This is a genomic window from Vibrio mediterranei (assembly GCF_900088415.1).
Lineage (GTDB): Bacteria > Pseudomonadota > Gammaproteobacteria > Enterobacterales > Vibrionaceae > Vibrio > Vibrio mediterranei.
This window is the reverse complement of sequence record NZ_FLLQ01000010.1, coordinates 1-57,671: the sequence shown is the minus strand read 5'-3', so window position 1 is coordinate 57,671 and position 57,671 is coordinate 1. Positions and strand designations below refer to the sequence as shown.

Here is a 57,671-nt window from a genome sequence, read left to right as displayed (position 1 = left end):
AAACCAGCCTTACTATCGACGTGGCTGCTGGACTGCCACTGATCCGCAGCGCAACTCTGATCGCAACGCCGCTTAATACCATGATGGTATTGGACAATGGCAAGATAAACACACTAGCAGACCTAAAAGGTAAGAAAATTGGTATTGCTATCGCAGGTAACGAAGAAGCGACCATAGGTACCATGCTCAGTACCGAGGGAGTGGCATTTGACGAAGTACAGATCATTAATGTTGGCTGGGCTCTCTCCTCTTCCCTTGCTTCAGGAAAAGTAGACGCGATTTGGGGTGGTTTGAGAAACTTTGAAACCAACCAGCTAGAACTTGAAGGTTATAAACCAAAAGCCTTTTTCCCAGAAGAACACGGTGTCCCAACTTATGAGGAACTAGTGTTTGTCGCCAATGCCAACAGTTATGACAAAGAAGCCATCCTAAAATTCAACCGTGCGATTGAAAAGGCCACCACTTACATAGTGAATCACCCAACAACTTCTTGGAATGAGTTTGTTGCCTACGCACCAGACACATTAAACAACGAACTCAATAAAAGAGCATGGCGTGACACATTGACTCGATTTGCGCTTAGACCATCTGCAGTTGATGCGACCAAATATGATGCGTTTACCGAATTCATGTATCAACACAAAATTATCAGCGCTAAGCCAAAAGCAGAGACCATCGTACCTGTACTTTAGGAGTGACCATGAACCATCAAGACTTAATTAACGCTTGCCAACAAGAGTGGTTGGCTTACACCGAACATGACTTCGTCAAGCAATTAGCGGTGGGGACTCTCGCTCAGCAGGCGTATTTACACTATTTGAAGCAGGATTTTCTATTCTTAAAGCAGTACGCTCGCGCTTATGCACTAGCCATCTACAAAGCCAAAACACTTGCTCAAATGCGCGAAGCGGTACCAAGTGTTGAGGCACTATTAAATTCTGAGATTGGCCACCATGTCGCTTATTGCCAGCAGTGGGGAGTCACAGAAGCAGATATGGAAGCGGAAGTCGAAGATTTTGGTACCGTGGCGTACACACGATATGTTCTAGATGCAGGAATGACGGGCGAATTAGTTGATCTTTATGCTGCACTAGCACCCTGTGCCATCGGCTATGCTGTTATCGGTGACAACTTACTCAAAAGCGCCGATACCATGCTAGAAAATAACCCCTATCGTAGTTGGATAGAATTGTATGGCAGCGAAGAATTCCAGTCAGGAGTGCAAACCAGTATCAAACGATTAGACGTGCTACTAAAAGACATTGACCTGCAAAGCCAGAGAGCACAAGAGATCATACATGTGTTTAAAACGGCAACTCGCATGGAAATTGCCTTTTGGCAACAAGGCTTAGATGCCGCCTAATCTAAAGCCGACTATTTAGGTCGGCTTTTTTTATCTCTTCAAAGAAAGCAATTAACAAACAAATATCACACAAACAACCCGCATTTAAAATTTTGTGCCTGCCATCACGTGTTAACACAATATTTACATCCAACCTTAACATTTGCAACAAACTTAGGTAGGATGCGCGAAGTGTTTTATAAATTCAAACACTTCGCGCTCAGCTTTCTCATGCTTTTCGTGCAAGCAAGGACGATTGGGAAACGGTGGGTATCAACAATAGCTTTCGAACAATCAGAACATCAGTCGCTGAGTTTCAAAAGCTACCCCAGCTTTACAGGGAAGAACTATGCAGTCTTTGGTTGATTTTTTAAACGGGATAATCTGGAGTCCCGCTCTAATTTACTTGTGTCTTGGTGCTGGCCTTTTTTATTCAGTGCTCACTCGTTTTGTACAGGTGCGTCATTTCTTCGAAATGTGGCGTCTATTACTTTCCGGTAAAAGCTCAGAAAAAGGGATCTCCTCATTTCAAGCTTTAGCGGTTTCACTTTCTGGTCGCGTTGGTACGGGTAATATTGCCGGTGTCGCTGCGGCTATTGGTTTTGGTGGTCCAGGCGCAGTTTTCTGGATGTGGATGGTTGTGTTTTTTGGCGCAGCAACAGCCTATATCGAATCCACGCTCGCTCAAATCTATAAAGAAGAAGATGAAGGGCAATTTCGTGGCGGCCCAGCTTATTACATAGAAAAAGCGATGGGACAAAAATGGTACGCATGGATCTTTGCTATTGCGACTATTTTCGCTTGTGGTGTTCTTCTACCGGGTGTTCAATCGAACAGCATTGGTAATGCAGTAGAAACCGCATTCGGCACAGGCGCTATGATTGACACTGCTATCGGTACCATCAGTTTTGCTAAAATTTTCACTGGTGCAGTTATTTCCGTCATTCTTGCCTTCATCATTTTTGGTGGCGTAAAACGAATCGCAAACTTCACACAAATCGTTGTGCCATTTATGGCGCTAGCGTACATCATCATTGCGTTCGTGATTATTCTGCTTAACATCGGTGAAGTACCGGGGATTGTTAGTATGATTATTGGCGATGCATTTACTCCAATGGCAGGCTTCGGCGCGGCAATTGGTTGGGGTGTAAAACGTGGCGTCTACTCTAACGAAGCAGGCCAAGGTACTGGTCCACATGCAGCTGCAGCAGCAAACGTTGATCACCCAGCACAACAAGGTTTAGTGCAATCTTTCTCTATCTATATTGATACGCTTCTAGTGTGTTCTGCGACAGCATTTATGATTCTTATCACAGGTGCGTACAACGTTCATGGTCCTGAGAGTACGTTCTTGGTACAAAACCTTGCCGAAACCGTTGGAGCTAATGGTCCTGCGTTTACTCAGTTAGCTATCGAAAGCACAATGCCTGGTGTTGGTAAGCTATTTATCGCATTTGCACTATTCTTCTTCGCATTTACGACCATTCTGGCGTACTACTATATTGCAGAGACAAATATCGCTTACATTCGCCGTACTTTTAAAGTCAACGGCTTGATGTTCATCTTGAAACTTGTGCTAATCACATCTGTGTTTTATGGAACAGTGAAAGCGGCTAACCTTGCTTGGGCAATGGGTGATGTGGGTGTTGGTCTGATGGCATGGCTAAACATCGTGGGCATTTTGATCATCTTCTTTATTGCCAAACCAGCAATCATTGCGCTCAAAGATTATGAGAAACAGCAAGAGCAAGGTGTAGAAGAGTACACATTCAACCCTGTCGCACTTGGTATTAAAGGTGCAGACTACTGGGAAGGTCGCTACGAGCGTAAAACAGGTAAAAAGCCTGAAGCGCCTCAAGAGGCGGGTTCCGCATCCACTCAGACACAGATATCTTAATTAAGAATTGATGTTCACTTTGGGTAGGTCTCTGCCTGTGCAGGGATGATATGAAACATGCTCGTCGCATAAAAAAAGGGGTAGCTTAGCTACCCCTTTTATCATTCATTGTTCCCGAATGAATGAAACTTAAATTATGCAGCCACTTCTTGAGTGTTCATTGCTGGCGCTTTTTTCTCACCGATAGGGAGAATCGTACGACCATATTCGTTGTTAAGTACTTGAGCCATAGCGAAGTAAATCGCGCTCGCGCCGCAGAAGATACCTTCAAAGCCGGCAATAGTGCCAATCAATTCGCTGCCGAAGAAATCACGCGCTGCTAACAAGAAAAATAGGATAGTCAGAGAACCAAAGACCACTTGCTTAGCCACTGGGTAGCAAAGTGAACCAATGAACATGAAGCCAGTGAACACACCCCATAGCAGTAAATACCAACCCATAAATTTCGCAGGGCTAGCAGGAAGACCCATGTAAGGCATTACGATAATACCCACTAGCGTTAACCAGAATAAGCCGTACGACGTGAATGCCGTAGTGCCAAAAGTGTCACCACGCTTAAAGCACATCATGCCAACAAACACTTGGCTAAGACCTCCATAAAAAATACCCATAGCAAGAATCATTGAATCAATCGGAAAGAAACCTGCATTGTGGATGTTAAGCAGAATGGTAGTCATACCAAAACCCATTAGGCCAAGTGGCGCAGGGTTTGCGAGTTTGTTCGACATGTAAAAGAGCCTTCGATTAAAAATTAGTGGTAAAAGTTATAGAAAAATTTTAATCGATATTTGTGACATTGAGCAGATCCGTTATTTGCAATCTAAGATTGATAATTTGCAGATATTAATTAGCATGCATAAAAAAACCGGCTTGCGCCGGTTTCATAATTTAATAACAACAATCGGAGATTATTCCCACTCGATGGTCGCTGGTGGCTTACCAGAAATATCGTAAACCACACGTGAAATGCCTTCAACTTCGTTGATAATGCGGTTCGAGACCTTACCTAGGAAGTCATATGGTAAATGTGCCCAATGAGCCGTCATAAAGTCGATGGTTTCAACAGCACGCAGTGATACTACCCAGTCATACTTACGGCCATCACCCATAACACCTACCGAACGAACTGGTAGGAACACGGTAAATGCTTGAGAAACTTTGTTATACAAATCTGCAGCGTGCAGTTCTTCAATAAAGATAGCATCAGCACGGCGCAGCAAGTCACAGTACTCTTTTTTGATTTCACCAAGAACACGAACACCGAGGCCTGGTCCTGGGAATGGGTGACGATAAAGCATGTTATATGGTAAACCTAGTTCTAGACCGATCTTACGCACTTCATCTTTAAACAATTCACGTAGTGGCTCAACAAGCCCCATTTCCATATCATCAGGAAGACCACCCACATTGTGGTGTGATTTAATAACGTGAGCTTTACCTGTTTTAGAAGCAGCTGACTCAATGACATCTGGGTAGATTGTACCCTGTGCTAGCCATTTCGCATTTTTAAGCTTCTTAGACTCTTCATCGAATACGTCAACAAACACGTGACCGATTGTTTTACGTTTCTCTTCTGGGTCAGATTTGCCTTCAAGTGCAGTCAAGAAGCGCTCTTCTGCGTCAACTTTGATGATGTTTAGGCCGAACTTATCGCCAAACATTTCCATCACTTGCTGGCCTTCGTTAAGACGAAGTAGGCCGTTGTCAACGAATACACAGGTCAGCTTGTCGCCAATGGCGCGGTGAACAAGCATTGCAACTACCGATGAATCAACACCACCAGATAGACCCAGAATAACCTCATCATCGCCTACTTGCTCTTTAATACGAGCAACAGCATCTTCGATGATAGACTCTGATGTCCATAAACGCTCACAGCCACATGCACCAAGAACAAAGTTCTCTAGCATTTGCAGGCCTTGTTTAGTGTGCGTTACTTCTGGGTGGAACTGAACGCCATAGTATTTCTTCTCTTCATTCGCCATAGCAGCGTACGGGCAAGTGTCCGTTTCACCAACTTTTACGAAATCTGCTGGAATTTCTACAACTTTATCGCCGTGGCTCATCCAAACGTCTTGAGTCGCTTCAAGATCTTTGAAAATCGCTGAGTCACCAGATACTTTAACTTGTGCGTAGCCAAATTCACGTTCGTTTGAACCTGCTACTCGGCCACCAAGCTGCTCAGCCATTGTCTGCATGCCGTAACAAACGCCAAGAACAGGAACGCCTGAATCAAATACGTATTGAGGAGCACGAGGAGAATTTTCCTCTGTTACACTCTCAGGGCCGCCAGATAGAATAATACCGTCTGGGTTGAATTCACGAATATCCGCTTCTTCTACATCCCAGCTCCATAGTTCACAGTAAACGCCGATTTCACGTACACGACGTGCTACTAATTGTGTGTACTGCGAGCCGAAGTCTAAAATCAGAATTCGTTGGTCATGAATATTTTTCGTCATTTTGGGCAATCTTATAAGCTAAGTATTGAGAACGGAGGCGAGTTTACCCGCCTCACATCTATGCATCAAGGAAAAAAGCAAACGTTTACGTAAGATTTAGACTTACCTGGGTCAATTGTGACCCTCAACGTTATCACTACAGTCTATGGGTAATTAACCTAGACGGTAGTTTGGTGCTTCCTTAGTGATTTGAACGTCGTGTACGTGTGACTCGTTTAAGCCAGCACCAGAGATACGTACGAACTCTGCTTTAGTGCGCATATCTTCGATAGTCGCAGAGCCTGTTAGACCCATGCTTGAACGAAGACCACCCATTTGTTGGTGAACGATTTCTTTTAGGCGACCTTTGTAGGCGATGCGACCTTCGATACCTTCTGGAACAAGCTTGTCCGCAGCATTATCTGATTGGAAATAACGGTCCGATGAACCTTGAGACATGGCGCCAAGAGAACCCATTCCACGGTAAGCCTTATAAGAACGGCCTTGATAAAGAATAACTTCACCAGGTGCTTCTTCAGTACCAGCAAACATAGAGCCAACCATCACGCATGATGCACCAGCAACGATTGCTTTACAGATATCACCAGAGAAGCGGATACCACCGTCTGCGATGACTGGAATACCATATTCGTTGGCAACACCAGCAGCATCAGCAATCGCTGTAACTTGAGGAACACCAACACCTGTAACGATACGAGTTGTACAAATAGAACCAGGGCCAATACCAACTTTAACGGCACTAACACCCGCTTCAATCAATGCTTTCGCGCCAGCAGCCGTAGCTACGTTGCCACCAATGATATCGAGATCTGGGTACGCTTCACGTGTTTCGCGAATGCGAGTTAAAACGCCTTCTGAATGACCGTGTGAAGAGTCAATCAAAAGCACATCAACACCAGCTTCAACTAGAGCTTTTACGCGCTCTTCGTTACCCGCGCCCGCACCGACAGCAGCACCTACGCGCAGACGGCCTTGCGCATCTTTACATGCGTTTGGTTTACGTTCTGCTTTGTGGAAGTCTTTTGCAGTGATCATACCGGTAAGTTGGAACTCATCGTTTACGACCAACACTTTTTCAACACGTGCACGGTGCATCTCTTCTTGCACTTCTTCACGAGAAGCGCCTTCTTTTACTGATGCTAGACGCGCTTTTGGCGTCATTACTACTTCTACTTTCTTACTTAAATCAGTAACAAAGCGAACATCACGGCCAGTGATGATGCCTACAAGCTCATTCGTTTCTGTAACAACAGGGAAACCTGCAAAGCCATGCTTTTCAGTTAGCGCCATTACATCAGCAATCGTTGCTTCTGGACGAACAGTAACAGGGTTTGTTACTACACCAGCTTCAAAGATCTTAACAAGACGTACTTGCTCAGCTTGTTGCTCAATAGACATGTTTTTGTGGATAAAGCCAATGCCACCTTCTTGGGCAAGCGCGATCGCTAGACGCGCTTCCGTCACTGTGTCCATAGACGCAGAGATCATTGGAATATTCAAACTGATATTCTTCGTCAACCGAGTGCGAAGATCGGCTGTGTTTGGGAGAACGGTGGAGTGAGCTGGAACGAGTAGTACATCATCGAACGTCAGCGCTTCTTTGGCAATTCTTAGCATTTGCAATATCTCACAATAGAGGAGTTGAAGGAATAATCCGCCCTTATCGTTTCGCATAATAAGGTCATTTGGATTAGATATTGCGGTGGGATTATACGCCCGACGAAATCGCTTGGCTACACATTTTTATATTTTTTATTTGCATTTACCCCCTTGATATGTATTATATTGCCGCTAATTTCCATACCCACGTCTTTGAGATTAGCTGTGCCCCTATCCTCGCGATCAAGCTCTAATTCTACGTCTAGTAATCAAAACATTTACACGGTGTCACGCCTGAACTCTGAAGTTCGTTTGTTGCTAGAAAATGAAATGGGGATAGTGTGGTTAGTCGGCGAAATTTCTAACTTTTCTGCACCTGTCTCTGGTCACTGGTACCTCACTCTTAAGGACTCTCGCGCTCAAGTGAAATGCGCGATGTTTCGTGGTAATAATCGCCGTGTAACGTTCAAACCTGCTAATGGAAATCAAGTACTAGTTAAAGCAAGACTCTCACTCTATGAGCCGCGAGGTGACTATCAGCTCATCATTGAGTCAATGCAACCCGAGGGGGATGGTCGACTTCAGCAAGAGTTTGAGAAGCTGAAAATGTCACTTGCTGCAGAAGGTTTGTTTGCTCAAACACTAAAACAACCATTGCCCAGCCACCCAAAACGTGTAGGTATCATTACCTCCAAAACGGGCGCTGCTTTATTTGATATTTTAGATGTTTTGAAAAGGCGTGATCCTTCCTTACCTGTGGTTATTTATCCGACGACGGTTCAAGGAGATAACGCTGCGATTGAGATTGCTCAAGCGATTGGCAGAGCAAACAGCCGAAACGAGTGTGATGTGTTAATCGTAGGACGAGGCGGAGGCTCCCTTGAAGATTTATGGTGCTTCAACCACGAAATCGTCGCTAGAACCATTGCCGCCAGCCAAATACCAATTATCAGTGCAGTCGGACATGAAATTGACGTCACTATCGCTGATTACGTCGCTGATGTGCGCGCCCCGACACCAAGTGCAGCCGCAGAACTAGTCAGCAATGATACCTCTCATAAACATGAGTCACTGATCACTAGAGAGCAGCGCCTGAGAAACGTCATTCGACTTTATCTGTCAGAGCAAAAGCAGCGCTTGTCCTCGTTGATGCAAGACCTAAGCAATCAACACCCTAAACATCATTTGCAGCGCCAAAGTCAACGACTGGATGAATTTGAGTACCGCCTTAACGCCGCAATGAAGCAAAGGTTATCTCAAGAGACTCTAAGGTTAACCAACAAGCTGCATCGACTGAAGTTACAGTCACCTGTTACTCGTCTGGCGCAACAATCGCACCGATTAAGTCAATTAGAAAGTCGACTAGAACAAGCGATGCAACGTCAACTCTCTTCAACTAAGCATAAATTTGCATTAACAGTTGGTAAGCTTGACACGGTGAGTCCACTTGCCACATTGAAGCGTGGTTACTCTATTACTCAAGACGAGGATGGGAAAGTCATTTCTCATGCAGATTCGGTAGAAATAGGCTCGACAATGACGACTCAGGTAGAGCATGGCACTCTTGTCTCGACCGTTACCGATATCAAACCTAGCTAGCCAAGCTCACTAAGCTTTTATTGGTTGGAATTCAAACCTCGCTCGAGATTTAGACTTTAGTTCATTACATGAGTTACAAAAATAGTTAGCAGCACCACACGCCTGAAGCTTTTCCATTTCAGCTTGGCAATCTGGGCAATAACCAATTTTGACAAAATGTTTAGTACATTGTTTACAGAAATACTGACCGTCCCAATATAAAGCGATCTTGCAATCTGGGCACTCGTTGTCTGCGAAGTTCATATCTCACCTAAATATTAGTAGATGTTAATATTGATATTCTATCTCGAACACCACGAGGATACTAGGCAACTGCCATAAGACGTACTGTTAGGAAAGCAATTAGCCACGAGATAGGAATAAACTCTCTAACTTAGCTTTACGTTTGACTTTATACATCTCGGTATCCGCTAAACGGATCAATTGGTCAATCGTCATGTCTGAACAACACTCTTTGGTCGCAAACCCAACGCTAACCCCGATGTTAGTCTCTTCTAAAGTGACAGGCCGATTCAATTCTGACTGTAATGTCTCGTAAAAAGTTCTGGAATCTTCCTGACTAGGAAAGCAACTAAACGCAAGAAACTCATCGCCACCATATCGACCTAACACAGCTTGATCAGGTAATAATAAACGTAATTTTTGCGCGACAGCAACCAACACCTTATCGCCGAATTGATGCCCATACACATCATTTACTTGTTTGAACTTATCGATATCAATAAAGAAGCAGCCAAGAAAATTACCTTGAAAGCAATGACTTTGTTCGACACGTTCTAATAGAGCTCGACGATTCAGGCATTGAGTCAGAGAATCAAACTTAGCTTGGTAGTTGAGTTTATCTTCTAAAGCATATTTCTCTAGCGCCACAGAATAAACCGCGGCAATAGACTCGAGTATCTCCAGTTCAATAGCATGGGGATCAGAGGGCAATGAGCTATAGAGTGCAAACGTACCCAATACGTGCTCTTGTGTCGAGATCACTGGCACAGACCAGCACGCTCTAATATTTGCTTGTGTCGCAAGTTCAACAAAAGGCTGCCAATTACTATGGCTTTTGACATCAGAGACGATAACAGAACGTTTTAAATAGGCAGCCGCACCGCAGGAACCCACTCCTTCTCCTATTTCGATCCCATCAATAGCATCGTTGTAAAAGTCAGGCAAGTTAGGTGCTGAAGTGCTGTACAGTCGATGTGTCTCTTGATCTAACGTTAATATTGAGGCGCGTTTATCCTTAAACAGGCGCTCTGTTAACTTAATGATTCGCTCCTCCAATTGGGGTTTTGGCAACCCCAGAGCAAGTTCTTTCAAGAGTAAGTTCATGCCCTTATGGGCATCTATCAGCAAATCTTTCGTCATAAATCCGCAGAATTGTCGTTCTTATTGAGTATGCGTAACCGACACATAATAACACAACGTACGGATAGATGATCTATTGACCAGTTTAATATTTAGTCGTATGGTCAAAGGGACGAACAACAATACGATGCTGTTTTAGATCTTCCCTAGATCTTCCCCTTAATCTAATCTGATCAGCGATCTGCTCTTAAAAGAACATTTATATAACCACATACCGAAAGCATAAGTTACATATTCTGCATTTGGATTTAAATTAGATTATTATTCCATGCAATACTTGATAAATGACACTATGCAGAATTTAATAAAACGATCATTTATCGAATTAGTCACTTACATGGGTATGCATTTCGATATAAGACGAATCTACGGCTTTTAGCTCGACTCTAAGGTTAATCAGTTCATCCATATGATTGATATGCGTTCCACCGCAAGGCATCACGACGTCGACGCCATCAAGAGTGCAGTGCCAATATCTTGAACTGGTCAAAAATGGACCTTCAAGTTGCATTGAAACTTCAGAGGGTTTTTGTGACCACTCAGCTAACTGTTGATTAGTCATATCTTCAATTCTCTGTAAGTCTGTCACCACCTCTACGGTATTTAGTCCACGTTTCTTTAACGTTTTCCCAAGGCGATATCGGTCAAAACATCGGTTTGGCGATACCACACTCTGTTCCTGAGCATAACTATTAAAATCATAGTGGGCCAAACCATCTTTTCGGTCAGCTTCTTTTCTCCAGTATGACGCTGCTAGCACTTTGTTAAGTGCAAGAGAGGCGATATGTCCGGCACTATGTCCTCTGCTCAAACTTTGTTGATAGGCTTTGTCCACTTCCAATGTAATGACCTGACCAACACAAAGTTCTGGTCCTTTCGCGATTCGATGCACAACAACAAATACCCATCCATCACAGTCTCGTTTTACGGGAATCGCGCTGCCGACATACAGTGTTTTGGTATCCAGTTCGATAGCCCCAACAAGACAATCTATGACTTCCAGTTGTTGACCTTTCGCTAACAGATAACCTTTGTCTGCGGGATGATCAGGCCATATATGACTTACAGGGTGAAATGGCGTACTGTCTACAACAATATCGGTGTAATCAGAATGCTCATCGATCAATTGAATTGCGCTGTCTAGCTGCCAAGTTTGATGACAAAAGTGAATTTTACTAGCGGTAAACACGGTATGATTATTCCTTGCAACAAAAAACGCCCGCTGTATTCAGAGGGCGTTGTTTAATTTCGACTTATTTTTTAGGACGACCTTTCATCATCGTCATTAAGCGTTTACGTTTACGCTCTTGTGAAAGGGTCATCTTGTTAGACTTACCTTCAAATGGGTTATCGCTGCTTTGGAAGTTGATACGAATTGGCGTACCCATGATTTCTAAAGAACGACGATAATAGTTCATCAAATAACGTTTGTACGAATCTGGAAGTTCATTGACTAGGTTACCATGAACCACAACGATTGGTGGGTTGTAGCCACCAGCGTGCGCATATTTCAACTTAACACGACGTCCACGAACCATAGGTGGCTGGTGATCTTCCGTCGCCATTTTCATGATACGGGTCAGTACCGAAGTACCTACACGGGTAGTCGCAGACTTGTAAGCTTCTTGAACAGATTCAAACAAATGGCCAACACCAGTACCATGAAGCGCTGAAATAAAGTGGATACGAGCAAAGTCAACGAAACCAAGACGACGATCAAGCTCTTTCTTAACGTGTTCTTTCACGTCAGTATCTAGCCCATCCCACTTGTTCACAGCGATCACAATAGAACGACCAGAGTTTAACGCAAAACCAAGGAGGCTTAAGTCTTGATCTGAGATGTTTTCACGAGCATCGATAACGAGCAATACAACGTTTGCATCTTCTACTGCTTTCAGGGTTTTAACCACTGAGAACTTCTCAACCGTTTCGTTGATGCGACGACGACGACGTACACCAGCAGTATCAATTAGTACATACTCACGATCATCACGCTGCATAGGAATATAAATAGAATCGCGAGTGGTACCCGGCATGTCATAAACTACGACACGCTCTTCACCAAGAATACGGTTGGTCAGCGTTGATTTACCCACATTAGGTCGACCAATGATAGCCAACTTAATTGGTTGATCTTGAAGACGCTTAAACTCTTCTTCCGCTTCTTCTTCGGTATAATCGAGTTTCTCTTCTTCTTCGTCTTCAAACTCAGTCAGATCTTCAATTTCACCTTGTTCAACAAAGCTTTCTGCAAATGGGTTAAGTGCGCGTTCGATAAGTGCAGTAACGCCACGACCGTGTGCCGCTGCGATGTGGTACATGTCTTCTACACCAAGTTGCCAAAACTCAGCACTGGCAGCATCAGCATCAATACCATCAACTTTGTTGATCACTAGGAATGACGGCTTCTCAATTTTACGCAGGTGTTGAGCAATCGCTTCATCAGCCGACGTTAAACCTGCACGGCCATCCACTAGGAAAAGCACGACATCCGCTTCATCAATCGCAGCTAGCGATTGTTCCGCCATTTTTGTTTCAACACCTTCTTCAGTACCATCAATACCACCGGTATCAATAACAATGAATTCATGCTCACCCAGTTTCGCCTGACCGTATTTACGGTCACGTGTTAGCCCCGGAAAATCCGCAACAAGAGCATCACGCGTACGCGTCAATCGATTGAACAGGGTCGACTTACCCACATTCGGGCGTCCAACTAGGGCAACAACAGGTACCATATAAACCTCTACACTTATCTTCTAATTGTAGTTATAGGTAAAATTCTCACGTTTTCCTATAACCACAAATTAATCCATCTATCCGAGCTCGAAAAGATCCTTTTGCTTCGCAGCAATAAAACGGCTCCTAACTGAGATCAGCCAGGAGCCGTTTGTGAATTATATCACGCTTTCTAGTTGATAGTGAGTTTCTTTATTTCACCATCACGAGTCACTAAAACATAGCCTTCAGGTACCTTAGTTGGTCCAACAGAAAGGCCACTTTCGTTGATGAGTTGCTGTGCTACAAACTCACCTGACTCTCGATCAATCCAGTGTAGGTAACCTAAGCTATCACCTACTACGATGTAACCATCAACAATAACAGGCGCAGTTAGCAGTCGGTTTTCCAACTGGTTATTTTCCCACAGCTCAGTACCACTGCGAGCATCTACAGCTACTACATGATCATTATCTGTCACCAAGAATAAACTACGGTTATCCGTCGCCATATCTGTCGCTGATGAGTAGTTACGTTTCCAAATAGGGTTACCAGAACGTAGATCAATAGAAATTAACTGCCCATTGAAACCCACTGTAAACAGTGTGCCACCTAAAATGATTGGAGATGAATCCACATCAACCAAGCGATCGATCTCGGTAGCGCCTTTTGGCGTGCCTACAGGTTGCTGCCAAATCAACTGTCCACGCTCGACGATAGCGGCAGCTAAACGTCCATTGGCCGTGCCCCAGAAAACACCACCTGATACGGTAGCTGGTGCACTGTCACCACGTAAAGTTAGGTTTGGAACATCAGTACTGATCGCCCAGCGCTCTTCACCCGACGTTTGTTCCAATGCAACCAACAAGCCTTGACTGGTATGAACCATGATTAAACTTGCATCCGCTACCGGATTCGCAAGCACCTCACCATTCACCTTGGCGCGCCAAACTTCTTCGCCCGTTTTGACGTCAAGCGCAATAACTTCGCCGTTTTCGCTACCGATATATAGCTTTTGATACGCCGCGGCAATACCACCAGAAAGTCGAGCTGATGTCTCACCAGCGACATTAACTTCCCAAAGCGTTTTACCCGTTTCTGGATCAAGCGCTTTTACCACTCCGTCTCGGCTAGCGACAAACAAGTTGTCATAGGCGTAAATTGGAGAGAGCTTCGAGAAGAACTGACCAACACCATCACCAATACTTGCAGACCATACCGACTGAGGCGTGAACTCACTTTGTACTTTTGGCAGTGGTGCCATAATGACGGTATCTTCTTCACTAGAACACCCTGCAAGAATTCCCAGTACCGAAATAGAAAGCAGTACTTTCTTTACGACTCTATTCATCGGCTATGGCCCTTACTTGGCAAGATCGTCCAGTTTAATTTGTAGCCCTTGGCTTGCGTCTTGCGCTTGCTGTGCTTCAGTATAAGCAGTGTAAGCTGCATCACGGTCACCGTCACGAATTGCGATATCACCACGCAGCTCGGCCACTCGGCCTGCCCATGCGTCATCGGTAATTTTCGCAAGTTCAGCACGCGCACCATCAACGTTACCTGTTTCCGCCATTAGACGAGCAATACGGTAAGTCACTAGCGGAGTGATCGCCGCATCTTTAGTTTTGCTTTGTGCCCATTGCAGTTGCTCAAGAGCCTTTTCAAGCTCACCAGCTTCTACTTGAACTTTCGCTAGTTGTAGTGAAGCCAAAACACTGTATTCAGTGTCTTTGCTACCATCGATAAATGCTTGTACGTCACCACTTGCGTCAGTGCCTTTAGCGGCAATAGCTTCTACCGCTTTGGTATACTGTTCAGAAGCAGCTTCTTGCGCAGACGTTACTGAGTCTTGATAGTAACGCCAGCCAAATAAACCACCCAAACCAACAACAACACCAAGAACCACTGCTTTGCCGTTCTCTTTCCACCAATCTTTGATTGCTTCTACTTGTTGTTCTTCAGAATCGTAGAGTTCCACTTCCTGTCCTCTTAAAAGAATTCGTCACTAACGTTGATTGATTCATCTATCGAATACGTTCAATCAACGTCAGTCTATAAACTAGATAATATCTGCTAATTTAGCGGCTAACTCAGTTTGAGCAATAGTTTCTTGCTCACCACCCTGCAAATCTTTGACCACGACCGTATTCTCGGCCACTTCATTCTCGCCTAGCACTAGAGCGTATACTGCGCCAACTTTATCTGCACGCTTAAATTGTTTCTTGAAGTTGCCACCACCAAAGTGATTCATGACACGAATACCAGGGATAGCTTCACGCAAAGACTCGGCTAGCTTCATACCTGCCATCATGGTGCCTTCACCCGCAGTCACTACGTAGGCGTCAACACTACGACGAACATCAGTCAGCTCAAGCGTTTCCATCATTAGTACCAAACGCTCTAAACCCATAGCAAATCCGACAGCTGGCGTAGCTTTGCCACCTAGTTGTTCAACCAGTCCGTCATAACGACCACCGCCACAAACCGTACCTTGAGCACCTAAACTTTCGGTGATCCACTCAAATACCGTGCGGTTGTAGTAATCCAACCCACGGACAAGGCGTTGATTTACCGTATATTCGATTCCTGCTGCGTCAAGAAGTTCACAAAGACCTGCAAAATGTTGTTTTGAGTCTGCATCGAGGTAATCTGACAGCTCAGGAGCATCAACCAAAATCGCTTGTACATCTGGGTTCTTGCTATCTAGAACACGTAGCGGATTGGTGTACATACGACGCTTGCTATCTTCATCAAGAACATCAATATGCTGCTCTAGGTGAGCGATCAATGCCGTACGGTAATCAGCGCGAGCTTCTAGAGAGCCGATAGAGTTCAGTTCCAAACGTACATGTTCAGCAATGCCCAACTCACGCCATAGACGCGCAGTCATCATGATAAGTTCAGCATCAACGTCAGGGCCATTTAGACCAAAGACTTCCACACCACATTGATGGAATTGACGGTAACGACCCTTTTGTGGGCGCTCATGGCGGAACATTGGGCCCATATACCAAAGACGTTGTTCTTGGTTATATAACAAGCCATTTTCAATACCAGAACGCACACAACCGGCCGTGCCTTCAGGACGAAGCGTTAGGCTATCGCCATTACGGTCTTCGAAGGTGTACATTTCCTTTTCGACCACATCCGTCACTTCACCGATAGCGCGGCTAAATAGATGGGTCATTTCAACGATTGGCATACGTACTTCGTTGTAGCCATATGCGCTAACAACATGCTTAACTGTATTCTCAACTTTTTGCCAAAGTGGAGATTGTGTTGGGAGGCAGTCGTTCATGCCTCGGATTGCTTGAATAGTTTTTGCCACAGTTTAATACCGTTATATCGTTGAAATTATTTATCTTCTACTTGATTCACTTCGATGCGATTTGACTCATCTAACATCGACGCCTTAGCACGAATTTTTGCCTCGAGCTTGTTCACTAGGTCATCATTATCGAAGCGCTCTTTCTGACGTTTACCGTCCTCGTAGAATGCACTTTTCTTGTTACTACCAGCTAAGCCTAAGTGTGAAACTTCTGCTTCACCTGGTCCATTCACCACACAGCCGATAATCGACACATCCATTGGTGTAATCACATCTTCTAAGCGCTGCTCTAGCGCATTTACTGTACCGATCACATCGAATTCTTGACGTGAACAACTTGGGCAAGCAATAAAGTTGATACCACGAGAGCGAATACGCAATGACTTCAAAATATCAAAGCCCACTTTGATCTCTTCAACAGGGTCTGCCGCTAAAGAAATACGCAAAGTATCACCAATACCTTCTGCCAACAGCATTCCAAGACCCACTGACGACTTCACAGCACCCGCACGAGCACCGCCGGCTTCAGTGATACCTAAGTGTAGTGGCTGATCAATCTTTTGAGCCAACAATCGGTAAGAATCTACGGCAAGGAACACATCCGATGCTTTAACACTGACTTTAAATTGGTCGAAGTTTAGACGATCCAAAATATCCACGTGACGCATCGCCGACTCAACCAAAGCAGCTGGTGTAGGCTCGCCATATTTCATCTGAATGTCTTTTTCTAAAGACCCGCCATTTACGCCAATACGAATTGGAATGTTTTTATCACGCGCACAATCTACAACAGAGCGAATGCGAGCTTCGTTACCGATATTACCCGGGTTGATACGTAAACAATCTACGCCATACTCCGCAACCTTCAATGCAATTCGATAGTCGAAATGAATGTCAGCCACTAGAGGAATCGAAACTTGCTGTTTGATTTCTCGGAAGGCTTCTGCGGCATCCATAGTAGGAACAGAAACACGAACAATGTCTGCACCGACATTTTCTAACGCTTTAATCTGAGCAACGGTCGCAGCAACGTCCGTCGTGCGAGTGTTTGTCATTGACTGAACAGCAATGGGCGCGCCATCGCCGATAGGTACATCGCCCACATAAATACGCGTAGATGGGCGACGTTTAATTGGTGATTCGTGATGCATATTGATTATCTAAGGTAAGGTGAATCGAGCTACTTTGCCTGAAGTATACCCAGAAAGGTCGACAGGTTCACTTCCTAATGTCATAGAAACTTTCTCAGGAGCACCTAAAATCACTTTAAATGGTGCTTTTCCGTTTACATTGACATTATCGCCCTGCTTTTTAATACCGGTAGTGATGGTCTTTCCGTCCGCGTCTTTTACCTGGATCCAGCAGTCACCTGTGAAAGCCATCGTTAAATTAGTCAGACCATCAATTGGTTTTGGTTGCTCGTTTGCGGTTTGAGGTTGTTCCTCAATTACTGCAACGTCTGCCGAAACCGATTCAACGTTATTATTGGCAGTCTCTGGTACCGATTCTGTTGCAGCTTCCTCTGTCTGCTCCGGCGCTTCGATAATGGCAGACACATCAATAGTTTTTACCTCATCTTCTGCTGTTGCTAATTCAGGCTCAGCGGTAAGTTGTGGCGAAGCGGGTTCTTCTACTTGAAAGGCAGGATCGCTAGTATCTGCGATTTCCGATAGAGTATCTTTTTGCTGGCTTTGTAACCACCAAACCGAAGAGATACCAATAATTACCACGAAAATACCCCAAGTAAGCTTCATTATGCGGCTATCGTGTTTTTCTTTATTGGTTTTCTGAGAGAAGCTCTGCATTGGCTGTTCTGAAGGTTGAGCTTCACTGTGGTGTTCAATAGCACCAAGGATCTCTTTTTCATCAATACCAACTGCCTTAGCGTAAGAACGTAGATAGCCTCGAGTGAAGGTTGCAACTTGCTCACCATCAAAATCATTGGCTTCAATCTTTTGAATGATGGCGACACGCAAGCGTAAGCGGTCTGCGATCTGTTTCTGGGTGAGGCCTAGCGCTTCACGCTTCTCTTTTAATATGGTTCCGGCAAGAACGGACTCTTGTGGTTGCTGTTCAACTTTATCTACTGCGGTATTTTGTTCAGTACTCATTTATCATGTACTTCTTTTGGTTGTGACTATGACGCTACACGCTTAGTTCGTTTTTTTAATTGGTGTGATATCGTCATTAGTGTGGTAAATCGTACGTACTAACTGTATTACAGCATAGTCCCAAATTGCCTACTTCTGCACCTCAATCTAGTGCAAAGTGCTCGATTTCATTATGATTTTCGCGCAAGATCTCCCCACATTGGGTCAAGACAGCGGCTGAATGTGACCATCATAGTCGATTCTAACCACGAGTTAAAATCGACAAACGTAAAACGACGTAAATAGAGCCATTTTTGATAAAAAATTGACACTATCTATAAAGTTCAAGCGACGTTTTGAAATATTTGATTAACAAATCCGATATTTGTTCCATTAATACTGAATTTTTTATCAGTAAATTGTGGCAAGGATCAGATATTTTCAATTGCAGCGCTATAGATACAAAAAAACCAAGCAAATACTTGGTTTTTCTTTATTTATTTGTGGATTATACCGATTTTACCGGAATAGCTTCACCTTTTTGCTCAGCCAGTTGCTTGGTACGTTTAGTACGGTCAATCACATCACCAACTAACTGGCCACACGCCGCATCAATATCGTCGCCGCGAGTCTTACGAACTGTCACTGTATAGTCGTACTGCATTAGCGTCTTCATGAAACGATCGATGCGCGAGTTACTCGGTTTCTTGTACGGTGACCCTGGATAAGGGTTAAATGGAATCAAGTTGATTTTCGCAGGCGTGTCTTTCAACAGCTCCGCAAGCTCACGCGCATGATCCATATCGTCGTTAACATGGTCTAAAAGTACATATTCAACGGTAACTTTACCGCGATTAGCATTAGATGACGCAATATAACGACGAACTGATGCTAAGAAATCTTCGATATCCCAACGATCATTAATCGGCATGATTTCACTACGCAACTTGTCATTTGGAGCGTGAAGAGAAATAGCCAATGCAACATCAATTTCACCCGTCATTTGATCAAGACCGGACACCACACCAGAAGTCGATACTGTTACGCGGCGTTTGGACAAACCAAAGCCAAGATCGTCTAGCATAATTTCTAACGCAGGCATCAGATTCTTCATGTTGAGTAGAGGTTCACCCATACCCATCATCACCACGTTGGTTATTGGGCGACGACCTGTCTCTTTTTCAAGGCCGACTTCACGCGCAGCGCGCCAAACCTGACCGATAATTTCCGAGACTTTAAGGTTACGGTTAAAGCCCTGCTGTGCCGTTGAACAGAATTTACACTCCAACGCACAACCTACTTGAGATGAAACACACAACGTTGCGCGGTCATCATCTGGGATATAGACCGTTTCGACATCTTGATCACCTACACGCATCGCCCATTTAATGGTGCCATCAGATGAGTGTTGCGCTTCAGAGACTGTCGGAGCTTTAATTTCAGCCAAACGAATCAGCTTTTCACGAAGCTTCTTGTTGATGTTGGTCATCTTCTCAAAGTCATCACAACCAAAATGATAGATCCACTTCATAACCTGATCAGCACGGAAGGCTTTTTCGCCAAGTTCCTCTTGGAAGAATTTACGCATACCTTTGCGATCAAAATCGAGTAGATTGACTTTTTGTGCGGTCATGTTGCCTCTTCGATGACGGTGATTCTACTTAAGGGCGCGAATTGTACAGCCTTTAGGCGACTACAACAAGCGCTACAAAACCTTAAAATAATAAGGTATTCATTTATAAGCGAACATTTTTTGAACAGCAAACACACTCAATATTAAAAAAGGAGGCCTAAGCCTCCTTGTGTTGAGCGGAATCAATCATTAACGCGGACAAATTTCCGACGTAGGGAAGAAAAATTCAATTTCACGCGCTGCCGACTCTGGACTGTCTGAGCCGTGCACCGAGTTATGGCGCATGCTTAACGCGTAATCTGCACGAATGGTTCCACATGCAGCTTCTTCAGGGTTAGTCTTCCCCATAAGCTCACGATAACGAGAGATAGCATCTTCGCCTTCAAGTACTTGAACCATGATAGGACCAGAGGTCATAAACTCGCGCAGTGCATCAAAGAATGGCTTACCCTCGTGTTCAGCGTAAAACCCTTTCGCTTGCTCATCGGTCAAGTGAACCATCTTAGCTGCGATAATTTTTAGACCAGCTTTCTCAATACGATGATAGATCTCACCAATAAGATTACGTTCTACAGCATCAGGCTTAACGATTGAAAATGTTCTTTCTAGGGCCATTATTGTTCCTTATCTTTCTGTTTATATTGTTGTTATTTGGTTTGAGCTTGCTCAGTAAGCAGTCGAGCTAAAGTACGAATACCCATGCCAGTTGCCCCCGCAGACCACTTATCAGTCGCCGCTTTGCGATATGTACCGGCACAATCGAAATGCAACCAACCTTTTTTATAATCGGTAACAAAGTAAGACAAAAATGCCGCTGCAGTGCTTGCACCTGGTGAGTAATCACCACTGCTGATATTTGAAAGGTCAGCAAAGTTTGACGGCAGCATACCTCGATGGAAATCTGCTAACGGTAGTGGCCATAAACCTTCTTTTTCTTGGTTTGCATTGGTTAATGCCTGATGAGTGAGTTCGTCATCAAAAGACATGATAGCGTGGTAATCATTACCTAGAGCATTCTTAGCTGCACCGGTGAGCGTAGCACAGTCAATAATCAGCTCAGGGTTTTGTTCGCTCGCGTAAATAAGACCATCAGCCAGAACTAAGCGTCCCTCGGCATCGGTATTCATGATTTCAACCGTTTTACCGTTTTTATAAGTGATCACGTCACCCAATTTAAGCGCTCGGCCAGAAACCATGTTTTCCGCACAGCAGAGAATCAACTTCACACGTTTGTTCAAACCACGCATGATCGCTAATCCCAAACCGCCAGTGATAGTACCAGCGCCACCCATGTCTGCTTTCATCGCCGACATAAAGTTAGAAGGCTTCAGGCTGTAGCCACCAGAATCGAATGTGATGCCTTTACCAACTAGGCACGCAAATACTGGGGCATTTTCGTCACCTGTAGGGTTGTAATCGAGCTGTAGCATTGCCGATGTACGTTCAGAACCACGACCTACTGCGAAAATACCTTCCCATCCTTCAGTCAGCAGATCTTTATCTTTTACAATGCGGTAAGTAACGTGCTCAGGTGCCGTTGATTTAATAAACTCAGCCGCCATAGTCGCAAGTTGACGAGGTGCAACTTCTTCCGCGCTCTTGTTGATGATGTCACGAGTCCAGTTGGAGGCTTTGATACGTGCATTCAGCTCGTTTTCATCTTGCTCACTGAGTGACGGCAGCGTTACTTGCGTGCTTTTCTTAGAGTTACGGTAGCCTTGATAGAATGCCCAGGTTGATTCTAGATCCCAGCCTTCGCCAGCCAGTGTTGCATTAGAAATACCTTGCGAGTCTAATTTACGAGCCGCGCGCTGAATAGCGCCTAAATCGTGGCCCTCGCCTAAGTGGACTGTCGCGCCAGTTTCTGTGAAAGAGATGATTGCTTTGTCGCCCCATTGAGGAGCAGCCGCTTCTTGGCTAAGAAATACCGACATTGTGTTAGACATGGTCTCTCCTTGTCTTAATTCTGTTTTGTGTTGTCGTATCTTATGATTCAAATGATGTTATCACTATGTAGAGACAATACCAATGACCCGCCCAAGGGAATTAATAACAATGTAACATGTAGCGACAAAAAAACGGACCAAAGGTCCGTTTTTAGAAGTAAAGTTAGAGCGATTTATCAATCGTACTCATCCATCCAGCATAAGATGACTGCTTCAAGGATTTTCTCATTAGAACGATTTGGATCATCGTCAAAATCTTCTAGTTCCGTTATCCATTGATGTAAGTCGGTAAAACGAACCGTTTTAGGGTCCATATCTGGAAATTGATCGCACAACTCAATAGCGATATCACGAGAGTCAGTCCATTTTAAGCTCATGTATCCTCCACTTATTAGTGATCTTCAGATGCGTGGTTTAACGTGTATTTTGGAATTTCTACCACTAAGTCTTCATCAGCAACAACGGCTTGGCAACCCAAACGTGATTCTGGTTCTAAGCCCCACGCTTTATCTAGCATGTCATCTTCAAGCTCTTCACTCTCTTCAAGTGAATCGAAACCTTCACGAATAATCACGTGACAAGTTGTGCAAGCGCACGATTTCTCACAAGCGTGCTCAATCCCAATACCGTTTTTTAGTGCCACATCTAATACGGTTTCGCCTTCGTTAGCCTCTAACACTGCGCCTTCTGGGCACAGATCTTCATGGGGCAGAACAACTATTTTTGGCATGACTACTTAGTCCTCGAATTTAAATGTTATCTACTGATTGACCGGCAAGAGCTTCGCGAATGGACTTGTCCATACGACGAGAAGCAAATTCTTGGCTCGCTTTATCAGTATCTTTTATACCTTGTTCAATGGCGTCGGCGTCGTCACCATTGCGCAATTTAATTAGTGCTTCAATGGCTTCTACTAGTGTTTGTTTTTCTTGTTCATCTAGTAAAGCATCGCCATCAGCTTGCATCGCTGCAATTAACCCTTCGATAACGCGATCGGCTTCCACACGTTGTTCAGCCAAGGCACGAGCCAACATGTCGTCTTTAGCGTAAGTCATCGAATCTTTGAGCATATTAGTCACTTCATCATCGCTTAGTCCGTATGATGGTTTGACTTGAATATCAGATTGAATACCAGTGCTCTTTTCCATCGCAGTGACAGACAGTAGACCATCCGCATCAACCTGATAGGTGACACGAATATGCGCAGCACCCGCCGCCATTGGAGGAATACCTTTAAGTGAAAAACGAGCAAGAGAACGACAATCATCAACCATTTCACGTTCACCTTGAACAATATGAACCGACATAGCCGTTTGACCGTCTTTAAAAGTGGTAAACTCTTGAGCACGAGCAACTGGGATGGTTGTATTTCGAGGAACAATTTTCTCGACTAGGCCACCCATTGTTTCAATACCTAGAGACAAAGGCAGTACGTCGAGTAGCAGCATTTCAGAGTCTGGTTTGTTTCCTGCGAGAATATCCGCTTGAATGGCAGCACCAATCGCAACGACTTCATCAGGGTTAATGCTAGTCAGAGGCGTTTTCCCAAAGAACTCGCCTACCATGTCGCGAACCAAAGGTGTACGGGTTGAACCACCCACCATGACGACTTCAAGTACCTCTTCAGCGTCCACTTCCGCATCTTTTAGAGCACGGCGACAAGAAAGAAGGGTTTTCTTAACCAAGGCACGAATGAGATCTTCAAATTGAGCTTTCTCTAATTCGCCTTTCCAACCTAGCACATCCACACTTGCGACATCAGATTGACTCAAGTCGATCTTAGCTTGCGTTGCTGCGTCCAGTAATTCACGCTGCTCTTGAACCGTTAGTTCAGCCTTACCAATTTGCTGCTGCAAATGTTCTGCAACCAAATGGTCAAAGTCATCGCCACCCAGCGCTGAATCGCCGCCCGTTGCGAGTACTTCAAACACGCCACGAGATAATCGCAGAATAGATATATCAAAGGTGCCGCCACCAAGATCATAAACAGCAATCACACCTTCTTGACCACTATCCAAACCATAAGCAATCGCGGCCGCAGTAGGTTCATTGAGTAGTCGTAAGACATGTAAACCAGCTAAGCTCGCTGCGTCCTTTGTGCCTTGACGCTGTGCATCATCGAAGTAGGCAGGAACCGTGATAACCACCCCTGCTAATTCGCCACCTAATGATTCTTCTGCACGTTGAGAAAGTGCTTTTAAGATATCAGAGGACACTTGAATAGGATTCTTCGCCCCACCACGCGTTTGTAATACTGGCAGACCATTATCACTTTCTGTCAAAGAGTAAGGCATAGATGGGTAACGGCTTTGAACATCCGCAAGTGAACGACCTAATAAGCGTTTTACCGAAATAATAGTATTCACTGGATCAGAAGCTGCGTTATCACGAGCCTCAACACCGACCGTGGTCGACTCTTCTGTATAATGCACGGCCGAAGGCAAGATATTTCTGCCATTCGAATCTGGTAGCGTGGCTGCTTCTCCACTTCTTACCGTTGCAACTAGAGAGTTTGTAGTCCCTAGATCAATACCTGCAGCCAACTTATGTTCGTGTGGCGCAGAGCTTTGACCGGGTTCTGCGATTTGAAGTAATGCCATTCAAATATCCTTGGGAGCTTCCATTAACCAAGCAGCTTATCTTCGAGCTGTTCTATTTCACTTTGCAACTTGGCGATAAATTTTAGTTTTCTGACGCTATCTGCAGCTTGTGGCCACTGATTCTGTTCGAGCAGCTGTTGTAACTCAAGCAGTTGTGATTTGAACATTTTGCTGACCTTCGCCTCAAAGTCAAAGAGTTCTGACTCAACATCACTTGAGGTCTCTATTTCTTCGAGGGTCTCACGCAGTTCCATCTGTTCCATTAAGAACATAGGGTCTTGCAAGGTTTGCTGTTCAGCTCGAATATCTACGCCATTCTCAGCCAGCAGATACTCTGCTCGAGAAATTGGCTTACGAAGTACTTCGTATGCGTCATTGATTTGCGCTGCTTTCTGAACCGCAAGCATGCGGTCACGCTCGGAAGCGGTAGCAAAGTTATCGGGATGAAAGCGTCGCTGTAATTCTCTGAATTGAGAAGAAAGAAGGCTACCGTCCAGCTGAAACTGAATAGGTAGCCCAAATAGTTCGAAATGGTTCATAACATAGACTCGCAAACAAGAATCGTGGAGCAACTGGCTAAACCAACTGCACCACGACTATTAAAGGTTAAACATTAAAGCTCTCACCACAACCGCACTCGCCTTTTGCGTTTGGGTTGTTGAATTCGAACCCTTCGTTCAAGCCCTCTTTCACGTAATCAAGCTCTGTTCCATCGAGATAAACCAAGCTCTTTGCATCGATGATGACTTTCACACCTTCATGCTCAAAGACTTCATCACCATCATCAAGTTCATCAACAAACTCAAGAACATAGGCCATACCAGAACACCCAGTGGTCTTTACACCTAAACGTAATCCAATACCTTTACCGCGGTTTTCTAAAAACGTTCTTACTCGGCTTGCTGCTGCTTCTGTCATTGAGATGGCCATACTACAACCTTTGTTTGCTTCTCTTGATGATATATTAAGGCTTGGTTATCCAAGCGATTTAGTCGTGCTTTTTCTTATAATCGGCTACGGCGGCTTTAATTGCGTCTTCCGCAAGAATTGAGCAGTGAACTTTCACTGGCGGCAACTCTAGTTCTTCAGCAATTTCAGCATTTTTGATAGCCGCAGCTTCTTCAATTGATTTACCTTTTACCCACTCTGTAACCAGTGAGCTTGATGCGATAGCTGAACCGCAACCGTAGGTTTTGAATTTCGCGTCTTCGATAATACCTTCTGGTGTTACCTTAATCTGAAGCTTCATTACGTCGCCACATGCTGGCGCGCCTACCATACCACTACCCACAGCTGGATCATTTTTATCAAACGACCCTACATTACGTGGGTTTTCATAGTGGTCAATAACCTTTTCACTATATGCCATAATAAATTCCTCGAATCCTCTACTATCGTGAGATTAGTGGTGTGCCCACTCGACCGTATCTAGGTCAATCCCTTCTTTATACATATCCCATAGAGGAGACATGTCACGTAACTTGTTCACTGCTGTTGTAATTTGCTCAATCGCGTAGTCGATGTCTTCTTCCGTCGTGAAGCGACCGAACGAGAAACGCACAGAGCTGTGAGCCAGTTCATCGTTCAGACCTAATGCACGAAGTACATAAGATGGCTCTAGGCTCGCTGAAGTACATGCTGAACCGGATGATACTGCAAGATCTTTCAATGACATCAGTAGCGATTCACCTTCAACAAATGCGAAGCTCACGTTTAGGTTGTGAGGTACACGCTGCTCTAAGTCACCATTGATCGTAACGGCTTCAAGATCTTTAACACCGTTTAACAGGCGATCACGCAGAGATTTTGCATGGTCATAATCTTTTTGCATATCTTGCTTAGCAATAGCAAATGCCTCGCCCATACCAACAATTTGGTGAGTCGGTAGCGTACCAGAACGGAAACCACGCTCATGACCACCACCGTGCATTTGTGCTTCTAAACGGATACGTGGTTTACGACGAACGTATAGTGCACCGATACCTTTAGGGCCATAAATTTTGTGAGCTGACATTGAAATTAAGTCAACTTTCATTTCTTGAACATCAATTGGCAATTTGCCAGCCGATTGCGCAGCATCAATGTGGAAAACGATTTTCTTGCTGCGGCATAGCTCACCAATAGCGGCGATATCTTGAACAACACCAATTTCGTTGTTTACGTGCATGATAGAAACAAGCACAGTATCGTCACGCATTGCAGCTTCTAACTTTGCTAAATCGATAAGACCATTGGCTTCCGGCTCAAGATACGTTACCTCAAAGCCTTCACGCTCTAATTGACGACATGGGTCAAGTACTGCTTTATGCTCTGTTTTACAGGTAATAACATGCTTACCTTTCTTAGCGTAAAAATGAGCAGCACCCTTGATAGCAAGGTTGTCTGATTCTGTCGCGCCCGAAGTGAAAATAATTTCGCGAGGATCCGCGTTCAACAGATCGGCGATTTGCTCACGCGCGTTGTCTACTGCTTCTTCTGCTTGCCAACCAAAACGGTGTGATCGTGACGCTGGGTTACCAAAGGTACCGTCCATCGTCATAAATTGAACCATCTTTTCTGCAACCCTTGGGTCAACAGGACATGTGGCAGAGTAGTCTAGATAAATAGGCAGTTTCATTCTTTACTCCAATGTAAAAGCAACACTACTTACGAGCGAACATTAATTCCGATGGGTGCGGTGCTTGTACTTTTTCTTGAGAACCCATGATTTACCGCAAGATCTACGTCTTGTCGGTCTGAAATTTCTAATACTTCATTATCTACCATCAGCTCACCAAGAGTGATGTTATTTAAGAAGTCACTAATGCGAGAGCTTAAATCTCTCCAAAGCGTATGAGTGAGGCAACGTGTACCACCTTGGCAATCGCCTTTACCAGCACATTTGGTTGCATCAACAGACTCATCAACAGCAGCTATCACCGTTCCAATTGCAATATCAGACGCTTCTGCGCCGAGTCGGTAACCACCACCAGGGCCGCGTACACTGGCTACAAGTCCAGCTTTGCGCAATTTTGAGAACAGTTGCTCTAAATATGACAGTGAGATCCCTTGACGTTCAGAGATATCTGCCAGAGGTACTGGGCTTTGCTGTGAGTGCAGTGCGACATCTAGCATCGCCGTTACTGCATATCTTCCTTTTGATGTTAGTCTCATATCACACGTTTCCACATTGATTATGTGGTTTCGATTTTTCCATACCTGACTATTTTAATCAAGTATTTATTTGACTAAAATAGTCAGGTATTTAACCCAACAGAAAAAGCGGTTATTTTTTAACCCCTAGCCCTTTTTCTATTGACGTTAAAATACCACGCAACGTGTTGATTTCCTGTGACTCAGGGCGAGCTCTGCTGAACATTCTTCGTAATTTGTTCATTACTAACCCTGGTTTATCTTTAGAAATAAACTGGGTATCGGTGATGACTTTTTCAAGGTGTTGGTAGAATAATTCTAGCTCTTTGTGACGTGGATACTCTGCTTGCTCTTGCTCAGGAAACTGGTTAGCCACACGCTGCAAATGCGCAACACGTACTTCATAACTTAATGTCTGAACCGCCATCGCTAAGTTAAGAGAGCTGTATTCCGGGTTTGCAGGAATACAAGTATGAAAATGGCAAAGCTGCAATTCTTCGTTGGTCAAGCCAGTGCGTTCACGACCAAAAACCAAAGCAACAGGGTGTTGCTCACCTTCAATGGCAAACTTCTCGCCACACTCTCTTGGTTCAATCATAGGCCATTCCAGTGTACGAGAGCGCGCACTTGAGCCAACAACCAAACCACAATCTTCAATAGCATCTTGCAATGAACCAACAATTTGAGCGCCAAGCGCAATATCACTAGCACCCGCTGCAAGCGCAATCGCTTGAGCATCTACCTCACATTGTGGGTCAACCAAGACCATCTGGCTTAACCCCATCACCTTCATCGCTCTTGCAGCTGAGCCGATATTACCGGAGTGAGAGGTTCCGACGAGGACGATTTTCACGTTGTCTAGCATTGTCAAATTGCACCGAGATTACAAAACCGACGAATAATAACATAAACCCGACTAAAATAGTCAGGGTCTTTTTATTCACCCCAATGACAGAACAAAAAATAACCACTTCCTTTTTGCCAAAACTTTGGTATACTCGCCGCCGCTTTTTGTTCTTTAACATCCGTTGGGAAAATTCGTATGCATCCAATGCTAAATATCGCTATACGCGCTGCGCGTAAAGCGGGCAACCATATTGCTAAATCACTAGAAAACACTGACAAGATCGAGTCGGTACAGAAAGGCACTAATGACTTTGTTACTAACGTAGACAAAGAAGCTGAAGCACTCATTATCCATACTATTCAAACATCTTACCCTGACCACAGCATCATCGCTGAAGAAGGTGGCATGATTGAAGGTAAAGATAGCGACGTACAATGGATCATCGACCCACTGGATGGCACTAATAACTTCGTTAAAGGTATTCCACACTTCTCAGTATCTATTGCGGTTCGCATTAAGGGTAAAACTGAAGTTGCGTGCGTATACGATCCAATGCTAAACGAGCTATTCACTGCACAACGCGGTGCTGGCGCTCAATTAAACAACGCTCGAATCCGTGTTAACACTCTGAAAGACCTAAAAGGTACTGTCATCGGTACAGGTTTCCCTTCGAAGCAAAAACAGCACTCTGAAAGCTATTTCAAGATCATGTCAGCAATGTTTGTTGAATGTGCAGACTTCCGCCGCGCAGGTTCTGCTGCTCTTGATCTTTGCTACGTAGGTGCAGGTCGTCTAGACGGCTTCTTCGAACTAGGCCTAAAACCATGGGACATGGCTGCAGGTGAGCTTATCGCACGTGAAGCTGGCGCTATCGTGACTGATTTTTCAGGCGGTACTGAGTACATGAAGTCTGGTAACGTTGTTGCTGCAAGTGCACGTGGTGCTAAGAGCATGCTTAAAATCATTCGCGAGAATGGTAACGAAGCTATCCTTAAGTAATTAGCTTAAGACTCACAGCCCGTCACAGCTGAATTTGAAATCCCGGCCATTGGTCGGGATTTTTTTTAGCGTTTTCGACGCAGTGAGAAAGTTACTGTCATCCATTTATGACAGACAAAAAAAGCCACTCGATAGAGTGGCTTTTGCGATTTAGGACGATGCTTTCGTCATCCGTGAGTCACGCCTGTGTGGGGATGACGACGCACTTGAAGTCTAATTCGATGCCTTAAGGCATCTCATCAAACTCTGCACCTTCTTTCTCAATCTGCGGTGGCATTAAGTGCTCTTTCTGGATACCCAGTTTCAGAGCCAGAGCCGATGCAACATAGATTGAAGAATAAGTACCAACGGTAATACCTAATAGCAAGGCTGTTGCGAACCCGTGAATCATCGCACCACCTTGAGTAAAGAGTGCGATAACTACGAATAATGTAGTACCAGACGTAATCAAAGTACGACTTAACGTTTGAGTGATTGAGCTGTTCATAATGTCAGCTGGCTCACCATTACGCATCTTACGGAAGTTTTCTCGAATACGGTCGAAAACAACGATCGTATCATTGAGCGAGTAACCGACTACGGTAAGCAGTGCCGCAACAATGGTAAGGTCGACTTCGATTTGCATCAAAGAGAAAATACCCAACGTAATTATAACGTCGTGCGCGAGTGCTAGTACCGCACCTGCCGCTAAGCGCCATTCGAATCGTACAGATACATAGATCAAGATACAGATTAACGATACTAGGATCGCCAAACCGCCCGCTTCAGTCAGCTCATCACCCACGTTCGGACCAACAAACTCGATACGGCGCATTTCAACGCTTTCGCCCGTACCTTGTTTAATCGCATCTAAAATCTGGTTACCTAGTGCTTCCGCTTGTACATCTTCACGTGGACGGAGACGAACCATGACATCACGAGATGAACCAAAGTTCTGAACCGTTGCATCACCGAAGCCTTTCGCATCTAGAGCTGAACGAACTTGCTCAAGATTAGCCGGCTGCTCAAAGCCAACTTCAATCAACGTACCGCCAGTAAAGTCTAGACCCCAATTCAACCATTTGGTTGACAGAGTAAAGATGGCAGCACCTATCATCACGAGCGACAAGGCAAATGCCGCTTTAGACCAACGCATAAAGTCGATCGTTTTGTCTGCTTTCAATATCTGAAACATAACTAACCCTTAGATCGACAACTTGTTGATACGCTTACCACCGTACACTAGGTTCACGAGGCATCGTGTACCAATGATGGCAGTAAACATTGAAGTGATAATACCAATCGACAGCGTTACCGCGAAGCCTTTGATTGCTCCGGTACCTACTGCAAATAGAATAATCGCGGTAATTAGCGTGGTAATGTTCGCATCAGCGATGGTACTAAATGCATTGGCATAACCTTGGTGAATCGCTTGTTGAGGATTACGTCCCTCTTTTAGCTCTTCACGTATCCGCTCAAATATCAGAACGTTTGCATCAACCGCCATACCTACGGTAAGTACGATACCTGCAATACCTGGTAACGTCATCGTTGCCCCCGGTATCATGGACATCACACCAACGATCAATACGATGTTAGCCATTAGTGCCATATTGGCAAATAGGCCAAATCGACGGTAATAGACCAAGGTGAATAGCATTACGGCGATCATACCTGTAATACATGCCTTAATGCCCATATCGATGTTTTGCTGACCCATTGATGGACCGATGGTACGCTCTTCAACGATCGAAATAGGTGCAATCAGAGCACCGGCACGCAATAGCAGAGCTAAGTTGTGAGCTTCGGCAGCAGAATCGATACCAGTGATGCGGAAGTTGCGACCAAGTGCCGATTGAATCGTCGCTTGGTTAATAACTTCTTCATGCTTATCAAGAATAACTTTGCCTTCAGGTGTGCGCTTGCCGCTGTCTTTATACTCAGCGAAAACCGTTGCCATCAGCTTACCAATATTCTGACGTGAGAACGCCGCCATTTTGTTACCACCTTCGCTATCTAGCGAGATGTTAACTTGTGGGCGACCATATTCATCAGCACTTGAACTTGCATCGGTAATGCTCGCACCGCCAAGAATAACGCGCTTCTTCAACACCACAGGACGACCGTCACGGTCTTGCTTGATTTCACTACCCGCTGGCGCTCGACCATTAGCAGCCGCTGCAAGATCAGCTGAGCTGTCTACTTCACGAAACTCTAGCGTTGCCGTTGCACCAAGAATCTCTTTAGCTCGAGCAGTATCTTGTACACCTGGAAGTTCAACTACGATACGGCTAGCACCTTGACGTTGAACCAGAGGTTCAGCCACACCCAGTTCGTTTACACGGTTACGTAAAATGGTGATGTTCTGCTCGACAGCATAGTTACGAATCTCTTGTAGACGAGTTTCTTTAAAACGCGCGACAAGTGCGAAACGACCATTTGAGTCAGAATCAAAGAAGTCCATGTCTGGGTGTTTCGTGGTTAGCACCGCTTTTGCTTCCGCGAGTTGTTCAGCGTCACGAAGTAGTACTTCAACACCGTCTTTACCCGATGGACGAATGGAGCGGTAGCGAATTCGGTCTTCACGAAGCTCACTACGAAATGCTTCTTCTTGCTGACCCACCAGTTTTTCCATCGCAGCATCCATATCCACTTCCATCAAGAAGTGAACACCACCACGAAGGTCCAAGCCTAATTTCATTGGGTTTGCACCGATCGACTCTAGCCAGTTTGGCGTAGCTGGCGCTAGGTTCAATGCAACAATGGAATCTTTACCTAAAGCTTGGCTGATTACGTCACGCGCACTGATTTGAGTATCAGTATCGTTGAAACGAACAAGAATGGAGCCATTTTCTAAAGCAATGGACTTACGAGAGAGTTGCTCTTCTTCAAGAGCTTTGGTGACAGTATCCAGCGTCGACATATCAACAGAGGCGCCACGCGCCCCTGTAATTTGAATAGCCGGATCTTCACCGTATAGATTGGGAAGTGCATACAAAGCTGCAATGGCGATGGCAAACACCACCATCAGGTACTTCCACAAAGGATAACGGTTTAGCACAGCGAGGATCCTTTAGCTGTTTTTATAGAGACTTTAGCGTACCTTTTGGTAGCACTGCAGTAACGAAGTCTTTCTTAATAACTACTTCATTGTTGTCGTTAAGAGCGATAGCAATGTAGTCGTTGTCTTCAGCAATTTTAGTGATCTTACCAATTAGACCGCCATTAGTTAGGACTTCATCACCCTTACCCATAGAAGCCATTAGGTTTTTATGCTCTTTAGCACGCTTAGCTTGTGGGCGGTAAATCATGAAATAGAAAATTACCGCAAACATGCCAAGCATAATTAGCATTTCAAAACCGCCACCTTGTGGTGCCGCTTCAGCTGCGTGAGCTGCAGAAATCAAACTCATCGGAAAACATCCTCTTTAATGTAAATACATATCCAAAATTGGGCTATCCCCCTATCTTTTCAAGAAGCAAACGGTAACTCAATGTTTCATAGCGACTTAAACACATAAAAAATGTGACCGAGAGCTAGGATTTGGTACCAATTGCAGGGATAGCCGTTTATTTAGCCAACTATTTCATATCTAGTGGCGGCACTTCGCGATTGCGTCGTGCATAAAACTCTTCTACAAACTCATCAAAACGGTCTTCATCAATCGCAGTGCGGATGCTTTCCATCAGACGTTGGTAGTAGCGTAGGTTGTGAATCGTGTTTAAGCGAGCGCCTAAGATCTCATTACAGCGATCTAAATGATGCAGATACGCTTTAGAGTAATTTTTACAGGTGTAGCAATCACAATGCTCATCCAATGGACCTGTATCCGTCTTGTTCGTTGCATTACGGATCTTAACAATGCCACCGGTTACAAATAGATGTCCATTACGTGCATTTCGAGTCGGCATTACGCAATCGAACATATCGATACCACGGCGAACACCTTCAACTAAATCTTCAGGTTTACCTACACCCATTAGATAGCGAGGTTTGTCTTCAGGTAGTTTAGGCGTTGTATGCTCTAATACACGGTGCATGTCTTCTTTTGGCTCACCAACAGCAAGACCACCAACCGCATAACCGTCGAAGCCAATATTAGTTAAGCCTTCAACAGACACATCACGTAGATCTTCGTACACACTACCTTGGACAATACCAAACAACGAGTTAGGGTTCTCAAGCTTGTCGAAATGATCGCGAGAACGTTGTGCCCAGCGCAATGACATTTCCATCGACTTTTTCGCTTCAGCATGGGTCGCTGGGTATGGCGTACATTCGTCAAAAATCATCACCACATCAGAGCCAAGATCTTTCTGGATTTCCATCGATTTTTCAGCATCCATGAAAATCTTGTCACCGTTTACTGGGTTACGGAAATGCACACCTTCTTCAGTGATTTTGCGAATATCCCCAAGGCTAAATACTTGGAAGCCGCCTGAATCGGTAAGGATTGGGCCATGCCAGTTCATGAAGTCATGCAAGTCGCCGTGCATCTTCATGATTTCTTGACCTGGGCGCAACCATAGGTGGAAAGTGTTACCTAGAAGAATTTCAGCTCCAGTGCCTTTTACTTCTTCAGGTGTCATACCTTTCACAGTACCGTAAGTACCAACAGGCATAAACGCTGGCGTTTGTACCGTCCCGCGTTCAAACGTCAATTGACCACGACGAGCGTGACCATTTTTCTTTTTTAGTTCGTATTGTAATTTCACGAAGCCTCCACATTGCCAGAGACACAGTCTGACTCAATCTTAAAACGCACTAACAAGCGTAGCTTGTCGCACTTGAATGCACTAGCCAAGCGACTAGTGAAGTTGGTAATCCTTACCGTATTCCACTGGCTCCTTGAGTGAAATAAAAATCTTAAGCGGTCTTTTTGGTAATGAACATCGCATCACCGTAGCTAAAGAAACGGTACTTCTGTTCTACAGCGTGGTGGTATGCGCTCATCACATTATCGTAACCCGCAAAGGCACTGACGAGCATGATGAGTGTGGACTCAGGGAGATGGAAATTGGTTACTAAGCAATCCACCAGCTGATACTCATATCCCGGGAAAATAAAGATCTCTGTGTCACCAAAAAATGGCACTAGCTCTGTGCCGTTTTTCAGCGCATCTTGCGCAGCGCTTTCTAGAGAACGAACGGATGTTGTACCGACCGCAATAATTCGGCCACCGTTTGCTTTGGTTTCATTGATCGCGTCTACGACCTCTTGCGGCACTTCAACGTATTCCGCATGCATATGATGGTCGTTGATATTTTCAACTCGCACAGGTTGGAAAGTACCTGCACCAACATGCAGAGTCACATAGGCAAAGTTTACGCCCTTGGCTTTGATTTTCTCAAGTACAGCATCATCAAAGTGCAGACCAGCGGTAGGAGCAGCAACCGCACCGGGTTTCTCGTTGTAAACGGTCTGGTAACGTTCTTTATCGGCATCCTCATCTGGACGATCGATATAAGGAGGTAATGGCATGTGGCCAATATCATTAAGAATATCAAGAACCGTCTTCTCAGACTGCATTTCAATCTCAAAAAGTGCGTCGTGACGAGCAACCATCAACGCTTGGTATTCATCATTCTCTCCAAGGAACAGTTCTGTACCTGGTTTTGGAGCTTTAGAAGATCGAACATGAGCTAAGACACGCTTGTCATCAAGCATACGTTCGACAAGTACTTCAATTTTACCGCCTGACGCTTTACGTCCAAACATTCGTGCTGGAATCACGCGAGTATTATTGAACACGAGCAAATCGCCCGGCTGTACTTGGTCAACAATATCAGTGAAGCTTCCATCTACGACTTCACCAGTATTTCCGGTTAGCTGAAGCAGTCGGCTTGAGCTTCTTTCGGCTTTAGGGTAGCGAGCGATAAGCTCATCTGGTAAATCAAAATGAAAATCTGAAACTTGCATAACACCAATCTTCTATATTAAGCGACAAAAACGGCGAAAAAATTCGCAGCCGCATAGTATAAAGTGACCCGTTGGAATAGCAAGCTGAACCGTCATTGTCCAACGTAAACTCTGTGTTTTTAGGGTACACAATTTAACCTTAATATCAGTAAGTTTATTTTGTGACTGGCGCTACAAAAAACGACGCCTGTCTCAGACTTAATCCATGAAAAATTCTATAGTTAAAGTACACAATCAGAACGAGTTGGAGGCCCTATGATTAAGGTCGAAGATATGATGACTCGCAACCCTCACACCCTATTGCGGTCTCACTCCCTAGCCGATGCTAAACATACGATGGAAGCACTCGATATCAGGCATATACCTATCGTTGATGCAGAACGTCATTTACTCGGCATTGTTTCTCAACGTGATGTTTTGGCGGCACAAGAATCCATCCTACAAAAAATCCCAAGCGACCAGTCTTACACATTATCCACCCCATTGAGTGAACTCATGCACAGCAATATTATGACGGTGGAACCAAGAGCCGGATTAAAAGAAAGTGCACTCTACATGCAAAAACACAAAGTGGGATGCCTTCCTGTTGTGAAAAATAAACAACTAGTTGGCATTATTACTGACAGTGATTTTGTCGCGATTGCGATTAACTTGCTAGAACTTCAAGAAGAAGTCGAGCCGGACGAAGTTGAAGAGAGTAGCGATTCGGAAGCACTTGACGCGTAACAGTCAAAAAAAGGGAGCGGCTTGCGCCGCTCAAACTTACCGACATTCAGTAGCCATTACTGAACTACTGAGGCAGTGCTCAAAACCAGTCGAAGCGTTAAGCTTCTGTTTTTCAATGATGTGATAACTCATTATGAGAACGCTTAAACACTACGAGAGACAATCAAACGATCACAGCTGGGGCTCTTTATCACTAAGATAAGCCACTGACTGCACTTACTCTCATCTCACTTGAAAGTTTAAAACGAAAGCAGTTACAGAAACGGTCAACAAACTTTATGTTCATTGTGGCAAAATGAGTCAAATAAATGATTCATTACCAAGTCTTATCTTCCACTGAAAACATACAAATACGATACCCAAGCCAACTTAGAGTATCAACTCTAAATATGTCTTTTTCGAAAATTCGACACTTTGTACTCTTAATAACAATCATTGATAAAGTGCAAATAATGTGGCTTATTACGTAATTTAATTACATAAAATGGCAACCATTGTTTCTTACATGGTTATAGCGAAAGTAGGAACATTGCTAGGTACACCTCGTTATCATTAAGATGTCTAGATAACGACCGCACACCTCTTCAATTTGACAGTGTGAAATTGACACTGTGAAGCGCAGGATTTGATTGAAAGATTTTGTGAAAATTAAACTGTGTTTTTTTACACACTAACCTAGGCATTTAGAGTAATTTAACAAAAAAGACACCAAAAGTGGTGTCTTTCACTAGCCGTTCTCTTTTATGCAGAATAGTTTGAAAACTAAAGTAATTCTGAAACCACATCCGCCAATTGAAGAAATGAGTCACGTCGAGATGAACTTGGTCGCCAAACTAAACCAATATCACGATAAGCTTGCTGCCCCGGAGGCTCAACGACAATAAGGTTTTGATTCTCCAATAGACCATGCTCGATCGCCATCTGAGGAATAAATGTAGTCCCCAATCCATTAGCAACCATTTGAACTAAAGTATGTAAGCTTGTTGCGCTAAATGGATTGATTTTCTCTTTCTCAGTCAGCTTGCACGCAGAAACCGCATGCTCTGTTAAACAGTGTTCATTTTCTAACAAGAAAACCGATTCATCCGGTAGATCATCATATTTGATAGGGACACGAATTCTGTCCGCTTGATTACGGCTGATGACCATCTTGAACGGGTCATGTCCAACAATGCAGCTGTCCATATTGCCGATGTCCATCGGGAGCGCCAAAATGAGAACGTCCAGTTCACCATGTCTCAGCGCGGCGAGTAAGTTCGCAGTAGTATCTTCTCTGAGTAAAAGATTAAGCTGAGGGTAACGCGCGTTCACTTCCTGAACTAAATCACACAGTAAAAATGGCGCTATTGTAGGGATACAACCAAGCTTCAACTGCCCCTGCATCGCATCACCTTGACACAAGTTGCCTAACTCAATCAGGTCTTGTCCCTTTGCTAGGAGCTCTCGTCCTTGTGAAACCACCATTTCACCAGCTTGGGTAAAGACTAACGGACTTTTCTTATCTTTCTTTTCATAGAGAGGACAGCCTATCAGTTCTTCTAGGTTCTGAATCCCCTTGCTTAACGTAGACTGACTGACGAAACAGCGCTCTGCGGCTTCACTAAAGTGTCGCGTCTCATGCAGAGTAACCAAGTAATGAAGCTGCTTTAAACTGGGCCATTTATTCATGGTAACTGCCTGTTTTTGGACCAATATCAAAAAAGGAATCGGCATTACTGCTTCATCGCTTTTTTCGATGGAATTAATCTATTAATTTCGCTTTTTTCAATACTACAATGTGTACTATAGTTTGTCTCGCACAAACACGGACCAAACCAAAAATGGTTTGAATTAAACTCTATTTAGGAGCAAAAAAATGGTACTAGTTGGTCGTCAAGCCCCAGACTTTACTGCAGCAGCTGTTCTAGGTAACGGTGATATCGTTGAGAACTTTAACTTTGCTGAGTTCACTAAAGGTAAAAAAGCAGTTGTATTCTTCTACCCACTAGACTTCACTTTCGTTTGCCCATCTGAACTGATCGCATTCGACAACCGTCTTGCTGATTTCCAAGCTAAAGGTTGTGAAGTTATCGGTGTTTCTATCGATTCTCAGTTCTCTCACAACGCATGGCGTAACACTGCTATCGAAGATGGCGGTATTGGTCAAGTTAAGTACCCTCTAGTTGCAGACGTTAAACACGAAATCTGCCAAGCGTACGATGTAGAGCACCCAGAAGCAGGCGTTGCTTTCCGTGGTTCTTTCCTAATCGACGAAGACGGTCTTGTACGTCACCAAGTAGTTAACGACCTACCTCTAGGCCGTAACATCGACGAAATGCTACGTATGGTTGACGCTCTAAACTTCCACCAGAAGCACGGCGAAGTATGTCCTGCACAATGGGAAGAAGGTAAAGCTGGTATGGACGCATCTCCAAAAGGTGTTGCAGCGTTCCTATCTGAGCACGCAGACGACCTGTCTAAATAATTCGATGCCTTCACCCTGCGCTCAATCAGGGTTGATGGTTGGATAAATATAAAGCGAAAAACGCAGCCAATCATTGAAGAAGAAACGAGTTAGCCAAAAAATTAAAGCCCGAGTCACGACTCGGGCTTTTTCTATTTTCAGAATTCAAAAGCAGAGATATATTGATACCCAGTATAGTTACTGAGAGACCTTATGAACTACCAACTTGAAGTCTGTATCGACAATATCGAGTCCCTGCCACTGGCTATTGCAGGTGGTGCTACGCGGATTGAGCTATGCTCATCTTTGGCGTTAGGGGGACTAACCCCGAACGCAGGCCTCATTAAACAAGCTGTCCAATCTTCTTCTATTCCTATCTACGTCATGATACGTCCTAGACAAGGTGATTTCCTCTATGATTGTGACGATGTTGAAATCATGGCAGAAGACGTGCGCACCGCCGCTAAATATGGTGCTCAAGGCATCGTTTTAGGCCTACTTGATAAAGATGGCAACATCGATATGCCTCGTTCTATCCGCTTAGTAAAACTGGCTCATGAGTTACAGCTGGGTGTAACCTTCCATCGAGCGTTCGACCAATGCAAACATCCCGAACACGCTTTGGAGGATGTAATCGCATTAGGGTGTGAGCGAATACTCACATCCGGACTGGCCTCAAATGCACTAGACGGTAGCGATATGCTCGCCAAGCTGTCTGCTTTGGCAAATGGACGCATAGAATTGATGGCCGGAGCTGGAGTCAATGCTGATAATATCGCTAAGATCATCGCCACCAGTCACGTTACGGAAGTCCACCTTTCAGGCAAATCAACTAGAAAAAGCAAGATGCATTTCATTGCTGACGATGCAAAAATGGGTAGTGATGATGTGGATGACTTTGCCATTCCTGTGACAAGCAGTGATAAAATTCGAGCAGTAGCGAAAGTGCTAAACTCATTATAAAGCTTGTGCTTTTAACCAAAGTTCCAAAGAAGAAGCCGACTGTTTGTAGGCTTCTTTCAATCTCGCACTACTTTCTCTTAGGGATTTATGAAAACGTCAGCGAATTTATTCCAAAAGCTCGATTTGAACCTACTCAGAACGTTTCGAGTTCTGTTGCAGGAGCGCAATGCCCGAAAAACCGCCGAGCGCTTATTTGTGACTCAGCCTGCAATCAGTCAAGCTCTGCAAAAGCTGCGATTTCACTTAGATGATGAACTCTTCGTCAAAGTACAGGGCGGGCTAGAGCCAACACCATTTGCTCTTCAAGTAGAGGAAAAGATTGCCCCTTATTTAGATGGACTCGAAGCCTCTTTAGAACAGCTTTCCGACTTTTCGCCAAGTGAGCTTGAAGGAACAATAAAAATTGCTTTGGCGCCGATAGTATTATCTTGTTTGGCGGGCTCTCTGTTTATAGAACTTAGAAAGCAAGCACCAAACCTAAACTTAGAACTCACCAGTTGGACCCAGCAAACCCCAGAGCAACTTCGTAATGGTGATGTGTTCCTCGGGATGCACTATGACTTAGAAAGTATCTCGAAAGAGATCGCTAGAGACAAGTTAGCCGACATGGAAGCTCGAGTTTATGTACGCCAAGACCATCCCCTCAAGAGCAATATCATAACTCCTCATGAGGCTGCCAATTACGAGATTGCATCTCTCATTTCTCCAGGATGGAATGACAACTTTAGTTTTGCCGCTCAAATACTGGAACAACACGGATATGAGGCAAACGTCGGCTTTCGTTCTGAGGTCGTATTAGCAATTATTGATGTGGTATCGTCAACAGATATGCTTTTGCCTCATTCAAACTTGTTACCAAGTAAACACAGTAAGCAGCTTAGAGCCTTAAAAGTAGAACTTAACGATCAGCCTTATACCAAAGGTTTATATGCCTACATTCATAATAAAAATCGCCACTCACCAAAAGCTCAGTGGATAGAAGGGATCCTACGCGAGAAAATACAGCAACATATTAATAATCAGGACTAATGATAGCTATAAGCGTCACTTCTTAGCCTTACGGTATGACGGCAGCTAACATCAGCGCACTTTTACTGTTCTATAAAGGTGCTTGATGAAAAAGCTATTGTTACCTCTAATCGCTACTCTTTCCTTTACAACATCAGCTCAAACGTTCCACGTATCACCTGACGTCAAAATCGGTATATACAATGGTGCTGGTATTCAGTTAGGTGTAGCAGACACACTAGGTATGGATGCTGTATTTTTTAGCTATGGACGCAAGACCTATAACACTAACCGTTACGACGAACGTATTGACTCATATCGCCTAGGTTTACAACACATGTTTGGACACCAGCAGGACCATGGCCTACAAGCTGAATTTGGTCTTGCAGACTATTACGGTCGTGATAGTCGTGATAGTGAATCGAGCAGTCGCAGCTCTCTAGGATTAAGCATTGGAGCAAGTTACGTTTACATGCTCAATTCAAGCTTTGGTTTAAAGACAGGCTTCGATTATGACGTATTTAACTCACAAGACACCTATATCCCTGTAGGCTCGAATATGACTTTGAACTTCGGTGTCATTGGGCGTTTCTAAACTGGCCAACTAAAGAATGTCGTTAATGGCTTTCTCGTCCAGATGACGAACATCTTTACCCTTCACGAAGTAAATGATGTATTCACAAATATTCTGGCAACGATCACCTACTCGCTCAATGGCTCGAGCTGACCACATGACCTGAAGAATGTTAGGAATGTTCTTCGGGTCTTCCATCATATATGTCATCAACTGACGAACCACGGCTTCATACTCTGCATCCAGTTTGTCATCTAATTTATAGACTTCGGCAGCAGCATCGACATCCATACGAGCAAATGCATCAAGCACTTGATGCAACATAGTGATGGCTTGTCGGCATAGCGGCTCTAAAGAGACATGAAATTTCTGTTGTTTCGTTGATGGTTGCTCTATAGCCACGCGAGCAATTCGAGTCGCTACATCGCCGATACGTTCAAGATCCGTTATCGTTTTGATGATTGCCATCACTAAGCGGAGATCTTTAGCCGTAGGCTGGCGTTTAGCAATAATTCGCGTACATGCCTCGTCGATGGATACTTCCATCGCATTCACTTTGTGATCGTCCCTTACCACTTTTTTGGCTAACTCAAGATCGTCTTTGTGCAACGCCTGCATCGCAAAGGATAACTGCTGCTCGACCAGTCCTCCCATTGTTAACACGTGAGTACGTATCGATTCTAATTCGGCATTAAATTGACCAGATATATGACGACCAAAATGCATGTCCAACAACTTCCTTAATTAACCATAGCGACCGGTAATATAGTCTTCGGTTTGTTTTTCAATCGGTGAGGTAAATATAGTATCAGTATCCGCATACTCTACCAATTTTCCGAGGTGAATAAAGGCAGTGTGATCACTAACTCGCGCTGCCTGCTGCATGTTATGCGTTACGATCACAACCGTGTACTTGGTTTTAAGATCATTAATAAGTTCTTCGATGGTTAATGTTGAAATAGGATCAAGCGCCGACGTTGGCTCATCCAGCAGCAATACTTCAGGCTCGATGGCGATGGCTCGAGCAATCACCAGTCGCTGTTGTTGTCCACCAGAAAGCCCAAATGCATTCTCGTGTAACCTGTCTTTCACTTCATCCCAAAGCGCCGCTGAGCGCAATGCTCGCTCTACCGCATCATCCAGATTACGGCTGTTCTTAATTCCTTGAAGTCGCAATCCATACACCACATTCTCATATATAGACTTTGGAAATGGATTCGGACGCTGAAACACCATCCCAACTCGTCTTCGCAAAGTCGCGACGTCAACATCCGGATGATAAACATTACCTCCATGTAATTTCACTTTGCCTGACACCGTACAACCTTCAATTAGATCATTCATTCGGTTGATACAGCGAAGCAGAGTCGATTTACCACAGCCAGACGGTCCGATAAATGCGGTCACTTGCCCTTTTGGAATCCGCATAGATACGTCGTCTAGAGCTTGTTTATCGCGATAAAACAGATTCAAGTTTTCTATCGCAATGGCAGTTTGCTCATCACTTAGATTGTTAACATCTAAAGGCGTGGGATAGCCCAACGTTTGATTAATAGAAAACATGATTAATCTTGTCCTAATGTTCGATATTTTTCGCGCAGGTTATTTCGTATGGCGATTGCTGTTAAGTTTAGCCCAACGACCACCGTTACCAACAAGAAAGAGGTGGCATAGACTAACGGTCGTGCGGCTTCAATATTCGAGGTTTGAAAGCCCACGTCATAGATATGAAAACCAAGGTGCATAAATTTACGCTCTAGATGCAAAAACGGAAACTGCGAATCGATAGGCAAGCTTGATGCTAGTTTTACCACCCCAACCAACATTAGAGGCGCAACCTCTCCCGCGGCTCTCGCGACTGCAAGGATCAGCCCAGTGATAATTGCAGGGCTCGCCATAGGCAACACAATACGCCAAAGCGTTTCGGATTGCGTTGCTCCTAAAGCTAGTGACCCATGTCTGGCGGATACTGGAATTCTATTCAGCCCTTCCTCCGTTGCGACGATCACTACCGGCAATGTAAGAATCGCAAGAGTTAATGCCGACCATAATAGCCCCGGAGTACCAAACGTTGGTGCAGGTAATCGCTCAGCATAAAACAGCGAATCAATTGAGCCACCAATGGTATAAACGAAAAAGCCTAAACCAAACACACCGTATACAATGGAAGGTACCCCCGCTAGGTTAATCACCCCTACCCGTATCATTCGTGTGAGAGCATTATTTTCAGCATATTCATGTAGATAAACCGCAACTAGCACCCCTAACGGCATCACCATTATCGACATAATGATAACCAACAGAACAGTGCCGAAAATGGCTGGGAACACCCCGCCTTCAGAATTTGACTCTCGTGGATCATCAGAGAGGAACTTCCAGACTTGTCCACTCCAATGTACTAACTTATCGGCAAAAGACATGTTGTTCGGATACCAGAAATCAAGGATCCGATTTAGCCCAATCTCAACTTTCTCACCACGCATATCTTCAACAATGAGCGTTTTGCTGCTCAACTCGTTACGCAGTGCATCCAGCTCCCCTTCACTTTGGTTTAGCTGCTGGTGAATAATACTGACTTGCTGCTCATAACGGTGAGTAAGCTCCTCTGACAGCTCTCCATTAAGTGAGTCTCGGCGCTGCTTTAGCCGTAATGCTTCCAATTGATGATTCAAGCCACGTATTTTACGCTGAATCGTGTCATCTATTTGCTCTCGAGTCAGTTTCACCTGCTGAATTTCGAGCTTCAGCAGAGTGTTAAGATCCGTAGTAATTGCGCCATCGGGCGTCTTTAGAGCGATAATTCTCCCAAAGAAATCACCACCACGTGTTCTCTCTAAAACGACAAGATCGGCTGGTGTCGTTTGCAACTTAAGTTGTGGTGCGAGCAAAGAAACAAAATCGACACCATATAAGTCTCGATTCGCGACTTTAATACTCAGACGCCCTACTTTCCCCGCAGCCAGCACCTCAGTCGGTAACAACTTATCGGCATCAGGAATGTTATGGGTAGGAACCCAACTCTTCGAGTAAATCTGCCCCATTAAAGCTTTGCCGTTGTCATCTTGCCATTGGTAAAGCGGCGCGGGCCAAAAATAAGTGAGCCCTTTCCAACCGATCAATAACAAAAGACCGAGGACGGATATTAAGCTGATGCTAACGGCACCACCTGTTAGCCAAACCCAAGGTGCGCCAGATTTGAGCCACTTAAACATGGTAAGGCTCCTTCCACATTCTACAGCGCACTGTATTTCTCCCGCAGTCTTTGTCTAACCCACTCAGCCAGTGAATTCACAACAAAAGTAAAACTAAACAAAATCAATGCGATTAAAAACAACAAACGATAGTGGCTGCTTCCAACCTCAGATTCAGGGAGCTCCACAGCCATGGTGGCAGAGAGTGTTCTCATGCCCTCAAAAATATTCCAATCCAATATTGGTGTGTTGCCCGTCGCCATCAAAACGATCATTGTCTCGCCTACTGCTCGACCCAATCCCATCATTACTGCCGAGAAAATCCCTGGACTTGCGGTTAGTAGCACAACGTACACTAAGGTTTGCCACTGAGTTGCACCTAGTGCCAATGAACCATCGGAAAGGTGCTTCGGCACAGAAAAGATCGCATCTTCAGCAATCGTAAAGATGGTAGGAATCACAGCAAATCCCATTGCAAAGCCCACAACTAGAGCATTTCTTTGGTCAAAATCAATGCCATGTTGAGCAAGAAAAACTCGAGCATCACCATTAAAAAACAGCACCTCCATGTCAGTGGAATACGTCATGGCAAGGTACATCGCAACAATAATGACAGGAATTAGCGTAAACGGATGTAATCCACTGGGTAGTTTGCTGGTGTATTGACGCGGCAAGATGTACCAAACAACGCCAGCCAATAGACAAATTGTTGGTAGAGTTAGCAGCAGCAGAAGTACCGCTGGTAAATGTGTTTCTACTATCGGCGCAAACCAAAGACCCGCAAGAAAACCAATGATAACGGTAGGCAACGCCTCCATCAGTTCAATAGTTGGCTTAACGACTTTACGCATACTAGATGACATAAAATACGCCGTATAGATCGCACCCAGCACCGCAATCGGTACCGCAAATAACATAGCGAACATCGCAGCTTTAATAGTACCAAAGGCAATAGGCACAAGACTGTACTTACCTTCAAACTCATCAGAAGCAGCAGTAGTTTGCCAAACGAATTCAGGCTCTGGGTAACTCTCATACCACACTTTGCCAAACAGTGCCGACAACGAAATTTCTGGATGCGGATTATCAATATGCCCTAAATAAGTCATACCGCCGGACAATACCAATGCATACTGATTGTTATAAGAAAGCGCGGAGACGCTTACCGGATTCTTACTTGGCAGGCTACTGGTGAATACAACACGTTCACTAGTGGTGTAATTACTTTGCAGACTTCCGTCTGCTAGGACGGTTATGAACCCTTTCGTTAAATTCTCAGGAAGTAAAGCTGTTAAAGGTGCGTCAAAATTAAAGGAACGAATAGCAGTTAAGTGCCTAGCGTCTTGTTTCACCACATCAAACCACTGCCAAACTTGCTGATTATCATACTCCACCAGCAAGGAGTGAGCGCCAGACAACAATTTAAGTCCAGTGACTTTGGCGTTATTCACTGCAGTTAAGTCCACCAGCTCACGAACCACGAGATGCTCGGCTCCTCTGTTGATCACAGCAAGTTCATTACCACTTCGCACATAAACCGTTTGAGCATCTGGAGTTAGCAATATTTCATCGGCAGAGTCTAAAGGTGCAAGAGTAGAGAGAGTCTGCACTGTTTTCGAATCGGAAGAATCCAAGGCATCTGAACTCGTTGGCTGCCAAATCAAATGGACTAAGCCACTACTATCTACCATAGCAAAGGCTGTCCCGTGAGCATTGCTGTTTGCTGTTACCAATGATATGACGCTGCCATGAGTGGGCATCCAATCAGCACGACCTGGCAACTCAAGTTCTAGATCACTTTGTCCTTTTTCTGATTGCCATTTGAATTTAGGCTGGACTAAAGCGAGTCTCTGATCCGAATCAACAATGAGTAACTGGTCATTATTGACCGTCTTAAACATTGAGATACTAATAGGAAGTTGACGTATGGTTTGTTGACCCGAGACTAGAGATTGCTCAACCACCTCTCCGTCCGATGTCACAAAAGCAGCTCGAGTACCGTGGTCGTCTACCACGCTATAGACGATAGGTTTATCTATACTTAACTCAATCCCTTGTGACCATGATACCTTGGCATCAGAGAACAGTGGGAACGTCACATAAGCCAAATAGACAAAGATAAAGATCAAACTCGCCAATACACTCAAACCGCCAAAAGACACGATCCAGCGAACCAAACGGTCCTTTATCAGTCTTTTACGATCTTTGGTTTGTAACGAAAAATTGGCTGTTGCCATAATCTACATTTGTCTCTTTGGTGGCGGTTAGAATCTTACGAGATATTGCCCATTAAGGGTTCTGGGACGAGTTACTAGAATGCATGACGTGCCCCAACATTTTATGTCGTTTAGATGACAGTTATATTACATGCCATCTAACGTGCTGAAAATAATGAAATGTGTCAAGTCGCACGCTATTTGAAATAAAGTTGTCATATAAAATCAATAAGGTTCACGATCAGGTTAGTCTTATATGTCACTCATTGACAACAATGAGTCCAAAATGTTGGTGGTTAGGTAAATGAGCGCGGAAAAACTCTATATCGAAAAAGAACTTAGTTGGCTCTCTTTTAACGAGCGAGTGCTGCAAGAAGCTGCAGACAAGACCGTCCCATTGATTGAACGCATCCGCTTTTTAGGGATTTTCTCCAACAACCTCGATGAGTTTTACAAAGTTCGCTTCTCTGACGTAAAACGCCGCATCCTCATTAACCAAGAAAGTGGTATTAACGACAACTCCAAGCACCTACTGGGTAAGATGCAAAGTAAGGCACTCAAGCTTAATTTACGATTTGATGAACTCTACAACGAACTGATTTTAGAGATGGCTCGTCGTCGAATCTTCCTAGTTAATGAAACTCAGCTAAGTGACACGCAACAAAAGTGGGTAAAGAAATACTTTAGAAATGAAGTACTGCCTCACTTAACGCCTTTTATGCTTGGTGAAGACATCAACGTACTGCAATTTCTTAAAGATGAGTACGCTTATATCGTTGTCGATATGCAAAAAGAGCAAAGTTCTCAGTATGCGATCTTAGAGATCCCGACTGATCACTTACCCCGTTTTGTCATGGTTCCGGAACAGAAAGGTAAACGCCGTAAAACCATCATTCTGCTCGACAACATCATTCGTTATTGCCTTGACGATATATTCCGCGGGTTCTTTGATTACGATGAGCTTAATGGCTATGCGATGAAAATGACGAGGGATGCGGAGTACGACTTGAGTCTCGAAGTAGAACACAGCCTGCTCGAGCAAATGTCGGAAAGTGTCAATCAACGACTGACCGCCATGCCCGTGCGCTTTGTTTACGAGCGTGATATGCCCGAAGAAATGCTAAATACCTTGTGCAGCAAACTAGGTATTTCTAACTACGATAGCCTCATTCCCGGTGGTCGCTACCATAACTTTAAAGACTTTATCGGCTTTCCAAATGTTGGACGTGAATACTTAGAAAACAAACCACTACCTCCAATGCGTTGTGCCGATTTCGATGGCTACGACAACCAGTTTGAGGCCATACGCGCTCAAGATATTTTGCTCCATTTCCCCTATCACACCTTCGATCATATTACTGAGTTAGTGCGTCAAGCCTCGTTTGACCCTAAGGTCATTGGTATCAAAATCAATGTATATAGAGTGGCGAAAGACTCCCGTTTGATGAACTCATTGATTGACGCCGTACACAACGGTAAAAATGTCACGGTAGTGGTTGAGCTACAAGCTCGGTTTGACGAAGAAGCCAACATTGAATGGTCTAGAGTGCTCACCGAAAACGGGGTACAAGTGATCTTTGGTGCTCCGGGGTTAAAAATACACGCTAAATTACTGCTGATAAGTCGCCGAGAAGAGGGCGAGATTACCCGCTATGCTCACATTGGCACTGGGAACTTTCATGAGAAGAATGCTCGTATCTATACCGACTTTTCTTTGCTAACTGCCGATCAAGAGATCGCGAATGAAGTTCGTAACGTTTTCGGCTATATCGAAAACCCTTATCGCCCAGTGAAGTTTAACTATCTCATCGTCTCCCCACGTAACTCGCGTAAGCAACTCTACCGACTCATTGATACTGAAATCGCCAATACTAAGGCGGGCAAGAAAGGCAAACTCACTTTAAAAATCAACAGCTTAGTCGATAAGAGGCTGATCAACAAGCTCTACGGCGCGAGCAATGCAGGGGTTAAAATCCAAATGATTATCCGCGGCATGTGCTCTCTAGTTCCTGGTGTTGAAGGAGTGAGCGATAACATAAAAATTATCAGCATTGTTGATCGCTTCTTAGAGCACCCTCGCGTCATCATTGCGCATAACAATGGCGATCCTCAAGTCTATATTTCATCTGCCGACTGGATGACTCGCAACATAGACCATCGTATTGAAGTCGCCGCTCCAGTGCGTGACACTCGTTTAAAACAGCGAATTATCGACATTATTAACCTTCACTTTACTGATACCATGAAGGCACGTTGGATAGACAAAGAAATGAGCAACAGCTACGTACCGCGCGGTAACCGTAAGAAAGTACGCTCACAAATGGCTATTTACGACTATCTTAAAAAGGTAGAGAAACAAACAAGAAAAACCAAAGAGCAACTGATCAATAATGAGCCAGACCAAAGACAGTAGTATAAAAAATGTCGCCGCTATCGATTTAGGTTCGAACAGCTTTCATATGGTTGTCGCTAAGGTAGTGGATCAAGATCTACAGTTAGTAAGTCGCCACAAACAGCGAGTGAGATTAGCCTCCGGGTTGGACGCTCAACAGAATCTCGACAACGCTGCGATTGAACGAGGATTAGAATGCCTTGCCATGTTTGCAGAACGCCTACAAGGCTTTGAGCCAGAAAACGTTCGTATTGCCGCAACCCACACGCTGCGTATCGCCAATAATACCCATATCTTTTTGCAACGCGCTCGCGACGTTCTTCCCTTTCCTATTGAAGTCATCCCTGGTGAAGAAGAAGCACGCCTAATATATACCGGCGTTGCGCATACTCAAACCGAGTCAAATTCAAAGCTGGTGATTGATATTGGTGGTGGTAGTACCGAGCTCATCATAGGTAAGGCTTTCGAACCTGTACTACTAAATAGCACTCAGATGGGCTGCGTGAGTTATACCACTAAATTTTTTGCCAACGGAAAACTCTCCACTAAAAATTTCTCCAAAGCTATTTTATCTGCTCAACAAAGACTTGAAGCATTGTCGGTTCGATATAAAAAGAAAGGTTGGGAAGTTGCATTAGGCTCCTCTGGAACGATTAAGGCAATAAGGGAAGTCTTAATCGGTTTAGGACATGAAGATGGTTTAGTCACCCATAAACGTTTGTATAAACTTATCGATACCTTGTGTGAATTTAACACTATTGATGACATCAACTTAGCTGGACTAACAGACGAAAGGAAGCCAGTGTTTGCCGCAGGCGTGGCCATATTAACTGCGCTCTTTGAAAGTTTGAAAATTCGTGAAATGCACTTTTCAGCTGGTGCTCTTCGTGAAGGTTTGCTCTATGAAATGGAGGAGCGTTTCCAACGCTCTGATATCCGTATGCGAACCACTGAAAATTTGGCCGCCAAACATTTTGTCGATCTTGAACATGCCGCCAAAGTTCGCGGCCAGGCAGTCGAGTTTTTAAATCAAACTCATGAGCGGCTCAATCTTAAAAAGAAAAGTGATTTGTTTAGTTTGCTTGAGTGGAGTGCTCTACTTCACGAGGTTGGACTCAGTATCAGTTATCAGGCCTTCCATAAGCATTCAAGCTACATACTCACGCACACCAATATGCCGGGTTTTAACAGTGAGCAGCAGCGCATTTTAGCGACACTGGCTCGCTATCAAAGAAAATCACTCAAGTTACAAGAGCTCCCTGAGTTTAGCCTGTTTAAGAAAAAACATATTCTCGGTTTAATACGAATCCTACGACTCGCCATTATCGTTAATGGGCAGCGCAATGATGAGTTATTACCTCTAAAGCTGACTATTGTCGACGACATTTGGACTGTGAGTTGTGAGCAAGTAGATTGGTTAGAACAAAACCGGCTTCTCTCCGCTGATTTACAAACGGAGCAAAACTACTGGCAAGCGGTAGGGTGGCAACTTGAATTCAATTAACTGTCGCAGCTACATTTGCGGTTCGCCAATGAAGGTTAGTCGATAAAGCTCAATCCAACCTTGGCTAGCTCTTGTTCTGCAAATTCTCGACTTAACGGTACATAGCCATCTTTCACCACTATTCGCTGACCTTCTCGAGAATAGATATAGCGAATATAGGCTTCCTCTATGGGATCAAGTTTTCGTTGTGGGTCTTTATTGACGTAGACATACAAGAACCGAGACAGTGGGTAGTGACCTGACTGTACATTGTCTTGAGTTGGTAAGATGTAATCCTCACCTTGTTTCGCGATGGGCACCAACTTCGCCCCCGATACTTGATAGCCAATGCCGGAGTAACCAATGGTATTCACGGATGACGCTACTGATTGCACCACAGATGCTGAGCCAGGTTGCTCATTCACATTGCGTTTGAAGTCGCCTCCACAAAGTGCATTGTTCTTGAAATAACCATAGGTCCCCGACACTGAGTTACGGCCGAACATCTGAATAGCACGTAGACTCCAAGGTGCTTTAACGCCTAGCTGTTCCCACTTACTAATGTAGTGGTTGCTTCCACAGCGTAATGTTGAGGAAAAAATGCTGTCTATTTGCTGGAAATTCAACCCTTTGATGGGGTTGTCGGTATGAACAAATATCCCGATCGCATCGATTGCAACTCGAAGCTCGGTCGGTTTGTAACCATAATGCCGCTCAAAAGATTCCACCTCTTTTAAACGCATCTTCCTGCTCATAGGGCCGAATTGTGCCGTACCTTCGGCCAAAGCAGGAGGCGCCGTCGACGAGCCTGAAGCTTGAATTTGGGCATTAACATTAGGATAAATGTTCTTAAACTCTTCAAGCCATAAGGTGGTCATCCCCGATAAAGTATCTGAACCTACTGAGGATAAGTTGCCTGCAACCCCAGGTTGCTTCGTATATTTAGGCAACTCTGAAGCCAGCGTAGAGAAGGATATCACGCCAAAAAGCAATACTGACCAACTTAACCTTCCGCTCATCGCCATTAGTTCACTACCAAACGTTCTGGAAGAATGAATGAGAATTTACTACCAACGCCCACTTCCGAGTGAATTTCCAGATGAGAATCATGGTGAGATAGCGCATGTTTTACGATAGCTAACCCTAAACCACTTCCGCCGGTATCACGAGAGCGAGCCTTATCGACACGATAAAAACGCTCAGTTAGTCGGTGCAAATGCTGGGGCTCAATACCATCGCCAGTATCTTCTACATCTAAACATGCACCTTGAGCAGATTGATACCAACGTACCTTCACATTTGCACCCGGTGGCGTATATTTAATCGCGTTGTAAACCAGATTAGAAATAGCACTTCTTAACTGATCATCGTCACCAAATACTCTCAGGCTATTATCGACATCAAACTCAACCTTGTGTCCATCCTCACCACTTAGGCTAACCGCCTCTTTTTCGAGAACTTCGAGCATAGCAGGCACATTGACGACTTCGTCTAACTCATGCATTGGCGCAGCTTCAATTTTGGAGAGCGTGAGTAACTGATTCACAAGGCTGTTCATTCGATTAAGCTGTTCGGTCATTACACCGTGAGCTTTAGTCCACATAGGACCTACAACCATGTCTGGATCTTCTGTCATCTCAAGGTAACCCTGAAGAACAGTCATTGGTGTACGTAGTTCATGAGAAACGTTAGCAAAGAAATTGCGACGCATACCTTCTAATTGCTTAAGTTGGCTGACGTCACGCACGACCATCAAATGCTCACCTTCGGTATACGGTACAATTCGAAGCTCCAGCATTCTTTCCACATTCAAAGGCGAACGCATTTCTAAAGGTTCAGAGAAATCCTGCTTATTTAGATACTTAATGAAATCTGGGGTGCGAATCAGATTAGAAATCGGCTGTCCTGAATCATCAGGCCAGCGAAAGCCAAGAAGGTGTTGTGCGAGTTTGTTACACCACACGATATTACCTTCACTACGAAACACCACAACTGCATCGGGAAGCGATTCCGCACCGTTTTTAAAACGGCGAATTAGGTTGGTCAACTCTTTTCGTTTACGTCTTTGGCGCTGTTGAAGTCGATAGATGCCATTAAATAACGACTCCCAGTTGCCTGTGCCTGATGGCGGCGTCAGACGCTTTTCATCCCACAACCATGCAGACAAACGCAGCTGATTATGTAGGTGCCATATCAACTGCAAAACCGTGGCAACGAGCAGTAACCACGGCATGTATCCAAATATCCACCCAACAACAATCCAAGGGGTGTAAAAAAAAGCCAGCTCCCAGGCCAGCTTTTTCCAGGTTAACCTTTCAACCATCTATCTCTCCAGTTCGATGCTAGCCTTTGGTAGAGAAACGGTAGCCAGCGCCTCGAACGGTCTGAATCAACTTATCATGTCCAGCGGACTCTAATGCCTTACGCAAACGACGAATGTGCACATCCACCGTGCGGTCTTCAACATAAACGTTAGTACCCCAAACGTTATTAAGCAGTTGTTCGCGGCTGTATACGCGCTCTTGATGCGTCATAAAGAAATGCAGCATTTTAAATTCCGTTGGTCCCATATCTAGCGGTGCATCATTCGCAGTAACACGATGCGATACTGGGTCCAGCTTCAGCCCTTGAACATCGATAACATCTTCCAACGCAGTTGGTGTGACACGGCGAATAACTGCTTTTAGTCGAGCAACCAATTCCTTTGGAGAGAAAGGTTTAGTGATATAGTCATCAGCCCCGACTTCTAAGCCGCGCACCTTATCTTCTTCTTCACCACGAGCCGTCAACATCACTACTGGAATGTTTCGAGTAAGCTCTTCACGCTTCATGTGCTTTATGAAATTGATACCTGAACCACCAGGCAACATCCAATCTAGCAGAACAAGGTCTGGGTAAGGTTCAGCCAGTTTGTTTACTGCGGTATCGTAATCTTCTGCTTCAACAGCTTGGTAGCCTTTCTGCTCTAACACGAAACACAGCATTTCACGAATTGGTGCTTCATCCTCAACAACCAGGATTCTTCTAGACATATCTGAATAACCTTATGGAATCTAATCAACTGCATGCATTATCAAGAATTATTATGACACTTTTGTGACCATTGAAAACAATTTTTAATATAACTTTCGCACAATCTGGGTTGTCATATTGAAGATTTAAGCTAGGACAATTGTTTGAAAATTGCCTATCATGTGCAGCTATCTATTCTAAAGGTGAGAGTAATATGTGGTTTAAAAACTGTTTGGTCTATCGATTCAACAAGGATCTTGAATTTAACGCCGATAAACTCGAGCAGCAGCTTGAAGAGTTTCGTTTTACACCTTGTGGTAGTCAAGATAAGCAAAAATTTGGTTGGGTGACAGCGCTTGGTAAACATGGCGACATGATGACCCACGTTTCTGAAAACCGCATTTTGCTTTGTGCAAAGAAAGAAGAAAAAATGCTGCCAGCGTCTGTGATCAAAGAGTCACTAAACAGCAAAGTAGAAGCGTTGGAAACGCAAGAAGGTCGACCACTTAAGAAAAAAGAAAAAGATGACCTTAAAGATGAAATCATCATTGATTTGCTTCCACGAGCTTTCAGCCGTAGCAACCTCACTCATCTGCTTATCCTTCCAAAAGAAGGCTTCATCATTGTAGATGCAAGTAGCTTTAAGAAATCAGAAGATGTCATCGCCCTCTTGAGAAAAACAATGGGAAGCCTGCCTGTTGTTCCTGCCTTCCCAGAGCAGCCTATTGAAAATACATTAACCGAATGGGTGAAAGGCGGTGAAGTACCTACAGGCTTCAATCTTCTAGATGAGGCTGAGCTTAAGTCAGTGCTAGAAGACGGTGGTGTTATCCGTTGTAAGAAACAAGAACTGTCAAGCGATGAGATTCTTGGTCATATTGAGGCAAACAAGTTTGTAACTAAACTCGCGCTGAACTGGCAAGAGCGTATTGAATTTATTCTGGCTGATGATGGCAGTATTAAACGCCTTAAATTCAGCGATGAACTGAAAGATGAGAATGACGACATTCCAAGAGAAGATGCTGCGGCTCGAATGGATGCCGACTTCTCATTGCTTTGCGGTGAGTTTGGCGCATTCCTACCAAATCTTTATGACGCCTTAGGCGGCTTACCAAAGCAATAGCCATTACTTATCTGAGCTCGCGTTCTGCGAGCTCAATACAAAACTTGGAAACCTCTCCATATTAGCGTAAAATTTGCGCCCCTTAGTGCCATTAGGTGGCACAACACTGACTTGAAATCAGATTAGAGATATAAAGCAATGTTTACTCCAGAACTTCTGTCACCTGCTGGCAGCCTTAAGAACATGCGTTATGCATTCGCCTACGGTGCGGACGCGGTTTACGCAGGTCAACCTCGTTACAGCCTTCGTGTTCGTAACAACGAATTCAACCACGAAAACCTTCAGATAGGTATCAATGAAGCGCACGCCCTAGGTAAAAAGCTTTATGTGGTTTGTAACATTCAACCGCATAACTCGAAGCTAAAAACCTTCATCCGTGATCTAAAACCTGTTGTTGAAATGGGTCCAGACGCACTGATCATGTCTGACCCAGGTCTTATCATGATGGTTCGTGAAGCATTCCCTGAAATGCCGATTCACCTATCAGTACAGGCAAACGCCGTAAACTGGGCGACTGTTAAGTTCTGGGCAGCTAATGGTGTTGAGCGCGTTATCGTGTCTCGTGAGTTATCGTTAGAAGAGATTGAGGAAATCCGTGAACATTGCCCTGAAACTGAGCTAGAAGTATTCGTACACGGCGCACTTTGCATGGCTTATTCAGGTCGCTGTCTACTATCCGGCTACATCAACAAACGCGATCCAAACCAGGGTACGTGCACCAATGCATGCCGCTGGGAATACAAAGTTGAAAAAGCGACTGAAAACGACGCAGGTCAAATTGTCGAAGAATTTGTTCCTGAAGCACAAGCAGTTGAAGTCGTTGATGAGCGTCCAGAGACCACTATTGGTCGTGGTAAACCAACGGATGAAGTCGTACTACTTTCTGAAAGCCATCGTCCAGAAGATAAAATGGCGGCATTTGAAGATGAGCATGGTACGTACATCATGAACTCCAAAGATCTTCGTGCGGTGCAGCATGTTGAGCGTTTGACTAAGATGGGTGTCCACTCACTTAAGATTGAAGGTCGTACTAAATCTTTCTACTACTGTGCTCGTACTGCTCAAGTTTACCGTAAAGCTATTGATGACGCTGTTGCTGGCAAACCGTTTGATGAGTCACTATTAGGCACGCTAGAAAGCCTAGCTCACCGCGGTTATACAGAAGGCTTCCTACGTCGTCATACTCATGACAGCTATCAAAACTATGACTACGGTTATTCCGTTTCCGATTCTCAGCAATTTGTAGGTGAGTTTACCGGTAAACGTCGCGGTCACTTGGCTGAAGTTGAAGTGAAAAACAAATTTGTGGTTGGCGATAGCCTTGAGTTAATGACACCAAAAGGCAATGTGGTATTCAGCCTAGAAGTGATGGAAAACCGTAAGTCAGAAAGCATCGACGACGCTAAAGGTAACGGTCACTTCGTCTTCATTCCAGTACCAGAGGAGTTGGATCTGGACTACGCACTACTTATGCGTAACCTAAATTCAGGACAAGATACACGTAACCCAACTGGTAAGTAACCATGGCACTATTAATCACTGACAAGTGCATCAACTGTGATATGTGTGACCCTGAATGTCCTAATGGGGCAATTAGTATGGGCAGCGAGATCTTTGAGATCGATCCCCATTTATGCACAGAGTGTAAAGGGCACTACGATAAACCAACTTGTCAGTCCGTCTGCCCAATCACAAAATGCATCATCACCGATCCAAACCATGTGGAAACCGATGATGAGCTACTTGAGAAGTTTGTGATTATTCAAGGTATGGCCTAGTCAGCAAAAAGCCTCCAAGTGGAGGCTTTTTTATTACCCAGACTTTTCGATTGGAAAAACATTGCAGTAAAGCTCTTTCTCATACTGCATCTCCAGTTTTTTGCGCCAGTTTTCTGCAGAGTTGATAGGAATTAAATAGAACTTCTCTCTGCTGGTGTCGGTCACAAAGGCAATACCGTGCTGCATCAACTCATAGTGAATATCATTGATGAAACCGAGTGTGAAACTTTGCCTACCGGATAGTTGATTAATGTCCTCTCTAGTTAGAATCACTCCATCTTTTTCTGAAGCGAATCTCTTCCTAAGCCATCGGGCAAACTGCCTTGATGAGATCATAGTCATAACAGTCTTCCTTACCCAAAACTTATTGGGGAAATCCCCCAAAAATACAGTAGATAAGCCTTAACTCAATAACAATAACACCAAGAAACAAAAAGACTAATCTACCGAAGTATTGATAACCATAGTCAACATACTTCGACTTCTCCAGTCCCAATTGTGAGAGTCACCTTATTCAAATACTAACCGTAGTGTTGTCCATTATCGTAGTAATTCGAGGGCTCAAGCGTACTAAAGACTACCGCCACATCAAGCTCTTTCCCTAGGGCTGAGCGTACCTGAGTCGTGATAACTGTAGCCACTGAATTTTTGACCTCCTGCCCCCGATCAAACCATAGCACTTCAATAAATGGATAAGCATGACTGACCTTATTATCAAAGTAAAAAGTGGAGGCAATATGTTCAACCGTAAAGTCCTCTTTGGGACAGTCCATTAACGGTTGCAGTTCATCAACTAGTGGACCAGAAAGAGTTTTAACAAGATCAGGTTCAATCGCTCTAAATCGTAAATGAGGCATAATCATATCCATGTATTTGATAACGATTACGAGTATATCAGTGAACAATGAGATTAGAGAACTTAGGAAAGGAATAACGAAAAAGGCCCTGACCTAAGTAGAGCCTTTGAATATGGCACGGGTGGAGAGATTTGACTGGGCTGGCGACCCAGCTCCCAACACATCGCTTTGAAAAAGCGAAAACAAAAAAGGCTCCGACCTAAGTCAGAGCCTTTGAATATGGCAGGGGTGGAGAGATTCGAACTCCCAACACGCGGATTTGGAATCCGCTGCTCTGCCAATTGGAGCTACACCCCTATCTTCGTATTTATTGAGACGACTCTCAAATAAGTGGCGGAGTGGACGGGACTCGAACCCGCGACCCCCGGCGTGACAGGCCGGTATTCTAACCAACTGAACTACCACTCCGCAGTGGTCTATTTAAAGTCTTATCTAAATCGTGCTTTAAACAG

Annotated in this window: 54 protein-coding genes and 2 tRNA genes (1 of these 56 running past the window's edge); 15 read left to right on the top strand and 41 right to left on the bottom strand. The window is 44.4% G+C overall.

All coding sequences use genetic code 11. The features are described 5' to 3' along the window. The 3 genes from VME0621_RS22160 to VME0621_RS22150 form a co-directional block, all read left to right on the top strand. Positions 1-692 carry the 3' portion of an ABC transporter substrate-binding protein gene (locus VME0621_RS22160; protein ID WP_062460692.1) on the top strand. Its footprint begins 256 nt before the window's first position, so 692 of the gene's 948 nt are visible here — the last part of the coding sequence; the start codon falls outside the window, past its left edge; it ends in the stop codon at positions 690-692. Positions 693-700: 8 nt separating this feature from the next. After that, complete coding sequence (gene tenA / locus VME0621_RS22155; RefSeq protein WP_062460689.1) at positions 701-1,363, top strand: thiaminase II; 663 nt, start codon at positions 701-703, stop codon at positions 1,361-1,363. A gap of 328 nt (positions 1,364-1,691) precedes the next feature. Beyond that, positions 1,692-3,239: an alanine/glycine:cation symporter family protein gene (locus tag VME0621_RS22150; RefSeq protein ID WP_065311739.1), complete on the top strand. Its 1,548-nt coding sequence runs from the start codon at positions 1,692-1,694 to the stop codon at positions 3,237-3,239. Positions 3,240-3,373: 134 nt separating this feature from the next. Here the strand turns inward: VME0621_RS22150 and VME0621_RS22145 are convergent, their stop codons facing one another. From VME0621_RS22145 to guaB, 3 genes are all read right to left on the bottom strand, one after another. Then, positions 3,374-3,967 carry an acetate uptake transporter gene (locus VME0621_RS22145; RefSeq protein ID WP_006072549.1) on the bottom strand — a complete coding sequence of 198 codons (594 nt, stop codon included), beginning with the start codon at positions 3,965-3,967 and terminating at the stop codon, positions 3,374-3,376. Positions 3,968-4,147: 180 nt separating this feature from the next. Next, positions 4,148-5,701 (bottom strand): glutamine-hydrolyzing GMP synthase, encoded by a 1,554-nt coding sequence (gene guaA / locus VME0621_RS22140; protein WP_062460684.1) that lies wholly within the window; start codon positions 5,699-5,701, stop codon positions 4,148-4,150. Between the two features lie 153 nt (positions 5,702-5,854). Next, positions 5,855-7,318, bottom strand: coding sequence for an IMP dehydrogenase (gene guaB, locus VME0621_RS22135; protein ID WP_006072553.1), 1,464 nt, complete (start codon positions 7,316-7,318; stop codon positions 5,855-5,857). Positions 7,319-7,525: 207 nt separating this feature from the next. Between guaB and xseA the strand changes: the two genes are divergently transcribed. Next, positions 7,526-8,899, top strand: coding sequence for an exodeoxyribonuclease VII large subunit (gene xseA / locus VME0621_RS22130; protein ID WP_062460681.1), 1,374 nt, complete (start codon positions 7,526-7,528; stop codon positions 8,897-8,899). A gap of 9 nt (positions 8,900-8,908) precedes the next feature. Here the strand turns inward: xseA and VME0621_RS22125 are convergent, their stop codons facing one another. The 21 genes from VME0621_RS22125 to trmJ form a co-directional block, all read right to left on the bottom strand. Then, a complete protein-coding gene (locus VME0621_RS22125) occupies positions 8,909-9,142 on the bottom strand; it encodes a zinc ribbon domain-containing protein (protein ID WP_062460677.1) in 234 nt (77 codons plus the stop codon). A gap of 99 nt (positions 9,143-9,241) precedes the next feature. Beyond that, entirely contained in the window at positions 9,242-10,261 is a 1,020-nt protein-coding gene (locus VME0621_RS22120; protein WP_062460675.1) for a sensor domain-containing diguanylate cyclase, read from the bottom strand. Positions 10,262-10,586: 325 nt separating this feature from the next. After that, positions 10,587-11,450 carry a hypothetical protein gene (locus VME0621_RS22115; RefSeq protein WP_062460673.1) on the bottom strand — a complete coding sequence of 288 codons (864 nt, stop codon included), beginning with the start codon at positions 11,448-11,450 and terminating at the stop codon, positions 10,587-10,589. Positions 11,451-11,514: 64 nt separating this feature from the next. Further along, positions 11,515-12,999 carry a ribosome biogenesis GTPase Der gene (der, locus tag VME0621_RS22110; protein ID WP_006072560.1) on the bottom strand — a complete coding sequence of 495 codons (1,485 nt, stop codon included), beginning with the start codon at positions 12,997-12,999 and terminating at the stop codon, positions 11,515-11,517. Between the two features lie 173 nt (positions 13,000-13,172). Then, positions 13,173-14,330, bottom strand: coding sequence for an outer membrane protein assembly factor BamB (gene bamB / locus VME0621_RS22105; RefSeq protein WP_006072561.1), 1,158 nt, complete (start codon positions 14,328-14,330; stop codon positions 13,173-13,175). 12 nt (positions 14,331-14,342) lie between these two features. After that, positions 14,343-14,957 carry a YfgM family protein gene (locus tag VME0621_RS22100; protein ID WP_006072562.1) on the bottom strand — a complete coding sequence of 205 codons (615 nt, stop codon included), beginning with the start codon at positions 14,955-14,957 and terminating at the stop codon, positions 14,343-14,345. Between the two features lie 81 nt (positions 14,958-15,038). Continuing rightward, entirely contained in the window at positions 15,039-16,307 is a 1,269-nt protein-coding gene (hisS, locus tag VME0621_RS22095; RefSeq protein ID WP_006072564.1) for a histidine--tRNA ligase, read from the bottom strand. A 26-nt stretch (positions 16,308-16,333) separates the two neighbouring features. Continuing rightward, positions 16,334-17,458 (bottom strand): flavodoxin-dependent (E)-4-hydroxy-3-methylbut-2-enyl-diphosphate synthase, encoded by a 1,125-nt coding sequence (gene ispG, locus VME0621_RS22090; RefSeq protein ID WP_038227956.1) that lies wholly within the window; start codon positions 17,456-17,458, stop codon positions 16,334-16,336. Positions 17,459-17,467: 9 nt separating this feature from the next. Continuing rightward, the gene (rodZ, locus tag VME0621_RS22085) at positions 17,468-18,418 is read right to left on the bottom strand and encodes a cytoskeleton protein RodZ (RefSeq protein ID WP_062460670.1); all 951 of its coding nucleotides are present in this window, start codon (positions 18,416-18,418) and stop codon (positions 17,468-17,470) included. A gap of 487 nt (positions 18,419-18,905) precedes the next feature. Continuing rightward, on the bottom strand, positions 18,906-20,030 hold the full coding sequence (rlmN, locus tag VME0621_RS22080) for a dual-specificity RNA methyltransferase RlmN (protein ID WP_038227960.1): 1,125 nt from the start codon (positions 20,028-20,030) through the stop codon (positions 18,906-18,908). A gap of 189 nt (positions 20,031-20,219) precedes the next feature. Next, the gene (gene ndk, locus VME0621_RS22075) at positions 20,220-20,645 is read right to left on the bottom strand and encodes a nucleoside-diphosphate kinase (protein ID WP_038227962.1); all 426 of its coding nucleotides are present in this window, start codon (positions 20,643-20,645) and stop codon (positions 20,220-20,222) included. Positions 20,646-20,677: 32 nt separating this feature from the next. After that, complete coding sequence (gene pepB, locus VME0621_RS22070) at positions 20,678-21,976, bottom strand: aminopeptidase PepB (protein ID WP_062460667.1); 1,299 nt, start codon at positions 21,974-21,976, stop codon at positions 20,678-20,680. A gap of 176 nt (positions 21,977-22,152) precedes the next feature. Continuing rightward, positions 22,153-22,353 (bottom strand): Fe-S cluster assembly protein IscX, encoded by a 201-nt coding sequence (gene iscX / locus VME0621_RS22065; RefSeq protein WP_006072574.1) that lies wholly within the window; start codon positions 22,351-22,353, stop codon positions 22,153-22,155. Between the two features lie 14 nt (positions 22,354-22,367). Continuing rightward, positions 22,368-22,706, bottom strand: coding sequence for an ISC system 2Fe-2S type ferredoxin (fdx, locus tag VME0621_RS22060; RefSeq protein ID WP_006072576.1), 339 nt, complete (start codon positions 22,704-22,706; stop codon positions 22,368-22,370). 19 nt (positions 22,707-22,725) lie between these two features. Then, the gene (gene hscA / locus VME0621_RS22055) at positions 22,726-24,576 is read right to left on the bottom strand and encodes a Fe-S protein assembly chaperone HscA (RefSeq protein ID WP_062460664.1); all 1,851 of its coding nucleotides are present in this window, start codon (positions 24,574-24,576) and stop codon (positions 22,726-22,728) included. Positions 24,577-24,599: 23 nt separating this feature from the next. Beyond that, positions 24,600-25,115: a co-chaperone HscB gene (hscB, locus tag VME0621_RS22050; RefSeq protein ID WP_006072580.1), complete on the bottom strand. Its 516-nt coding sequence runs from the start codon at positions 25,113-25,115 to the stop codon at positions 24,600-24,602. A gap of 67 nt (positions 25,116-25,182) precedes the next feature. Beyond that, complete coding sequence (gene iscA, locus VME0621_RS22045) at positions 25,183-25,506, bottom strand: iron-sulfur cluster assembly protein IscA (protein ID WP_006072581.1); 324 nt, start codon at positions 25,504-25,506, stop codon at positions 25,183-25,185. Between the two features lie 58 nt (positions 25,507-25,564). Further along, on the bottom strand, positions 25,565-25,945 hold the full coding sequence (gene iscU, locus VME0621_RS22040) for a Fe-S cluster assembly scaffold IscU (protein WP_006072582.1): 381 nt from the start codon (positions 25,943-25,945) through the stop codon (positions 25,565-25,567). 33 nt (positions 25,946-25,978) lie between these two features. Further along, positions 25,979-27,193, bottom strand: a complete 1,215-nt coding sequence (locus VME0621_RS22035; RefSeq protein WP_062460661.1) for an IscS subfamily cysteine desulfurase — start codon at positions 27,191-27,193, stop codon at positions 25,979-25,981. Positions 27,194-27,222: 29 nt separating this feature from the next. Continuing rightward, complete coding sequence (gene iscR, locus VME0621_RS22030) at positions 27,223-27,729, bottom strand: Fe-S cluster assembly transcriptional regulator IscR (RefSeq protein WP_006072585.1); 507 nt, start codon at positions 27,727-27,729, stop codon at positions 27,223-27,225. Between the two features lie 112 nt (positions 27,730-27,841). Continuing rightward, positions 27,842-28,573 (bottom strand): tRNA (cytosine(32)/uridine(32)-2'-O)-methyltransferase TrmJ, encoded by a 732-nt coding sequence (gene trmJ, locus VME0621_RS22025; RefSeq protein ID WP_062460658.1) that lies wholly within the window; start codon positions 28,571-28,573, stop codon positions 27,842-27,844. A gap of 177 nt (positions 28,574-28,750) precedes the next feature. Between trmJ and suhB the strand changes: the two genes are divergently transcribed. Next, positions 28,751-29,554: an inositol-1-monophosphatase gene (gene suhB, locus VME0621_RS22020; protein WP_038227968.1), complete on the top strand. Its 804-nt coding sequence runs from the start codon at positions 28,751-28,753 to the stop codon at positions 29,552-29,554. 226 nt (positions 29,555-29,780) lie between these two features. Here suhB and secF read toward each other — a convergent pair whose 3' ends face one another. The 5 genes from secF to queA all read right to left on the bottom strand — a co-directional run bounded on the left by secF (position 29,781) and on the right by queA (position 35,453). Further along, positions 29,781-30,728 (bottom strand): protein translocase subunit SecF, encoded by a 948-nt coding sequence (secF, locus tag VME0621_RS22015; protein ID WP_038227970.1) that lies wholly within the window; start codon positions 30,726-30,728, stop codon positions 29,781-29,783. 9 nt (positions 30,729-30,737) lie between these two features. Beyond that, positions 30,738-32,594: a protein translocase subunit SecD gene (secD, locus tag VME0621_RS22010; RefSeq protein ID WP_006074800.1), complete on the bottom strand. Its 1,857-nt coding sequence runs from the start codon at positions 32,592-32,594 to the stop codon at positions 30,738-30,740. Between the two features lie 22 nt (positions 32,595-32,616). Beyond that, positions 32,617-32,946: a preprotein translocase subunit YajC gene (yajC, locus tag VME0621_RS22005; protein ID WP_006074799.1), complete on the bottom strand. Its 330-nt coding sequence runs from the start codon at positions 32,944-32,946 to the stop codon at positions 32,617-32,619. A 169-nt stretch (positions 32,947-33,115) separates the two neighbouring features. Beyond that, complete coding sequence (gene tgt, locus VME0621_RS22000; RefSeq protein WP_006074798.1) at positions 33,116-34,249, bottom strand: tRNA guanosine(34) transglycosylase Tgt; 1,134 nt, start codon at positions 34,247-34,249, stop codon at positions 33,116-33,118. A 151-nt stretch (positions 34,250-34,400) separates the two neighbouring features. Further along, positions 34,401-35,453 carry a tRNA preQ1(34) S-adenosylmethionine ribosyltransferase-isomerase QueA gene (gene queA / locus VME0621_RS21995; protein WP_006074797.1) on the bottom strand — a complete coding sequence of 351 codons (1,053 nt, stop codon included), beginning with the start codon at positions 35,451-35,453 and terminating at the stop codon, positions 34,401-34,403. A gap of 255 nt (positions 35,454-35,708) precedes the next feature. Between queA and VME0621_RS21990 the strand changes: the two genes are divergently transcribed. Further along, positions 35,709-36,179 carry a CBS domain-containing protein gene (locus VME0621_RS21990; protein ID WP_038227972.1) on the top strand — a complete coding sequence of 157 codons (471 nt, stop codon included), beginning with the start codon at positions 35,709-35,711 and terminating at the stop codon, positions 36,177-36,179. Positions 36,180-36,941: 762 nt separating this feature from the next. On the opposite strand, the gene VME0621_RS21985 is transcribed toward VME0621_RS21990, so the two are convergent. Continuing rightward, positions 36,942-37,847, bottom strand: coding sequence for a hydrogen peroxide-inducible genes activator (locus VME0621_RS21985; RefSeq protein WP_006074795.1), 906 nt, complete (start codon positions 37,845-37,847; stop codon positions 36,942-36,944). 187 nt (positions 37,848-38,034) lie between these two features. Here VME0621_RS21985 and VME0621_RS21980 point away from each other — a divergent pair, with 187 nt between their 5' ends. The 4 genes from VME0621_RS21980 (at position 38,035) to VME0621_RS21965 (ending at position 41,188) form a co-directional block, all read left to right on the top strand. Continuing rightward, positions 38,035-38,643 (top strand): peroxiredoxin, encoded by a 609-nt coding sequence (locus VME0621_RS21980; protein ID WP_006074794.1) that lies wholly within the window; start codon positions 38,035-38,037, stop codon positions 38,641-38,643. Between the two features lie 192 nt (positions 38,644-38,835). Further along, entirely contained in the window at positions 38,836-39,585 is a 750-nt protein-coding gene (locus VME0621_RS21975; protein ID WP_062460655.1) for a copper homeostasis protein CutC, read from the top strand. 87 nt (positions 39,586-39,672) lie between these two features. Next, positions 39,673-40,614 carry a LysR family transcriptional regulator gene (locus VME0621_RS21970; protein WP_062460652.1) on the top strand — a complete coding sequence of 314 codons (942 nt, stop codon included), beginning with the start codon at positions 39,673-39,675 and terminating at the stop codon, positions 40,612-40,614. 85 nt (positions 40,615-40,699) lie between these two features. Then, a complete protein-coding gene (locus VME0621_RS21965) occupies positions 40,700-41,188 on the top strand; it encodes a DUF481 domain-containing protein (RefSeq protein ID WP_038227977.1) in 489 nt (162 codons plus the stop codon). Between the two features lie 9 nt (positions 41,189-41,197). Here VME0621_RS21965 and phoU read toward each other — a convergent pair whose 3' ends face one another. Genes phoU through VME0621_RS21945 form a run of 4 tightly spaced genes read right to left on the bottom strand, consistent with a single transcriptional unit; the run spans position 41,198 to position 46,595 of the window. Continuing rightward, the gene (phoU, locus tag VME0621_RS21960) at positions 41,198-41,893 is read right to left on the bottom strand and encodes a phosphate signaling complex protein PhoU (protein WP_006074790.1); all 696 of its coding nucleotides are present in this window, start codon (positions 41,891-41,893) and stop codon (positions 41,198-41,200) included. A gap of 18 nt (positions 41,894-41,911) precedes the next feature. Next, positions 41,912-42,730, bottom strand: coding sequence for a phosphate ABC transporter ATP-binding protein PstB (gene pstB / locus VME0621_RS21955; protein WP_038227979.1), 819 nt, complete (start codon positions 42,728-42,730; stop codon positions 41,912-41,914). A 2-nt stretch (positions 42,731-42,732) separates the two neighbouring features. Further along, the gene (gene pstA, locus VME0621_RS21950; protein WP_062460649.1) at positions 42,733-44,379 is read right to left on the bottom strand and encodes a phosphate ABC transporter permease PstA; all 1,647 of its coding nucleotides are present in this window, start codon (positions 44,377-44,379) and stop codon (positions 42,733-42,735) included. Between the two features lie 20 nt (positions 44,380-44,399). After that, positions 44,400-46,595, bottom strand: coding sequence for an ABC transporter permease subunit (locus VME0621_RS21945; protein WP_062460646.1), 2,196 nt, complete (start codon positions 46,593-46,595; stop codon positions 44,400-44,402). Positions 46,596-46,878: 283 nt separating this feature from the next. Here VME0621_RS21945 and ppk1 point away from each other — a divergent pair, with 283 nt between their 5' ends. Together ppk1 and ppx are read left to right on the top strand one after the other, a co-directional pair. Then, the gene (gene ppk1 / locus VME0621_RS21940) at positions 46,879-48,987 is read left to right on the top strand and encodes a polyphosphate kinase 1 (protein WP_062460643.1); all 2,109 of its coding nucleotides are present in this window, start codon (positions 46,879-46,881) and stop codon (positions 48,985-48,987) included. Next, positions 48,965-50,470 (top strand): exopolyphosphatase, encoded by a 1,506-nt coding sequence (ppx, locus tag VME0621_RS21935; protein WP_062460640.1) that lies wholly within the window; start codon positions 48,965-48,967, stop codon positions 50,468-50,470. The genes ppk1 and ppx overlap by 23 nt, the downstream gene beginning before the upstream one ends. Positions 50,471-50,505: 35 nt before the next feature. On the opposite strand, the gene VME0621_RS21930 is transcribed toward ppx, so the two are convergent. Genes VME0621_RS21930 through phoB form a run of 3 tightly spaced genes read right to left on the bottom strand, consistent with a single transcriptional unit; the run spans position 50,506 to position 53,481 of the window. After that, positions 50,506-51,468: a PstS family phosphate ABC transporter substrate-binding protein gene (locus tag VME0621_RS21930; protein WP_062460797.1), complete on the bottom strand. Its 963-nt coding sequence runs from the start codon at positions 51,466-51,468 to the stop codon at positions 50,506-50,508. 5 nt (positions 51,469-51,473) lie between these two features. Continuing rightward, complete coding sequence (gene phoR / locus VME0621_RS21925) at positions 51,474-52,772, bottom strand: phosphate regulon sensor histidine kinase PhoR (RefSeq protein ID WP_038227984.1); 1,299 nt, start codon at positions 52,770-52,772, stop codon at positions 51,474-51,476. Positions 52,773-52,791: 19 nt separating this feature from the next. Then, complete coding sequence (gene phoB / locus VME0621_RS21920; protein ID WP_038227986.1) at positions 52,792-53,481, bottom strand: phosphate regulon transcriptional regulator PhoB; 690 nt, start codon at positions 53,479-53,481, stop codon at positions 52,792-52,794. A 194-nt stretch (positions 53,482-53,675) separates the two neighbouring features. On the opposite strand from phoB, the gene rdgC reads away from it, so the two are divergent. From rdgC to VME0621_RS21905, 3 genes are all read left to right on the top strand, one after another. Further along, positions 53,676-54,584 carry a recombination-associated protein RdgC gene (gene rdgC / locus VME0621_RS21915; RefSeq protein WP_038227988.1) on the top strand — a complete coding sequence of 303 codons (909 nt, stop codon included), beginning with the start codon at positions 53,676-53,678 and terminating at the stop codon, positions 54,582-54,584. A 138-nt stretch (positions 54,585-54,722) separates the two neighbouring features. Continuing rightward, positions 54,723-56,105, top strand: coding sequence for a prephenate-dependent tRNA uridine(34) hydroxylase TrhP (gene trhP / locus VME0621_RS21910; RefSeq protein ID WP_006074777.1), 1,383 nt, complete (start codon positions 54,723-54,725; stop codon positions 56,103-56,105). Between the two features lie 2 nt (positions 56,106-56,107). Continuing rightward, on the top strand, positions 56,108-56,362 hold the full coding sequence (locus tag VME0621_RS21905; protein ID WP_006074776.1) for a YfhL family 4Fe-4S dicluster ferredoxin: 255 nt from the start codon (positions 56,108-56,110) through the stop codon (positions 56,360-56,362). A gap of 33 nt (positions 56,363-56,395) precedes the next feature. On the opposite strand, the gene VME0621_RS21900 is transcribed toward VME0621_RS21905, so the two are convergent. The 4 genes from VME0621_RS21900 to VME0621_RS21885 form a co-directional block, all read right to left on the bottom strand. Then, complete coding sequence (locus VME0621_RS21900) at positions 56,396-56,704, bottom strand: hypothetical protein (RefSeq protein WP_062460637.1); 309 nt, start codon at positions 56,702-56,704, stop codon at positions 56,396-56,398. Positions 56,705-56,883: 179 nt separating this feature from the next. Beyond that, positions 56,884-57,219, bottom strand: coding sequence for a DUF1904 domain-containing protein (locus VME0621_RS21895; protein ID WP_062460634.1), 336 nt, complete (start codon positions 57,217-57,219; stop codon positions 56,884-56,886). Between the two features lie 220 nt (positions 57,220-57,439). After that, positions 57,440-57,516 (bottom strand) — tRNA-Trp (locus tag VME0621_RS21890). Positions 57,517-57,550: 34 nt separating this feature from the next. Next, positions 57,551-57,627: transfer RNA gene (locus VME0621_RS21885), tRNA-Asp, on the bottom strand. Positions 57,628-57,671 lie beyond the last annotated feature (44 nt).

Bases quoted from the DNA above. Each gene is read 5' to 3' on its own strand.
- VME0621_RS21895 (WP_062460634.1), bottom strand. From the start codon at position 57,219: ATGCCTCATTTACGATTTAGAGCGATTGAACCTGATCTTGTTAAAACT.
- iscA (WP_006072581.1), bottom strand. From the start codon at position 25,506: ATGGCCATCTCAATGACAGAAGCAGCAGCAAGCCGAGTAAGAACGTTT.
- rlmN (WP_038227960.1), bottom strand. From the start codon at position 20,030: ATGACCGCACAAAAAGTCAATCTACTCGATTTTGATCGCAAAGGTATG.
- VME0621_RS21945 (WP_062460646.1), bottom strand. From the start codon at position 46,595: ATGGCAACAGCCAATTTTTCGTTACAAACCAAAGATCGTAAAAGACTG.
- queA (WP_006074797.1), bottom strand. From the start codon at position 35,453: ATGCAAGTTTCAGATTTTCATTTTGATTTACCAGATGAGCTTATCGCT.
- VME0621_RS22145 (WP_006072549.1), bottom strand. From the start codon at position 3,967: ATGTCGAACAAACTCGCAAACCCTGCGCCACTTGGCCTAATGGGTTTT.
- ndk (WP_038227962.1), bottom strand. From the start codon at position 20,645: ATGGCCCTAGAAAGAACATTTTCAATCGTTAAGCCTGATGCTGTAGAA.
- suhB (WP_038227968.1), top strand. From the start codon at position 28,751: ATGCATCCAATGCTAAATATCGCTATACGCGCTGCGCGTAAAGCGGGC.
- trmJ (WP_062460658.1), bottom strand. From the start codon at position 28,573: ATGCTAGACAACGTGAAAATCGTCCTCGTCGGAACCTCTCACTCCGGT.
- hscA (WP_062460664.1), bottom strand. From the start codon at position 24,576: ATGGCATTACTTCAAATCGCAGAACCCGGTCAAAGCTCTGCGCCACAC.
- VME0621_RS22120 (WP_062460675.1), bottom strand. From the start codon at position 10,261: ATGACGAAAGATTTGCTGATAGATGCCCATAAGGGCATGAACTTACTC.
- hscB (WP_006072580.1), bottom strand. From the start codon at position 25,115: ATGAACCATTTCGAACTATTTGGGCTACCTATTCAGTTTCAGCTGGAC.
- ispG (WP_038227956.1), bottom strand. From the start codon at position 17,458: ATGCATCACGAATCACCAATTAAACGTCGCCCATCTACGCGTATTTAT.
- bamB (WP_006072561.1), bottom strand. From the start codon at position 14,330: ATGAATAGAGTCGTAAAGAAAGTACTGCTTTCTATTTCGGTACTGGGA.
- VME0621_RS21905 (WP_006074776.1), top strand. From the start codon at position 56,108: ATGGCACTATTAATCACTGACAAGTGCATCAACTGTGATATGTGTGAC.
- pepB (WP_062460667.1), bottom strand. From the start codon at position 21,976: ATGTCTAACACAATGTCGGTATTTCTTAGCCAAGAAGCGGCTGCTCCT.
- VME0621_RS21965 (WP_038227977.1), top strand. From the start codon at position 40,700: ATGAAAAAGCTATTGTTACCTCTAATCGCTACTCTTTCCTTTACAACA.
- VME0621_RS21900 (WP_062460637.1), bottom strand. From the start codon at position 56,704: ATGACTATGATCTCATCAAGGCAGTTTGCCCGATGGCTTAGGAAGAGA.
- VME0621_RS22035 (WP_062460661.1), bottom strand. From the start codon at position 27,193: ATGAAACTGCCTATTTATCTAGACTACTCTGCCACATGTCCTGTTGAC.
- guaA (WP_062460684.1), bottom strand. From the start codon at position 5,701: ATGACGAAAAATATTCATGACCAACGAATTCTGATTTTAGACTTCGGC.
- trhP (WP_006074777.1), top strand. From the start codon at position 54,723: ATGTTTACTCCAGAACTTCTGTCACCTGCTGGCAGCCTTAAGAACATG.
- VME0621_RS22150 (WP_065311739.1), top strand. From the start codon at position 1,692: ATGCAGTCTTTGGTTGATTTTTTAAACGGGATAATCTGGAGTCCCGCT.
- VME0621_RS21930 (WP_062460797.1), bottom strand. From the start codon at position 51,468: ATGAGCGGAAGGTTAAGTTGGTCAGTATTGCTTTTTGGCGTGATATCC.
- VME0621_RS21975 (WP_062460655.1), top strand. From the start codon at position 38,836: ATGAACTACCAACTTGAAGTCTGTATCGACAATATCGAGTCCCTGCCA.
- phoR (WP_038227984.1), bottom strand. From the start codon at position 52,772: ATGGTTGAAAGGTTAACCTGGAAAAAGCTGGCCTGGGAGCTGGCTTTT.
- iscR (WP_006072585.1), bottom strand. From the start codon at position 27,729: ATGAGACTAACATCAAAAGGAAGATATGCAGTAACGGCGATGCTAGAT.
- guaB (WP_006072553.1), bottom strand. From the start codon at position 7,318: ATGCTAAGAATTGCCAAAGAAGCGCTGACGTTCGATGATGTACTACTC.
- rodZ (WP_062460670.1), bottom strand. From the start codon at position 18,418: ATGAGTACTGAACAAAATACCGCAGTAGATAAAGTTGAACAGCAACCA.
- ppx (WP_062460640.1), top strand. From the start codon at position 48,965: ATGAGCCAGACCAAAGACAGTAGTATAAAAAATGTCGCCGCTATCGAT.
- der (WP_006072560.1), bottom strand. From the start codon at position 12,999: ATGGTACCTGTTGTTGCCCTAGTTGGACGCCCGAATGTGGGTAAGTCG.
- phoU (WP_006074790.1), bottom strand. From the start codon at position 41,893: ATGCATTTTGGTCGTCATATATCTGGTCAATTTAATGCCGAATTAGAA.
- phoB (WP_038227986.1), bottom strand. From the start codon at position 53,481: ATGTCTAGAAGAATCCTGGTTGTTGAGGATGAAGCACCAATTCGTGAA.
- VME0621_RS21980 (WP_006074794.1), top strand. From the start codon at position 38,035: ATGGTACTAGTTGGTCGTCAAGCCCCAGACTTTACTGCAGCAGCTGTT.
- fdx (WP_006072576.1), bottom strand. From the start codon at position 22,706: ATGCCAAAAATAGTTGTTCTGCCCCATGAAGATCTGTGCCCAGAAGGC.
- iscU (WP_006072582.1), bottom strand. From the start codon at position 25,945: ATGGCATATAGTGAAAAGGTTATTGACCACTATGAAAACCCACGTAAT.
- pstB (WP_038227979.1), bottom strand. From the start codon at position 42,730: ATGTTTTCTATTAATCAAACGTTGGGCTATCCCACGCCTTTAGATGTT.
- iscX (WP_006072574.1), bottom strand. From the start codon at position 22,353: ATGAGCTTAAAATGGACTGACTCTCGTGATATCGCTATTGAGTTGTGC.
- pstA (WP_062460649.1), bottom strand. From the start codon at position 44,379: ATGTTTAAGTGGCTCAAATCTGGCGCACCTTGGGTTTGGCTAACAGGT.
- VME0621_RS21970 (WP_062460652.1), top strand. From the start codon at position 39,673: ATGAAAACGTCAGCGAATTTATTCCAAAAGCTCGATTTGAACCTACTC.
- yajC (WP_006074799.1), bottom strand. From the start codon at position 32,946: ATGAGTTTGATTTCTGCAGCTCACGCAGCTGAAGCGGCACCACAAGGT.
- rdgC (WP_038227988.1), top strand. From the start codon at position 53,676: ATGTGGTTTAAAAACTGTTTGGTCTATCGATTCAACAAGGATCTTGAA.
- secF (WP_038227970.1), bottom strand. From the start codon at position 30,728: ATGTTTCAGATATTGAAAGCAGACAAAACGATCGACTTTATGCGTTGG.
- VME0621_RS21990 (WP_038227972.1), top strand. From the start codon at position 35,709: ATGATTAAGGTCGAAGATATGATGACTCGCAACCCTCACACCCTATTG.
- VME0621_RS22125 (WP_062460677.1), bottom strand. From the start codon at position 9,142: ATGAACTTCGCAGACAACGAGTGCCCAGATTGCAAGATCGCTTTATAT.
- VME0621_RS21985 (WP_006074795.1), bottom strand. From the start codon at position 37,847: ATGAATAAATGGCCCAGTTTAAAGCAGCTTCATTACTTGGTTACTCTG.
- tenA (WP_062460689.1), top strand. From the start codon at position 701: ATGAACCATCAAGACTTAATTAACGCTTGCCAACAAGAGTGGTTGGCT.
- ppk1 (WP_062460643.1), top strand. From the start codon at position 46,879: ATGAGCGCGGAAAAACTCTATATCGAAAAAGAACTTAGTTGGCTCTCT.